We start from the raw sequence: 44,093 nt of genomic DNA, 5'->3' as shown, positions 1-44,093 counted from the left end.
GGGCCCCTGGCCCGGCGCGGGTACGCCGCCGTCACGCCGGGGCGGGCGCGGGGCCGTCATGGCGATCGGCGGGGCGCCGCCCACCGCGCGGCGGTCAGGCACGGCAGCGAGCGCGCGCGGCCCGACCTTGGGCACCGGGCCCGCGAGCAGCAGCGAAGGCGGGACCAGCACGGACGCGGTGGTGCCGCCGCCCGGCGTGCGGGAGAGGGTGACGCGGATGCCCCAGCGGCGCGAGAGGCCGCCCACCACGAAGAGGCCGAGCACCTTGGTCGGCACCAGGTCGAGGCGCTCGCGGCGCACCAGGCGCGCGTTCTCCTCCTCAAGACGCGCGGGGCTCATCCCCAGGCCGTGGTCGACGATCTCGACCAGCGCGCCGTCCTCGTCGTCGCCCTCGGCACGCGAGCGCACCACGACCTCGACCCGGCTGCCGGACGGCGAGAACGCCACCGCGTTCTCCAGGAGTTCGGCCAGCATCAGCGTCAGGTCGCCGACGATGTCGGGGATGACGCTGACGTCGTTCTCGGCGCGCGGCGCGACCCGCTGGTACCCCTCGATCTGGCCGAGCGCGGCCCGCACGACGTCGGTGAGCGCGGTCGGGCCGGTCTCCGGGCTGTCGTCGCGCACGCCCGCGAGCAGCAGCAGGCTCTCCGCGTTGCGTTGCAGGCGTACCGCGATGTGGTCGATGCGGTAGAGGCGTTCCAGCACGTCGGGGCTGGTCTCGCCGCGCTCGATCGCGTCGATCAGGGTGAGCTGGCGCACCGTCAGGTTCGAGACGCGGCGGCCGATGTTGCCGAACATCTCGGCGATGTTGCGGCGGCCGAGCACCTGCCGTTCGAGCAGCGCGGTCGCCGTGGCCTGCACCTGGTTGAACGCGGCGGCGAGGTCGCCGATCTCGTCCTGCACGGGCACCGGCACGGCTTCGAGACGGGGCGGCGCGGTGTCCACCGAGTCGTCGTCCGCGACCCGCGAGAGCTCGCGCTCGGCGAGCCCCGCCACGCGCTTGGCCGCCGCCGTCAGCGCCTGCACGGGCCGGATCACCGAGCGCCGCGCGAGGACGGAGAACGCGAGCCAGATCAGGAACCCGACGAGCGCGGCGGCCACCAGGATCACCGCGCGCCACCAGGCGGCGTCGGAGGCGGCGCTCGCCTCGCGCGCGATCTGGTCGATCAGCGAGCGGGTGATCTGGAGCCGGTGGTCGGCCTGGCGCAGGTAGACGGGCTCGGAGGAGAGCGCGGTGCTCAGGGCCGCCTGGACGTCGGCGGGCCTGTCGGCCACCAGCGACCCGGGGTCGACCTGGAGGGCCGCGTAGTGCTGGCCGATGATGTTCTGCGGCTCGCTGCGCTCGATGCCCGCGAGCTCCGTGCCCTGACGGGCCGTCGCGTAGCGGGTGAACCGGTCGGCCTGATAGCTGTACGAGGCGTACTCGCCGACCGCGCCGGTGAACTCGATGAGGGCGTTCGGGTCGCCGGTGCGGGCCGCGAACACGCTGGTCTCGAAGGACGCGTGGGCGGTGTCGGCGCGCAGCAGCGCGTCCAGCACGTTCGCCGAGGACGTCGCGGACTGGTTGGCGGAGGCGCCGAGTCCGAGCCCGTCGATGAGGTCGTCGACCGCGGCGCTGTACGCGGGGTCGATGTTGTCGGCGGGCAGCGGCCCGCTCTCGACGGTCTCGCGCAGCGCGGACAGGCCGCCGATCTCCTTGAGCGCCTCCGCCTCGTCGGGCGGCAGGTCGTCGCCGAACGCCGAGGAGACGGCGCGTGCCTGCGCGTCGACGGCGTCCTGCGCCTCCCGGTAGCCGGCGGTCGCGGGCGTCTGGTCCCCGCCGGTACGCGCCTCGTAGTGCAGGGAGAGGAGGAGCGCCTCGCGGTGCTCGTTCTGGAGGCCGTCGATGAGTTCGGCCACGGCCTGGCTGCTGCGGACGAGCCGCGAGGTCGCGGCGGCCGACTGCGCCTGGTCGACCTGCTGGTAGGTGACATACGCGAGCATCGCGGCGATCGCGGCGACGGGCACGACGACCATGGCGTTCAACTTGCGGCGGAAGGGCCAGCGTTCCAGGGTGCCGGCGGCGCGGCGCCGCACCCGCGGCACCAGCCGCACGCGCCGTCCACCGCCTCCGGAACCGGCCGCGCGGACGCCCGCGCCCGCGGGTGCAGAACCGTCTCTGCTCGCGGTGGCGCCGGGGTGCGCGGGCCCGCCCGTGCCCCCGCTGCCGGCCGGGCCCCCCGCGGTGTCCGTACGGGCGGCCTCGTCGGCGCGGGCGCCCGGGGCGCCGAAACGCTTCCCGGACTCCCTGGCGTCCTTCTTGGCCCTCCTGTGCGTGGGCACCAAGCCTCCTCGGCTGTACGCCCGTTCTGACTGGTCAGGGCGCGTCGACCGGAAATTCCGGCCGGATCGGCGGGCGGAAACTAACGCAGTCGGACCACGCAGGGCGGACCCGGTCCGAGGAATGAAGATTATCTAGTCGGGTCATGGTGGCGTCTACGACCCCAGGGAAGAATTGACCAGACCGAGTTGGCTGCGTGTGACAACAATTTCCCTCTGCGCACCTATTCACTGGATCTTGAATCTCAGGAGGCCGGTCAAGACCGACCGGACGGTTTCCCGCCGGGTTCCGGATCGGCCTCGGAATCGCGTCCCCCGAAGGCATTCCACGGACGCGCGCGGCCGGTTCCCGCGGCGCCGCCGGACGCCCTCCGATGTCAATCAGTGACATGAAAAGCTTGACGCACGGGGCGCCCGCTGGCTTGGATCGACACCATGTGTGCGCGGAGGTTGTCAAGCACCCGTGCGGGTTGCGCGCTGCTCCACCCACCTGCCGCACGCACCCCACTCCCCGAACCTCCGATCCGAAGCTCAGGTTGGCAAACGTGACCGTAATCGGAAACAGCCGCAGACGCGCCCTCACAGCCGCGGCCGTCCTGGCCGCCGCCACCACAGCGCTGGCGGGCTGTTCGTCCTCCTCGTCCGGCAAGGGCTCAGGCGACCCGCTCCAGAAGCCCGCGGGAGGCGGCGACACCGTGGTCGTCGGTTCCAACAACTTCGCCGAGTCGATCCTCCTCGGCGACCTCTACGGCGAGGCGCTCAAGGCCAAGGGCTTCAAGGTCAGCTACAAGCCGAACATCGGCAGCCGCGAGACCACGTACGGCCTGATGAAGAACGGCACGCTGACCGTCCTCCCGGAGTACAACGGCGCCCTGCTCGCCTACCTCGACGCCAAGGCCGCGCCGAAGACCATCGAGACCACGCAGGCGGCCGTCACCGCCAAGCTCGACCCCAAGCTCGCCGTCCTGAAGCCCGCGCCCGCGCAGAACAAGGACGCGATCGTCCTGAACGCGCAGACCGCGAAGAAGTACGGGCTGACGGACAAGTCGACGATCGCCGACCTCACCAAGGCCGCGCCGGACCTCGTCATCGGCGGCTCGCCCGAGTTCCAGACGCGCCACCAGGGCCTCAGCGGCCTCAAGGAGGAGTACGGCCAGACGTACAAGTCCTTCAAGGCGCTCGACGCGGGCGGCCCGCTGACGATCGCCGCGCTGAAGGCGGACAACATCCAGGCGGGCGACGTGTTCACCACGGACCCGAGCATCCCGAAGGACAAGTTCGTCGTCCTCCAGGACCCGAAGAACCTGTTCGGCTTCGAGAACGTCGTGCCGCTCGTCTACAAGTCGAAGCTCTCGCAGAAGGGCGTCGACGCGCTCAACGCGGTCTCCGCGAAGCTGGACACGCAGTCGCTGCTGGAGATGGACACCAAGGTCCAGTCGCAGAACGCGGACCCGCTCGCCGTCGCCAAGGAGTGGCTCGGCAAGGCCGGCCTGAGCTGACGGCGCGGGCCGCGCCCGGCCCCGCCCGCCACCGCACCGCCCCCACCGCCGTCCGGGAACCCCCGGGCGGCGGTGCCGTGCGTCGGGGACCGTGTGGGGCCGCGCGCCGGGGGCCGTACGTCGGGGCCGTGCCTCGGGGCCGTGCGTCATCACCCCGGGGGATCCGGGGGATCCGGGGAGCCGAAGGAGCCGGGCTGCCGGGGGCCAGCCGGAAGATCCGGGGAGCCGAGCAGCCGGGGGCCAGCCGAGAGATCCGGGGAGCCGGGCAGCCGGGGCCCGGGAGTCCGTACGCGTCCGTATCCCGGACGCCCGTACCGCATGCGTCCATGTTGTATCTAAGGTGTGCGCATGACATCCACGTCCGTCCGCAGGCCGCCCGCGGCCGACCGCGTCTACAGCCACGTCAAAGAGGGGGTGCTCGGGCGCCGTTACGAGGGCGGGACGCTCCTGACGGAGGGCGAGCTCGCCGAGGCGGTCGGGGTGTCCCGCACACCCGTGCGGGAGGCGCTGCTGAAGCTGGAGGTCGAGGGGCTGATCAAGCTCTACCCGAAGAAGGGTGCCCTCGTGCTCGCCGTGTCCGCGCAGGAGATCTCCGACGTGGTGGAGACCCGGCTGCTGGTCGAGGAGTTCGCGGTGCGCAAGGTGCTGGGCTCCGCGCCCGCCCCCGCGCCGCTGGTGTCCCGGCTCGAAGGGCTCCTGGCCGCGCAGCGCGCGTGCGCGGTCACCGGCGACCTCGCCGCGGCCGCGGCCGCCGACCGCTCCTTCCACGCCGAGATCGTCCGCACGGCGGGCAACGAGATCCTCTCCCAGCTCTACGACCGGCTGCGGGACCGCCAGCTGCGGATGGGCGTCGCCGTGCTCGAAGCGCACCCCGACCGGATCGCCGCGAACATCGCCGAGCACGCCGAGCTGCTCGACGCCGTCAGATCCGGCGACGCGGAGCTCGCCGCGAGCCGGGTGCGCGGCCATCTCGACCGGGTGTCCACGCTGGTGCGCGGGGAGGACCGGTGAGCGAGCCGCCCGCCTCCTCCCCCGTGCCCCCGCCGCGGGGAGCGCGCCGCGGGCCGGCCGCGCTCACCCTGCCGGGCGACCCGCCGGGCGGGCGCCGCGCCGCCTGGATGTGGGGCATCGGCGTCGCCGTCTACTTCGTCGCGGTGATCTTCCGCACCAGCCTCGGCGTGGCCGGACTCGACGCGCAGGAGCGCTTCCACGTGGACGCGTCCGCGCTCTCCACGTTCTCGATCCTCCAGCTCCTCGTCTACGCCGGCATGCAGATACCCGTCGGCCTGCTCGTCGACCACCTGGGCACGAAGAAGGTCCTGGTGCTGGGGACCGTGCTGTTCACCCTCGGCCAGGCCGGCTTCGCGTTCTCCCCCTCGTACGCGGCGGCCCTCGCCTCCCGCGCCCTGCTCGGCTGCGGCGACGCGATGACGTTCATCAGCGTGCTGCGGCTCGGCACCCGCTGGTTCCCCGCGCGGCGCGCGCCGATGATCGCGCAGATCGCCGCCCTGTTCGGGATGGCGGGCAACCTCGTCTCGACGGTCGTCATCGCCCGCACCCTGCACGGCCTCGGCTGGTCGGCGACGTTCGCGGGCAGCGCGCTCGCCGGGGTCGTCGTGCTGGTCCTGCTGCTGCTGTTCCTCAAGGACCACCCGGAGGGCCACGAACCGCCGCCGCGCACCGAGCGCGGCGGGCTCGGCCTCCGGCACGTGCGGCGGCAGATCGCCGCGACCTGGCGCGAGCCCGGCACCCGGCTCGGCATGTGGGTCCACTTCACCACCCAGTTCCCCGGCATGGTCTTCCTGCTGCTGTGGGGGCTGCCGTTCCTGGTCGAGGCGCAGGGCCGCTCGCGCGCCGACGCCGGCGAGCTGCTCACGCTGGTCGTGCTCTCGAACATGGTGGTCGGCCTGGTCTTCGGCCAGGTCATCGCCCGCCACCACGCGGCCAGGCTGCCGCTCGCGCTCGGCACGGCGGGTGCCACCGCGCTGCTGTGGGCCGCGGCGATCGCCTGGCCGGGGGCGCACGACCCCACCTGGCTGCTCGTCACGCTCTGCGCGGTGCTCGGCGCGTGCGGGCCCGCCTCGATGGTCGGCTTCGACTTCGCGCGCCCCGCCAACCCGCCGGCCCGCCAGGGCACCGCGTCCGGCATCGTCAACATCGGCGGCTTCACCGCCTCGATGGCGACCCTGCTCGCCGTGGGCGTCCTGCTGGACGCGACGGGCGACAACTTCCGCATCGCGTTCGCCTCGGTCTTCGTCCTGGAAGCCCTGGGCGTCACGCAGATCCTCCGGCTGCGGGCCCGTACGGCGCAGCGCGAGCGCGACCACGTGGTCGCGAGCAAGGTCGAGGCGGTGCACGTCCCCGTCTGAGGCAACCTCAGCACCGCGCCGCCACGCCCGGCAGCGTCCGGGCGGGGGCGCCACGCCCGGCGACGCCGGCAGGTCCGGGCGGGGGCCGTTACCGCGTGACCGCGAACTCGCGCAGGATCGCGTCCGCCAGGTCCTGGTCCCCGTCGACCTTGATCCGGTCCGCGACCGCGGCGGCGCGCACCCTGCCGCAGGCCAGGCGCACATACGTCTCCCAGTCGAGCGCCAGCGTGACGGCGGGCCCGAGCGAGGGCGCGCCGTCGACGGTGCCGCGGCCCTCGGCGTCGACCCGTACCGTCCGCATGAACTCCACCGGGCCGTGGACGTCGAAGACGACGGCGGAGTTGCGCGGGGCGCCCGCCTTCTTCGCGACGACCTTGGGCAGCGCGGCGAGCAGCGTGTCCCTGGCGACCTGGGCGCCGGGGGAGTCGAGGTCGCCGGGCTCGTCGAGCGCGGCGCGCAGGTCCTGCTCGTGCACCCAGACGTCGAACGCCCGCATCTGCATGGCCACTTCGAGGGTCTGCTCCTTGCCCAGGGGGGCGCGGACGACCGCGTCCGGGGCGCGGTTCTCATTGCGCAGCTGCCGGTTGCGGCGGATGATCGTGTACTCCAGCTCGGCTGTCATCTCGGGCGAGGTGTGGTGGCGCCGCACGTCCACCTGCATCTCCATGTAGCGGGAGAACTCGTCCTTCACGTGGTACAGGTCGCGCGGGAGGGTGTGGATCGGCCGGGGGTCGCCGAGCATCTCGCACTCCATGCCGATGACATGCGAGACGACGTCGCGTACGGACCAGCCTGGGCAGGGCGTGCGCCTGTTCCAGTCGCCCTCGGCGAGCGGCCCCACCAGGGCGGCTATCGCTTCGATGGAGTGGGTCCAGGCATCTGCGTAGTTCTGAAGGCTGGGATGGACGGTCACGGGACCCCTCGGCGGTTCTGCGGTTCGCGGGCTGTCTTGCTTGCGGGTGGCGGGCGTGGCTGGCACCGGGCTGCGCGGTCTGCGTGGGAGGTTCGGCGCCTAAGTTACGCTGCCCGCGGGCACCCCGGCAGTGCTTTCGTGTGACGATCGTAGGCCCGCGTTGACGGATCGAATGCCAGGACGGTGGTAGTGTGCGCGCCTCCCTCATCCAGATCGCAGCAGACCAGGACGAACCGGTCGATTCCCGCCGCGCCAGGGTGGCTTCCCTGGTACGGGAGCAGCGCGGCGCCGACCTCGTGGTCCTGCCCGAGCTGTGGCCCACGGGAGCATTCGCGTACGAATCTTTTGCCGACGAGGCCGAGCCGGTGGACGGCCCGACCCTCGCGGCCCTCGCCCCCGCCGCGCGCGACGCGGGCGTCTTCCTGCACGGCGGGTCCTTCGTCGAGCGGGTGCCCGAAGGCCCGGAGGGCGAAGCGCTCTACAACACCTCGCTGGTGATCTCACCCGAGGGCCGGCTGGTCCGCACATACCGGAAGATCCACCGCTTCGGCTTCGACAAGGGCGAGGCGACGCTGATGGCCGCGGGCTCCGAGATCACCACGGTCGCCGCGGCCGGCGCCGTGCTCGGCCTCGCGACCTGCTACGACCTCCGCTTCCCTGAGCTGTTCCGCGGACTGGTCGACGCGGGCGCCGACGTGCTCGTCGTCCCGGCGGGCTGGCCCGAGCGGCGGCGCGCGCACTGGACGCTGCTCGCGCGGGCGCGCGCCGTCGAGAACCAGTCGTACGTGCTGGCCTGCGGCACGGCGGGTGCCCACGCGGGCGTCCCGCAGGCGGGGCACAGCATCGCCGTGGACCCGTGGGGCGAGGTGCTCGCGGAGGCGGGCGCGGACGAGGAGGTCCTCACGGTCGACCTCGACCTCACGGAGGTCGCAAGGACCAGGGAGCGCTTCCCCGCGCTCAAGGACCGCCGCCTCGGCCTGCGTCCCCCGGACCCGCCGGCCTGAGCCGGCGCGCCCGCCGGGGCGTCGCGGATGCGGCCGGTCCGCACCGACGGGGCGGCGGATGCGCGCGGAGGGCACGACGAGCGGGGGCGTCAGGCGCGCTCACACGGCACGACGAGCGGGGCCGCGTCCTCCCGGACACGGCGGCCCGGCCGGACTCACGGGCACCCCGGGGCAGCACCACCCGGCGGCGGGCCCGCCCGGACGGCATGAGCACCCGGGCCCCTGACACGGGCGGGCGCGCGGTCCGGACGGGCGTCAGGCGCGGCGGAAGACCGCTTCGACCGCCACGTCCGTGTGCGGCTTCATCATGCCCATCGGGCTCCACGTGATGCCGAACGTCCGGTGGTCCACGACCGTGCGCACGGTCAGGCGCACCGCGTCGGTCCCGCTCCCCTCGGGTGCGACCGCGGCCGTCACCGGCAGCACCCGCGTCGTGCCCTTCACGGTGGCCTCCGCGCTCAGCGGCAGCCCGTCCGCCGTGGCATCGTCCGCACCGTTCGCGTTGCCGCTCACCCGCACCACGATCTCGGGGTGGTTGTCCGTGTCGAAGAAGTCGGCCGACCGCAGGTGCTTGTCGCGCTTGGCGTTCGCGGTGTCGAGCGACGCGGCGCCAAGCGTCAGCAGGCCCTCGACCGCGCCGTCCGCCCCGAGCGTGCCCTCGCCCGCCACCTCTTTGAACGTCCCGTGCGCGGTGACGAGGCCCCACATGGACTTGCTGGTGATCCGGACGCTGGTGGACGCGGGGTCGAGCGCCCACGCGCCGGCGCCCGCACCGTCCGCGAGGAGGCGCTGCACCGCCGCGGGGGGCGTCTGGGGTGACTGGGGCATGGCGGACTCTCCTTCGGGCGGAACCCGGCTGATTAGTTCGGTCAGCATAACTGTTAGGTTCTCCGAACTAAAAGGTTCACTAGAATCGGCCGGGTGAAGGCGAACCGCGCGCAGGGCACGCACCCCGCGACGACGGCACCGGACGCGGCGCAGGCCCCCGCGAAGACCGGCTGCTCGGCCCACGAGGGCATGCGCAACCTCATCCAGCTGCTGCCCCGCATCACCCGCGGTCTGCGCCGCAGGCCGTCGGGGCCGATCGTCCTCGACGACGTGCCGCTCGGCCCCACCCACGGCTCCGCGCTCGCGCTGATCCAGGAGAACAACGGCGTCACCGTCGGCGCGCTCGCCACCGCGCTCGACCTGAGCACGGCCACGGTCAGCGGCCTCGTCGCCGACCTCGAACGCGTCGGCTTCGCCGAGCGCTCCCCCGACCCCGCGGACCGCCGCCGCACCCTGCTGCGGATCGTGCCGGGCAGCGAATCGCTGGTGGCGGCCTGGCTCGAGGGCGCCACGGCGCCCATCATGCGGGCGCTCCAGCAGCTCAGCCCCGACGAGCGCGCCACCTTCGTCAAGGCCATGGGCCTGCTCGAACAGGAGCTGAACGCCCCCGCCTGACATCCCGACCGCCCCGCGCGTCCGGCGCACTGCGACACAGGTCACTCGGCCCGGCCGCGGACGGCAGGAATGCCGGGCCGCCCGCAGGCGCTGCACCCCGCAGGGGCCGCAGGCCGGCCCTCCTTCTGGTGTGCGCGGGCGACGAGGCCCGGCCCGCCCCGCCCGCCACACACATCGACAACAACCGCGGCGCCACGCCGCCGCCCCGCGCCGCCGCCCGCACACCGACCGCGTGGCGCGCGGACAGACCCGACCACCGCACCCCTCCAGGAAGGTTCCCCTGCGCCATGCCACTGGCTCTGCTGGCCCTGGCTGTCGTCGCGTTCGGCATCGGCACGACCGAGTTCGTCACGATGGGGCTGCTGCCCCAGATCGCTGACGGGGTCGGCGTCTCCGTGCCGCACGCGGGCAACCTCGTCTCCGCCTACGCGCTCGGCGTCGTCGTCGGCGCACCGCTGCTGACCGGCATCGGTGCGCGCATCCCCCACAAGCGGCTGCTGCTGCTCCTGTCCGGTCTGTTCATCGTCGGCAACACGGCCTCGGCGCTCGCGCCCAACTTCGGCCTGCTGTTCGCCGCGCGGGTCCTCGCGGGGCTGCCGCACGGCGCGCTGTTCGGCGTCGGCGCCGTCGTCGCCTCCCGGCTCGTCGCGCCCGAGCGCGCGGCCCGCGCCGTCTCCACCATGTTCCTCGGCCTGACGGTCGCCAACATCGTCGGCGTGCCCGCCGGCACCGCGCTCGGCCAGCAACTGGGCTGGCGGTACGCGTACGTCGCGGTCGCCGTCATCGGGCTCGTCGCGTTCGCCGCGCTGGCGTTCCTCGTCCCGCACCAGCCGCGCGGGCAGCACTCGGGCATCCGGCACGAGCTGCGTGCCATGGGCAACAAGCAGGTCGCGATCGGCCTGCTCACGGCGGTCGTCGGCTTCGGCGGCTTCTTCGCCGTCTACAGCTACCTGGTGCCGATGCTCACCCACCTCACGGGCATCTCCGACTCGTCCTCCACGCTGGTCCTCGCGCTGTTCGGTGTCGGCATGACGCTCGGCACCCTCGTCGCGGGCCCGCTCACCGACCGGGCGCTGCGGCCCACGCTGTACGCGGGACTCATCCTGCTCGCGGCGGCGCTCGTCGCCTTCTACTTCGCCGTCCACAGCACGGTGCCCGCGCTGGTGACCATCACCGTCGTCGGCGCCCTCAGCGCCCTGATCACCACACCCGTGCAGATGCTGCTCATGGCCAAGGCGGACAAGGCGCCGACCATGGCGGCCGCGTCCAACCACTCCGCGTTCAACCTCGCCAACGCGGGCGGCGCGTGGCTCGGCGGGCTCGTCATCTCGGCGGGCTGGGGCTGGGCCTCGCCCACCCTGGTCGGCGCGGCCCTCGCGCTGGCCGGCCTCGGCCTCGCCTTCACCGGCGGCCTGATGGACCGCAACTCCCGCCGCTCCGAGGTGGTCGCCTCGTCCGTGCCGGACCACGCCCACGCCGGGGCGGAGGCTGCCGCGGCGCCCGCGCCCGCCCAGGAGGGGTCGACGGCACCCTGACGCCCCGGCCCGGCCCCGGGCGCGCACACTCCGGGGCCGGGCCCCGGGCAGTGGCGCCCCGACCGTGCCCCGACCGCACCCGGACCGGGGACGCCTGCCTCAGTGCTCCTCGCGCTCCTTCTCGGCCATGCGGATCACGCACACCGCGACCGCGAGCAGCAGCGCGTGGTCCGCGTCCTCGCGGACCACGTTCACCCCGTACGTCTCCCGCACCGACAGCCAGCGGCGCGAGACCTCCGCCAGCAGTTCGCCGTCGTACTCGACGGCGAACTCGCGGTCGAGGATCTTCCCGCTGACGTCCAGCTCCGTGCCCTCGACGAGGCTCACGCGGTAGTGGTTGCGCAGCAGGGACAGCCGCTTCCTGCGGATCGTCGCCAGCGCCTCGCCGTCGCGCTCGATCGTCATCGCGTCCCGGAGGCTGAACATCTTCTCCCGGAGCGTGATCAGCACCTGCCCCGACGGGTCCTTGATCTCCAGGGTGTCGCGCAGGCGCAGCGCCTTGCCGTCCACCAGGAACGCCTTGCGGCCGTGCTCGTCCGTGATCCAGTAGTCGTCGCCGATCCCGAAGATCCGGTCCCTCACCTGATATTTCATGCGTCCATCGCTACCCTGCCAGGTTCGGTTTCACGTGAAACGTCCGGTCCCGCCCGCCTCTTGGGGGCATCCGGGCACGCGATCCCGGCCACCCCGGCCGACATGGCACCCTTGGCGTCATGAACAACCCGACCTCCGCGCCCGCCCCCGGGCGGGCCCGTCTGCGTGCGCCCGAGCTGACCGGCAAGGGCGGCTGGCTGAACACGGGCGGCGCCTCGTACACCCTCGCCGACCTGCGGGGACGCATTGTCGTCCTCGACTTCTGGACGTTCTGCTGTGTGAACTGCCTGCACGCCATGGACGCCCTGCGGGAGCTGGAGGAGAAGCACCGGGACACCGTCGTGGTCGTCGGGGTGCACTCGCCGAAGTTCGTCCACGAGGCTGAGCACGCGGCCGTGGTGGACGCCGTCGAGCGCTACGAGGTGCGCCACCCCGTGCTGGACGACCCGGAGCTCGCGACGTGGAAGCAGTACGCGGTGCACGCGTGGCCCACGCTCGTGGTGATCGACCCCGAGGGCTACATCGTCGCCCAGCACGCGGGTGAGGGGCACACCCACGCCATCGAGCGACTGGTGACGGAGCTGGAGGCGGAGCACGAGGCGAAGGGCACGCTGCGCCGCGGCGACGGCCCCTACGTGGAGCCCGAGCCGGTCGCGACCGATCTGCGCTTCCCCGGCAAGGCCGTGGTCCTGCCGGGCAGCGGCACCTTCCTCGTCTCCGACACCACCCGCCACCAGCTGGTCGAGCTGGCGGCGGACGGCGAGACCGTGCTGCGGCGCGTCGGCAGCGGCGAGCGCGGCTTCGGGCCCGACTCCTTCCGCGAACCGCAGGGCCTCGCGCTGCTGCCGGACGGCACGGTCGCCGTCGCCGACACCGTGAACCACGCGCTGCGCTCGTACGACCCGGCGACCGGGGAGGTCGCGACGATCGCGGGCACCGGCAAGCAGTGGTGGTGGCACGAGTCACCGACCTCGGGCCCGGCGACGGAGGTCCCGCTCTCGTCGCCGTGGGACGTCGCCTGGTGGCAGGACCGGCTGTGGATCGCGATGGCCGGGGTGCACCAGCTGTGGACGTACGACCCGGCGAAGGACACCGTCGAGGCGGTGGCCGGGACGACCGGCGAGGGGCTGGTGGACGGCCCGGCGGACGAGGCCCTGTTCGCCCAGCCGTCCGGGCTCGCGGTGGCCGGGGACCGGCTGTGGGTCGCGGACTCCGAGAACAGCGCCCTGCGGTATGTGGAGCGCGCCGAGGACGGCTCGTACCGCGTCGGCACGGCGGTCGGGCTCGGCCTGTTCGACTTCGGGCACCGCGACGGCCCGGCGGCGCAGGCGCTGCTCCAGCACCCTCTGGGGGTGACCGCGCTGCCGGACGGCTCGCTCGCGCTCAGCGACACGTACAACCACGCGCTGCGCCGCTACGACCCGGCGACCGGCGAGGTCAGCACGCTCGCCACGGACCTGCGGGAGCCGTCGGACGCGGTGCTCGCGGGTGACGACATCGTGGTGGTCGAGTCGGGCAGGCACCGGCTGACCCGGCTGCGCCTGCCCGAGGAGGCGGTGCGGGTCGAGTCCGTCGCGCACCGCACCCAGCGGCGGGCCACCGACGTGGCGCCCGGCACGGTCCGGCTCGACGTGGTCTTCACCGCGCCCACGGGCCAGAAGCTGGACACCCGCTACGGCCCCTCGACCCGGCTGCTGGTCTCGTCGACCCCGCCGGAGCTGCTGGCGGAGGGCGAGGGCGCGGGCACGGATCTCACCCGCGACCTGGTGCTCGCCGAGGGGATCGCCGAGGGTGTGCTGCACGTGTCCGCGATGGCCGCCTCCTGCGACGATGCGCCGGACATCGCGTACCCGGCGTGCCATGTCCACCAGCAGGACTGGGGCGTCCCCGTCCGCGTCGTGCGCGGCGGCACCGGCCGCCTCGGCCTGGTGCTCGCGGGGCTGGACAGCACGGACGGTGGGGGCGCCGCGCGCTGAGCGCGCGACCGCTGGGTCAGAGGATCGGGCCGTGGTGGTGGTCGCGGTCCACCACGGTCTCCTCCACGATGGCCCCGCGCCTGCGGCGGGCGATGCTGGTGAAGGTGGCGATGCCGATGACGCCGACGGCCATGAGGATCACCCCGACCAGGTCGAGGTTGACACCCTTCATGTGCCAGTCGGTCGCGAAGGTCAGGATCGCGCCGATCGCGATCAGTGCGATGCATCCACCGATGCCCATGAGTACCGCCTCCTGATACCGAGTGGTGGCCTTTCAGGGCCTTGGCACCGGGTACCCAGGGGGCGAACAGGCATGCGGACGGGGGGCTCTGCCGTCGCGTCAGCCCCGCACGCCACCGGCCTCGCGGCCCGCGTGCTCAGCCTTCGAGGAACGCCGTCAGGGCGTTGGCCAGGTGGAACGGGTCGTCGGCGCCGCACAGTTCACGGGCGCTGTGCATCGAGAGGATCGCCACGCCGATGTCGACGGTGGTGATGCCGTGCCGGGCAGCGGTGATCGGGCCGATGGTCGTGCCGCAGGGCATCGCGTTGTTGGAGACGAAGGTCTGCCAGGGCACGCCCGCGCGCTCGCACACCTCGGTGAAGACGGCGCGACCCGAACCGTCCGTCGCGTACCGCATGTTGACGTTGACCTTGAGGATGGGGCCGCCGTTGGCGCGCGGCTGGTGCGTCGGGTCGTGCCGCTCCGCGTAGTTGGGGTGGACGGCGTGGCCGGTGTCGGAGGAAAGGCAGACCGTGCCGGCGAAGGCGCGCGAGCGGTCCTCGAAGGTGCCGCCGCGGGCCAGCACGGAGCGTTCGAGCACGGTGCCGAGCAGCGGCCCGTCCGCGCCGGTGTCGGACTGCGAGCCGTTCTCCTCGTGGTCGAAGGCGGCGAGCACGGGGATGTACGGCAGGTCCCTGCCTGTCGTCGTCGCCGCGGAGGCGAGGGCGGCGGTCGCCGCGTGCACGGAGAGCAGGTTGTCCATCCGGGGCCCCGCGACGAGTTCGCGGTCGCGGCCCAGGTAGGCGGGCGGCTCGACGGGGTGCGGCATCAGGTCCCAGCCGACGATGTCGGCGGCCTCCACGTCCAGTTCGTCGGCGACGAAGCGGATCAGGTCGCCCTCGTGCGCCTCGCCGAGGCCCCAGACGGGCTGCATGTGGCGCTGGCGGTCCAGCTTCAGTCCCTCGGTGTTGACGGATCTGTCGAGGTGGACGGCGAGTTGGGGGACCCGGAGCAGCGGCCGGTCCACGGTGACGAGCCGGCTGCTGCCGTCGCGCAGGGTGATCCGCCCCGACAGGCCCAGGTCCCGGTCGAGCCAGGTGTTGAGCAGCGCACCGCCGTAGATCTCCACGGCCACCTGCCGCCAGCCGTACGCGCCGGTGTCGGGGAGGGGCTTGACCCGCAGGTTCGGGGAGTCGGTGTGGGCGCCCACGATCCGGAACGGGGTGTGCGCTCCGGCGCCCTCCGGCACGTACCAGGCGATGATCGCGCCGCCGCGCAGCACGTACTTGCCGCCTGCCGCCGCGTCCCAGGCGTCGGTCTCGGCCACCTGGCGGAAGCCGGCCTTCTCCAGCCGTGCCGCGGCGTTCGCCACCGCGTGGTACGGGGACGGCGAGGCGCCGAGGTAGGCCATCAGGTCGTCGGTGTGGCCACGGTCGAACCGGGGCTGCGGGCGGCGGGCGGGAGTGCTCATGTGGTTCACCATAACGACGCGTGACGGCCGTACCGCCGCCCTCGCGTCTCCATGTGGCGGCGGTGCAGCTTCCGGAGGGGGTGACGAATCCGTCAAACTACGGCGATACAGAGGAAGGTTGCATATTCCCGAGTACCGCGGCGCGTGGAGCGGCCGGCCGCGGGCGCGCGGCAGGGGTGCCCCTCCCGGCGCGGGAGGGGCACCCCTGGCGTGCACGGCCGTCGCGGCCCTCGGCGATGTGCGGCGCCGCGGGCGTCAGAACGCCGCTTCGTCCAGCTCCATCAGCGCGAGGTCGGTGCTCTCCGCGAGACGCCGCTCCACGCCGACGCCCGGCAGGATGTTCGCCGCGAAGAACTTCGCCGCGGCGATCTTGCCCTGGTAGAAGGGCACGTCCTTGGCGGACGCCGTCTCCAGCTTCTCGGCGGCGACCGCGGCGCCGCGCAGCAGCAGGTAGCCGACGATCACGTCGCCCGCGGCCATCAGCAGCCGGGTGGTGTTGAGGCCGACCTTGTAGATGTTCTTCACGTCCTCGCCGGTCGCGGTGAGGTCGGTGAGCATCGTGCCGACGATGGCCTCCAGGTCGGCCGCGGCCCTGGCGAGCGACTCGCGGGCCTGGGCGAGGTCGGCGCCGCCGGTGGAGACCGCGAGGAACTGCTTGATCTCCTCGGCGAGCGTGTTCAGCGCCGTGCCCTGGTCGCGGACGATCTTGCGGAAGAAGAAGTCCTGGCCCTGGATGGCCGTGGTGCCCTCGTAGAGGGTGTCGATCTTCGCGTCCCTGATGTACTGCTCGACCGGGTACTCCTGGAGGTAGCCGGAGCCGCCGAACGTCTGGAGCGACTGCGCGAGCTGCTCGTACGACTTCTCGGAGCCGTAGCCCTTGACCACGGGGAGCAGCAGGTCGTTGATGCCGTGCAGCGCGGTCGCGTCCTCCTCCTCGGCCTCCTTCTGCGCGATCTCGTCCTGCACGGCGGCCGTGTAGAGGACGAGGGCGCGCATGCCCTCCGCGTACGCCTTCTGCGTCATCAGCGAGCGGCGCACGTCCGGGTGGTGGGTGATGGTGACCTTGGGCGCTGCCTTGTTGGTGAACTGCGCGAGGTCGGGGCCCTGCACGCGCTCCTTGGCGTACTCCAGCGCGTTCAGGTAGCCGGTGGAGAGGGTGGCGATGGCCTTCGTGCCGACCATCATGCGGGCGAACTCGATGACGCGGAACATCTGCCGGATGCCGTCGTGCTTCCCGCCGACCAGCCAGCCCTTGGCGGGCACGTCGCCACCGAAGGTCATCTCGCAGGTGTTGGAGACCTTGAGGCCCATCTTGTGCTCGACGTTGGTGGCGCGGACGCCGTTGCGCTCGCCCAGCTCGCCGGTCTCCGGGTCGAAGTGGTACTTCGGCACGAGGAAGAGGGAGAGGCCCTTGGTGCCGGGGCCGGCGCCCTCGGGGCGGGCGAGCACGTAGTGGAGGATGTTGTCCGAGAGGTCGTGCTCGCCGGAGGTGATGAACCGCTTCACGCCCTCGATGTGCCAGGAGCCGTCCTCCTGCTCGACGGCCTTCGTGCGGCCTGCGCCGACGTCGGAGCCCGCGTCGGGCTCGGTCAGCACCATCGTGGAGCCCCACTGCTTCTCGACGGCGAGCGCGGCGATCTTCTTCTGCTCCTCGGTGCCCTCCTCGAAGAGGACGCCGGCGAAGGCCGGGCCCGAGGAGTACATCCACACGGCCGGGTTGGCGCCGAGCACCAGCTCCGCGTAGGCCCAGATGAGCGAGCGCGGCGCGGTGGTGCCGCCGATCTCCTCGGGCAGGCCGAGCCGCCAGTACTCGGACTCCATGAAGGCGTCGTACGACTTCTTGAAGGCGGCGGGCAGCGGCGCGGCGCCCGTCTCGGGGTCGTAGACCGGCGGCGTGCGGTCGCCGTCGGCGTAGGACGCGGCGATCTCCTGCTCGGACAGGCGGGTGACCTCGGAGAGGATGCTCCGCGCGGTCTCCACGTCCATCTCGGCGAAGGGACCGCTGCCGTACAGCTTCTCCCGGCCGAGCACCTCGAAGAGGTTGAACTCGATGTCGCGGAGGTTGGACTTGTAGTGCCCCATGGCCATGGCTCCGTAAAGGCTCACGAGGAGGCCCGGAGTGGGGAGGGCTCCTCAGACATGTATCCGGTTCTGCGTGCTTCGGCGTCCAGCGTCGGGTCCAGCACCTCCGATGATGCTACCCGCGAGTAATAAGGGCAACCCCGGGCGGCGAGGTGTGACGCGGCTCCCCCGCACCCCCGGGAACGGGCCCGCCCCACGGGCCCACAGGGGCGCCGTCCTCAGTATTCTTGCGGCCATGTACGGCTACGAGCAGACGCCTGGCGCCCAGCAGCAGTACGCCCAGCAGCCCCACCAGCAGCAGCCGATGGGCGGCGGCTACGGCGAGCAGCCGCTGTACCCGGAGCCGTCCCCGCCGTCCCTCGCGGACGCGGTCAAGGCGTTCACCACGGGCGTGCTGTCGGCCGAGGACTTCCAGCAGGTCTTCGCCACGTCCAAGGTGTACTGCCCGCGCGGCGAGGGCCCCGGGTTCCTCGCCCTGCACAACACGCAGCAGCCGGTGATCCCCATGTTCACCACGCTCAAGGAGCTGCGCAGGTACGCGGGCAAGGACTCCAAGTACTTCGTGATCACCGGCGCCGAGGTGATCGACCTGCTGCCCACGGGGTACGGCTTCGTCCTCGACATGGAGGGCGAGCACCGGATGGTCTTCGACGCGAAGGCAGTCGAGCAGATGGTCGACTACGCGATGCGCCGGATGTACGGCTGACCGGCACACGTCACGCGGAAGGGGCGGCGCACCCGCGGGGTGCGCCGCCCCTTCCGCGTGCGGCGGGCCCGCTCCGCGTGCGGCCGGCCCCGCCCGCCCCGGAATACCGCCACCCTTGCGGGATGTTCACGCTTCAACTAAATTAGGGCGCGACGAACCGAGGAGGGCTCTCATGCCTGCTGTGACCGTGGAAAACCCGCTGACCCTGCCGCGCGTGACCGCGCCCGCCGACGCCGTCGCCCGGCCCGTCCTCGCCGTCACCACGGCGCCAGGCGGCTTCGAGGGCGAGGGCTTCCCGGTGCGCCGGGCCTTCGCGGGGATCAACTACCAGTACCTCGACCCGTTCATCATGATGGACCAGATGGGCGAGGTGGAGTACGCGCCCGGCGAGCCCAAGGGCACCCCCTGGCACCCGCACCGCGGCTTCGAGACCGTCACGTACATCATCGACGGCGTCTTCGACCACCAGGACTCCAACGGGGGCGGCGGCACCATCACCAACGGGGACACCCAGTGGATGACGGCCGGCTCGGGGCTGCTGCACATCGAGGCGCCGCCTGAGTCACTCGTCGTGTCCGGCGGCCTCTTCCACGGCCTCCAGCTGTGGGTGAACCTGCCGGCCAAGGACAAGATGATGAACCCCCGCTACCAGGACATCCGCGGCGGCCAGGTCCAGCTCCTCACCTCGCCCGACGGCGGCACGCTGCTGCGGGTGATCGCGGGCGAGCTCGACGGCCACCAGGGCCCCGGCATCACCCACACCCCGATCACCATGATCCACGCCTCGCTGCGGCCCGGCGCCGAGATCACGCTGCCGTGGCGCGAGGACTTCAACGGCCTCGCGTACGTACTGGCGGGACGCGGCACCGCGGGCACCGACCGGCGCCCCGTGCACACGGGCCAGACCGCGGTCTTCGGGAAGGGGTCGTCGCTGACCGTGCGCGCCGACGAGACGCAGGACGCGCACACGCCCGACCTGGAGGTCGTCCTGCTCGGCGGGCAGCCGATCCGCGAGCCGATGGCGCACTACGGGCCGTTCGTGATGAACACGCAGGCCGAACTCCGGCAGGCCTTCGAGGACTTCCAGGCGGGCCGCCTCGGCACCGCGCCGGTCCCGCACGTCTGACCGCATGTCCGACCCGGCCCCGGGCCCGGGAGCACCCCCGGGCCCGCATACGGCTCCGCCCCGCGACGAACGCCGTCGCGGGGCGGAGCCGTATGCCGGGGGGGTGCGGGCGTGCGGGCCGGCTACTTCCCCTGCGGCTTGCGCAGCGCGATGTGCAGCTCGCGCAGCCGGGCCTCGGTCAGCTCGCTCGGCGCGCCCATCAGCAGGTCCTGCGCGTTCTGGCTGAGCGGGAAGGCGATCGTCTCGCGGATGTTGGGCTCGTCCGCGAGCAGCATCACGATGCGGTCGATGCCCGGTGCGATGCCGCCGTGCGGCGGGGCGCCGAAGCGGAGCGCGCGCAGCATGCCCGCGAAGTCGCGCTCGACGTCGTCGCGCTCGTACCCGGCGATCTCGAACGCCTTGATCATGATCTCGGGCTCGTGGTTCCTGATCGCGCCGGACGACAGCTCGATGCCGTTGCAGACGATGTCGTACTGCCAGGCGAGGATGTCCAGCGGGTCCTTCGTCTCCAACGCTTCAAGGCCCCCCTGGGGCATCGAGAAGGGGTTGTGCGAGAAGTCGACCCGGCCGGTCTCCTCGTCCTTCTCGTACATCGGGAAGTCGACGATCCAGCAGAAGCGGAAGACGCCCTCCTCGAAGTGGCCGGAGCGCTTCGCGGCCTCGACGCGCACCGCGCCCATGATCTTCGAGACCTCGTCGTACTCGCCCGCGCCGAAGAAGACCGCGTGGCCGGGGGCGAGCGCGAGGCGCTCGGTGAGGACCTTCACGTCCTCCTCGGTGAGGAACTTCGCGACCGGGCCGCTCAGCGCGCCCTCGTCGCCGACGCGCACCCAGGCGAGGCCCTTCGCGCCCTGTTCGACGGCGTACTCGCCGAGCTGGTCGAAGAACTTGCGCGGCTGGGCGGCCGTGTCGGGCACCGGCAGCGCCCGGACGTGCTTGCCGGCGAACGCCTTGAACTCGGAGGACGCGAAGACGTCCGAGATGTCGTGCAGCTCCAGCTTGGCGCGCAGGTCGGGCTTGTCGTTGCCGTACTTGCGCATCGACTCGCGGAACGGGATGCGCGGGAAGGGCGAGGTGACCTCGCGGCCCTGCCCGAACTCCGTGAACAGCTCGGTCATCAGCTTCTCGACCGGCTGGAACACGTCCTCCTGCTCGACGAAGCTCATCTCCAGGTCGAGCTGGTAGAACTCGCCGGGCGAGCGGTCCGCGCGGGCGTCCTCGTCGCGGAAGCAGGGCGCGATCTGGAAGTACCGGTCGAAGCCCGAGACCATCAGCAGCTGCTTGAACTGCTGCGGCGCCTGCGGCAGCGCGTAGAACTTGCCGGGGTTGAGCCGGGACGGCACCACGAAGTCGCGGGCGCCCTCGGGGGACGTCGCGGTGAGGATCGGGGTGGCCATCTCGTTGAAGCCGAGCGCCGTCATCTTGTGCCGGATCGCGGAGATCACGGCCGTGCGCAGCATGATGTTGCGGTGCATGCGCTCGCGGCGCAGGTCGAGGAAGCGGTACTCAAGGCGGCGCTCCTCGCCCACGCCGTCGTCGGTGTTGATCGTGAAGGGCAGCGGGGCCGCGGCGCCCAGCACCTCGACCTCGGAGACCTCGATCTCGATCTCGCCGGTCGGCAGCTCCGGGTTGACGTTCTCCGCGCCGCGCGCCGAGACCGTGCCGTCGATGCGTACGACCGTCTCCTTGGTGAGGTGCGACAGCGCCTCGACGGCCGGGGTGCCTGGCCGCGCCACCAGCTGCACGAGACCGTAGTGGTCGCGCAGATCGATGAAGAGGATGCCGCCCAGGTCTCGGCGATTGTGCAGCCAGCCGCTCAGCCGGACGTCGGTGCCGACGTCAGAGGCGCGGAGCTCGCCGCAGGTGTGGGACCTGTACCGATGCATCGTCGTTCATCCAGTCCTGGGATCGGTGGGGTGGTGAACCGTACGGCATCGGGCCGGCACGGTTCGGACGGCCACCCGCAACTCTATCCTCCGGCGCGCGGCCCCCACACGGCCGATTCCGCGGTGGGACCGGGGCGCGGGCCCGCCTCCCCCGGCCTCCCGAGGAGTCCCCCCGTGCAGGCGGGCACCCGGCGCACGCTCGGTGGCAGGGATGCGGAACGTGTCCATACAGTGGAAAAATGCGCACCGAGGACGTTCTGTCGGCGATCGCGACGGGGCTGTGGCGCTGGGACACCGCCTCGCACACGGTGTCGCTCGACGCCGACGCGGCCCGGATGCTCGGCTTCGAGGCCGCGCCCGCCGTCGTCGCGGTGTCCGACGTTCGCGCCCGGGTGCACCCCGTCGACTGGAACGAGATGGGCGGGATCGTCGGCCTCGCCGTCGCGGAGGAGAGCCTCGCGGAGATCCGGCTGCGCGTCGTGGACGAGCACGGCAGGGTGCTGCGGACCCTCAGGTCACGCTCGAAGCCGTACGGGTACACCGCGGCGGACGGCGCGCGGGCCGACCCGGGCGGGCTCGGCAGGATGCACCGCCTGGTGGGCACGGTGCAGGAGGTCGTCGAGCCGCGTCCAGGCACCGCCGTGGACGGCACGTACGTCACCGGCGACTGGCGGCGCTCGCGCGAGGCGTTCCTGCTGGACGCGGGGCGTGCCCTGGCGGAGGCGCACTCCACGGAGGACGTGCTGCGGGTGACCGCGTCGCTTTCGATGCCCGGCTTCTCGCCCGACGCGCTCGCCGTCTTCAGCGCGGTCGGCGACCGGGTCAAGATCATCGGGATCCACGGGGACATGCGGACCCCGCAGGAGTTCGACAGGTTCCTCGGCCTCGGCGGGAACTACGCGCCGGCCGAGGTGATGCGCACGGGCCGCGCCATCTACCTCTCCTCGCCCGAGGAGTACGAGCGGCGCTACCCGGAGATCTGGCCCTTCGTGCGGCCGATGGACCGCGCGTCCTGGGCGTATCTGCCCCTCGTCGTGGCGGGGCGCACGATCGGCGCGTGGATGGCGGCGTTCAAGCACCCGGTGGTGTTCACGCCCGACGAGCGCTCCGTGCTGACGACGGTGGCGCGGATGCTGGCGCAGGCGCTGGCCCGCACCGAGGTGGCGGAGACGGAGCGCGCGCTGTCCCAGGGCCTCCAGCGGGCGATGATGCCGCGCCTCGCGCCCGACCTGCCGGGGATGTCGGTGGCGGCGCGGTACGTACCGACCGGCGGCGGCCTGGTCATCGGCGGCGACTGGTACGACATGATCCCGCTGCCCGGCGCGGCGAGCGAGGGGCGGTTCGCCCTGGTCATCGGGGACGTGCAGGGTCACGACGTGCGCGCGGCGAGCCTGATGGGGCAGCTGCGGATCGCGCTGCGCGCGTACGCGGCCGAGGGGCACAGGCCGGACGCCGTCCTGTCACGGGCCTCCCGCTTCCTCTCCGGGCTCCAGCAGCACCCGATCGTGGGCAGCGACGGACTGCCGTACGAGGAGGAGGACGAGGAGGCGGGGCCGCGCTTCGCGACCTGCCTCTACCTGGAGGTGGACCCGCTCGCCGGCACCCTCGACATCGCCCGCGCCGGCCATCCCGACCCGGTGGTCAGGATGGCCGACGGCACGGCGATCATCCGCCCGACGCAGGGCGGCCTGCCGCTCGGCATCGACAGCGACTCCGACTACCCGACGACGCGGCTCACGCTCGGCCACGGCGAGGTGATCATGCTCTGCACGGACGGCCTCATCGAGACCGGCGGGCACGACATGTTCACCGGCTGGGACCGGCTGCGGCCGATCATCGAGCAGCACACGGACAGCGCGGACAAGGAGGGCCTGGAGAAGCTGGCAGACGCGCTGATCCAGTCCGTCCACGGGCCGATCTCCCACTACACGACGGGCCCGCTCGCCGAGCGCAGGGAGGACGACATCGCGCTCGTGCTGCTCTCCCGCGACCCGTCCCCGGTCGGCGGCGGCTTCCTCGCGCCGCGCCGCGCGGCCCTCACCGTCGCGCAGGCGGACCCGGAGCGCATCGCGGACGTTCGGCACCAGCTGCGGGCGCTGCTGCACGACTGGCCGGACGAGGACCAGGTCGACTCCGCGGTCCTGATGGTCTCGGAGATGGTCACGAACGTGCTGGTGCACACCGACGGGGACGCGCTGGTGGCGGCGGAGACCGCGGGCGAGTCCGGCGGGCGCACCCTGCGGGTGGAGGTCGCGGACACCAGCGACGAGCTGCCGCACCGCCGCAGCCCCGGCGAGATGGCTTCGAGCGGCCGGGGCCTGGTGCTGATGGAGGTGCTCGCGGACGAGTGGGGCGTCGACCCGCGCGGCGACGGCAAGATGATCTGGTTCGAGCTGCACGAGGGCGCGGACGGCGCGGAACCCGACCTCTCGGCGTTCGGCCTCGACGAGGCCGACGAGGCCGACGAGGCCGACGAGGCCGACGAGGCCGACGAGGCCGGCGAGAGCGACGAGAGCGACGAGAGCGACGAGAGCGACGAGGCCGGCGAGGGCGCCCCGGGGGACTGAGCCCGCCGGGAGCGCACGCCCGCGCTCACTCCGGCAGGTCCACGCCCGCGCGGTGGGTGCCGGGGACGACCTCGTAGGGGGCGAGGCCCGGGAGGCGGACCTCGGCCGTGGTGCCGTGCGGGACGGTGAACTCGGTCTCCAGGCGGCGCGCGCCGGACAGCCGCCATCGGATCTCCACCGTGCCGTACGGCGTCTCGTGGCGGGCCCGCGCCCAGGTCAGGCCGCCGCCGGGGCACGGGGCCACCAGGATGCGCCGCCAGCCGGGGGCCGCGGGCGACAGCCCGGCGACGCGGGTGTGCAGCCAGTCGGCGACGGCGCCGAGCGCGTAGTGGTTGAACGACGTCATCTCGCCGGGGTTGACCGTGCCGTCGGGCAGCAGGCTGTCCCACCGCTCCCAGACGGTGGTGGCGCCCCGGGTCACCGGGTAGAGCCAGGACGGGCACTCCCGCTGCCGCAGCAGCCGGTAGGCGTCGTCGAGCGCCCCGGCGCGTGTCAGCGCCTCGCAGATCACCGGGGTGCCCGCGAAGCCGGTGGCGATGTGGTGGCCGTCCGCCGCGACCAGCTCGGCGAGGCGGCGGCCCGCGCGCTCCGCGAGGTCCTTCGGGAGCAGGTCGAAGACGAGGGCGAGCGCGTACGCGGTCTGGCAGTCGCTGGTCAGCCTGCCTTCGCCGGTGGTGTACCGCTCGGTGAAGCGTCCACGCGCCCCCGCAGCCGCCGCGCGGTAGCGCTCCGCGTCCGCGTGCTCCCCGAGGACGCCGGCGGTGTCCGCGAGCACCTGCGCGGAGCGCGCCGCGTACGCCGCCGCGACGAGGCCCGCGTCGGTGCGGGCCGCCCACGGGTCGTCGGGCGGCGCCGCCGGGTCCAGCCAGTCCCCGAGCTGGCGCCCGGTGGAGCCGTCCGTGCCGCCGGCGAGCACCCGGTCGACCCAGGCGCGCGCGCTCGCGTACCGGTCGCGCAGCAGGCCCTCGTCGCCGTACGCCCGGTACAGCTCCCAGGGCATCAGCACCGCCGCGTCGCCCCACACCGCCATGGGCCAGGCGGGCAGCCACTCGGGCGTGGGGATCTCCGGGACGACCAGCGGCACGGTGCCGTCCGGGTAGTTGGCGGCCTGGTCGGCCGCCAGGTCGGCGAGCCAGGACGCGAGCATCCCCGAGCAGTCGTACAGGAACGCCGCCGTGGGCGTGAACACCTGGATGTCGCCGGTCCAGCCGAGCCGCTCGTCGCGCTGCGGGCAGTCGGTGGGCACGTCGACGAAGTTGCCGCGCATGCTCCACACCACGTTCTCGTGCAGCCGGTTCACATCCTCGTCCGAGCAGCAGAACCAGCCGGTGCGCCGCAGGTCGCTGCCGATCACCCGGGCCGTCACGTCCGCCGGATCGAGCGCGCCGGGCCAGCCGTCGACCTCCGCGTACCGGAACCCGTGGAAGGTGAACCGGGGCTCCCAGACCTCCTCGGCCCGGCCCGCGAGCACATACCGGTCGGTGGCCTCGGCCTGCCGCAGCGGCCTGGTGCACAGCTCGCCGCCCTGGAGCACCTCCGCGTGCCGCACCGTCACGGCGCTGCCGCGCGCCGCGCGGCCCCCGCGCAGCCGCAGCCTGAGCCGGCCCACGAGGTTCTGCCCGAAGTCGAGGACGGTGCGGCCCGAGGGGGAGACGGAGACGGCGACGGGCGCGACGTCCTGCGTGTGCCGCACGGCGGGCCCGGCGGGCGCGCACAGCGTCCGGGGGTCGAAGTCCTCCGCGACCCGCACGGGCCGCCAGCCCCCGGCGTCCGGTGGCCCGCAGGGCGCCGCCCCCGCCTCCTGAGGCTCCCCTTCCCCCGGGCGCGACCAGCCGGGCGGCTCCAGGCGGGCGTCGTGGTGCTCCCCGTCGTACAGGCTCGCCCGGGGCTCGGGTCCCGGCGCCCAGCGCCAGTCCCCGCCGGTGCGGAAGCGGACCGCGGTGCCGTCCGCGCAGACCGCTTCGAGCTGGGCGAGCAGGCCCGTGCGGTCGCCGTACACGTCGCGGGTGCCGCCGCCGTAGCCGATCCGGCCGCGGAACCAGCCGTCCGCGAGGCGCGCGCCGAGCACATTGGGCCCTGCCCGCAGCAGCTCCGTGACGTCGTACGTCTGGTAGCGCAGCCGCCTGCGGTAGCTGGTCCAGCCGGGCGCGAGCACGTCGTCGCCGACGCGGGCGCCGTTCAGCTCCAGCTCGTACAGACCGCGCGCCGTCGCGTAGAGCCGGGCGTACGCGGGTGGCGCGGGCAGCTCGAACGCGCCGCGCAGCAGCGCCGTGCGCTCCGGGGCCGCCGGGTCGCGTCCGGCGTCGGGGCCGGCCATCCGCGCCGTCCAGTCGGCGGGGGAGAGCAGCCCGGCCTCCACGGTCAGCGGCGGGCTCCACGGCGAGGGCCCGTCGCCCGGCGCGTCGGCGCCCCACACCCGTACGCGCACCGCGCGGCGGTCCCGGGAGGCGAGCGGCGGCGCGGGCCAGGGCACGAGCACCGAGTCCCCGCCCTCGATCCGGCCGCTCAACCACACCGGAGCCGCGTCGCCCGGCCCACCGGGTCCCTCCACGTCGAGCCGCACCTCGTACGCGCCCTGCCGCCAGCCGTACGGCGCGTCGCGGACCGTCCACGACAGCCGGGGCCGCGGCTCCCCGATCCCGATCCGGTCCCCCGGGTGGTGCTCGGCGCGCGGCGCGTCAAGGACGGTGGGAGCCACCGGGCCCTCCTGATGTCGGTCGTGGTGCCGTACGGGCCCGGCGCGGGCCCCGCTCAGATCGTGCCGAGAACGGAGCGGGCGGGGAAGTGCGCCACGGCCGCGCGGCGGCCCGTCCACTCCGCTGCGCGGCTCACGACCGCCGGTGCGCGCTCCCAACAACCTGCTGCTCACCCAGACCGGGCACCGCACGGCGGACGCGGGCGGGGGCCGGTTCGTGAAGGGGGCCCTGGCCGCCCAGAGGTAGCGCGCGGGGCGGCCGGCCCGCCGGGCCCGGGGCCGGCTACCGGTCGCCTTCCCGCTCCAGCCGGTGGTTCAGGGGGACGGCCCCGTCGCCGAACGCGCGGGTCTCCACCAGCCGCAGCCCGGCCGCGCGGTCCGCGCCCGCCTCCGGGAAGAGCCTGGTGCCGCCCCCGACGAGGACGGGGTGCGCGTAGATCCTGAACCCGTCGACCAGGCCGTGCCGCAGGAACGTGCCGGCGAGGTCCGCGCCGCCGAGCGCGAGGTCGCCTCCGCCCCGGGCCCTGCGGGCGCGCACGTCAGCCGCGACGGCCTCCGGCACGACGGTCGTGTTCCGGGGGGCGGCGCCCGGCGGGAGCGTGCGCGAGTACACGGTCTTCGGCATCGACCGCCAGATCCCGGCGGACTCGGCCGTGGGCCCCGAGGCCGCCCGGTCGGCGTCCGCGGTCGGCCAGGAGGCCGCCATCAGCTCATGGGTGACGCGGCCTTCGTGGAAGCCGCCCATGGTGCGCAGGCGGTCGTCGAAGCGCTGGCGGAGTTCGTCGTCGACCCGGTGCCGGCCGATGTCGCCGCCGGGCCCCTCGAAAGAACCCGTCCAGGGACACGGACAGACGGACGGGAAGAGGACGATGTCGCTCATCGTCCGTGAGTACCAGCCCGGCCCGGGGCCGGGCTGGGAGCGCCGCCTTCCGGGCGGTCTTCCGAGCGCGTTCCGCACGGCACGGCCGCACGTGCGTACCACTTTCCGAGCGCGTTCCGCACGGCACGGCCGCACGTGCGTACCACCGGACCCGCTTACCGCCGCTCGAACCGGCCCCGGTACCGGTGGGCCGCCGTTCGCGTTCCCGCGCCGTGCGGGCCGCTCCCCGTGCGGTCGGGCGCCGTGCCGGCTGCTCCCCCGCGCGGCCGCCGTCCGCGCCGGCTACTCCTCGCCCGTCGGCGTCAGCGACCGCAGCCTGCGCCCGGCGTACCAGGTGGCGAGGCCGGTGATCACGACGAGCAGCACGACCGCCGCGGGCAGGCCCACGTCCGACGAGACGGCGTCCTCACCCGCGACCCGCTGCGCGAGCGCCAGCGCCCACTGCTGCACGCTGAGCGTCCGCGCGCCCGGCACCAGGCTGCCGAACAGCGCCTCCCACACCAGCGCGTACACCAGGCCGATGACGACCGCGTGCCTGCTGACCGTGCCGAGCAGCAGGAACAGGGCGCTGTACGCGATCGACGCGACCAGCGCCGCGACGGTGTAGGCGACGGCGATCTGCCCGCCGTTGCCGTTGAGGATGAACCCGGCGATCAGCGTCGGGATCGCGGAGAACGCCATCGTCACGGCGATCGCCACGGTCAGCTTCGTGAGGATGATCGTGGGCCGCTTCACCGGCTTCGACAGCAGGTAGACGATCGAGCCGTCGTCGATCTCCGGGCCGATCGCGCCGGTGCCCGCGATGACGCCGATCAGCGGCACCATCGTGGCGATGGCGAAACCGCCGAGCAGGTCGGAGGCGGTCCCGTCGTCGGCGCCGCGCACCAGCCGCACGGCCAGCGAGATGACGATCAGCAGGGCGGGCAGCAGGAAGAGGATCGCCGCCCGGCGCCTGCCCAGCAGGGCGCGGTAGGTGAGCCGCGCGACGGTGGGGTTGTACATGGTGGCGTGCACGCTCCTTCAGGCGGTGACGAGGTACGAGAAGACGGATTCCAGCGACTCGTCGGACGGCGACACCGTCAGCAGCCGGATCGAGTGCGCGCGTGCGACCCGCGGGAGCAGCGTGGTGAACCGCCCGAAGTCGACGGCCTGCACGCGCAGCGCGCCCTCGGCGAGGTCCACCTCGATCCCGGCGGTCGACGGATCCGCGATGAGCGCGGCGGCGAGCGCCCTGTCGTCGCTGGAGCGCACCAGGTAGCGGTGCGGCCGGTCCGTCATCAGCCGCCTGATGCGGCGGAAGTCGCCGCTCGCCGCGTGCCGTCCGGCCACGATCACCTCGATGTGCGAGGCGAGCTGCTCGACCTCTTCGAGGATGTGCGAGGAGAACAGCACCGTGCGGCCCTGCTCCCCCATCCGCCGCAGCAGCTCCATGAGCTGCATGCGCTGGCGCGGGTCCATGCCGTTGAACGGCTCGTCGAGCAGCAGCACCGAGGGGTCGTGCACCAGCGCGGACGCCATCTTCACCCGCTGCCGCATGCCCTTGCTGTACGTGGAGATGGCGCGGTCCTGCGCGTACTCCATCTCGACCGTGGCCAGCGCGGCGCGCGCCTCGCGCTTGCCGAGGCCGTGCAACTCCGCGTTGGCGACGACGAATTCCAGCCCGGTGAGGAAGTCGTACATGGCCTCGCGCTCGGGCACGATCCCGAGCTGCCGGTACGCCTGCTCGTCGCGCCAGATCGGCCGGCCGTCCAGGGTGACGGCGCCGGTCGAGGGGGCGAGGAAGCCGCCCATCATGTTGATCAGGGTGGACTTGCCCGCGCCGTTGGGGCCGAGGAGCCCGGTGACGCCGGGGCCGATCGTCATCGTGACGTCGTTGACGGCGACGACGTTCCCGAACCAGCGGGAGGCGTGGTCGATCTCGATCGTGGTCACAGCCCGACCTTCCCGTAGCGGCGCATGAGGACTCCGTAGGAACCGGCGACGAGGCCGAGGAGCACGAGCAGATAGACCACGCCGAGCCCGGCGCCGGGCCCCGAACCGCCGGGGAACGACGTGTGCGCACCGAGGAACGCGGTCTGGAGGCCGTCGACGAGGGTGATGGGCGAGAAGAGGCCGATCCAGTCGACGGCCGAACTCCCCTGCCCCGTCCAGAGGATGGCCTGCAGCGTGGACACCGCGCCGTACGAGATGACGAGCGTCGCGATCACCGCGGCGACGCCGAAACCGCGCCGCGGGGTGAGCGCCGCGAGCACCAGGCCGATGCCGCCGAACAGCAGCGAGAGCAGGGCCACCGAGACGAGGCCCTGGCCGAACCCCTTGGTCTGGTCGACGAAGTCCAGCTTCGCGAGCAGCGCGCCGATGTACAGGATCACGACGGGCGCACCGGTCAGCACGAACAGGGCGCTGCTCATCGCGCCGAACTTCGCGAGCACGTAGTCGCGGCGCTCGATGGGGCGCGAGAAGTACAGCGGAACCGTGCGGAAGCGCAGGTCGCGCGAGACCGACTGAGGCGCCTGCGCGGCCAGGAACAACCCGATGACGGCCTGGAGCAGGATCGCGTAGCGGGTGTAGGCGACCGGCAGGCTCTTGGCGTGCGTCACCACCGCGACCGCGACGATCAGCGCCGCGGGCAGGCACATCACGGCGAACAGGACCATCGGCAGCACCTTCGACCTGCCGGACCTGCCGAGGCCGAACGCGCCGCGCAGCGACTGCGTGTAGAGGGACCTGCGGGCGTACGAGCGGCCGAGGCGCGGGCCGTCGTAGGCGCGGTAGCCGATGTTGTGGATGCGGGTCGCGTCCCGGCCGCCGGGGCCGCCGGGCGGCGGGACCGTGCCGCTTGGGGTGGTCATGCGGTGACTCCCTCCTTCTGCTGCCGGAAGACCTCGGCGATGTGGTGGCGCCGCTGCTCCATGCGGACCAGGCCGAGACCGAGGTCGGCGACCGCGTCCCGCACGATGTCGTGGGTGTCGGGTCCTGCCGCCTCGACGAGCAGGATGTGCCCGGCGCCCGGCAGCCCCGGCTCGCCCGCGGCGAGCAGCGTCACGCCCGCGGCAGCCAGCGCGTCCCGCAGGGCGCCTGTGCCGTCGGGGTGCGCGTCCGAGTCGGTGACCTCGACGGCGAGCGTCGTGGTCGTCTGGGTGAAGTCACTGGTGGAGCTGGAGCGCAGCAGCTTGCCGCCGTCGATGACGACGACGTGGTCGCAGGTGCGCTCCAACTCGCCCAGCAGGTGCGACGTGACGAGCACGGAGATCCCGAAGTCCGTGTGGACGCGGCGGATCAGCCCGAGCATGTCGTCCCTGCCGACGGGGTCGAGGCCGTTCGTCGGCTCGTCGAGCAGCACGAGCTGCGGGTCGTGCACCAGGGCCTGCGCGAGCTTGACGCGCTGCTTCATGCCCGTCGAGTAGCCGCCCATGGGGCGGTAGCGCTCCTCGTACAGGCCGACGTGGCGCAGCGTGTCCGCCGTGCGCTCGCGCGCGGCGGTGGGCGGCAGCCCCGACATCCGCGCCATGTGGACGACGAACTCGGTCGCCGACACGTCGGGCGGCAGGCAGTCGTGCTCCGGCATGTAGCCGACCCGCTCGCGGATGGCGGCCCCGCTGGTCGACACGTCGAGGCCGAGCACGGCGGCGCGGCCCTCCGTCGCGGGCGAGAGGCCGAGGAGGATCTTGATCATCGTGGACTTGCCGGCGCCGTTGGCGCCGACGAGCCCGGTCACCCCGGCCCCGATGTCCAGGGTGAGCCGGTCCAGCGCGGTCACCCGCGGGAACCGTTTGCTCAGACCTTCGGTCGCAATCACAGCAGTCACCTCACAGACGCTAGGGGCGCACCCGGGCCCCGGTCGTCAGCCCTGACGCCTGTCCCGGCATCAGCCTCGGGTCGTACGCTCCGGTCCCCGCCCGACCCATAAGGGGGACATAAGCACTCGGGGGAGCAGGATGCGGGGCCCCGGGGCCGCGGGCGCGGGGGCGCCCGGTGGGGGCCCGGGCGCGGAAGCGCCGAGGGCGGGGGCCCCGGGCGCGGGTGCGCCAAGCGCGGAGAGCGCAGGGCGCGGAGAGCGCAGGGCGCGGAGGCACCGGTGCGGGGCCCCGGCTGCGGAGGGGGCCCCGAGGGCGGGGCCAGGGTGCCGGGGCCCCCGATGCGGGCCCCGGGTGGGGCCCCGGGCACGGAAGCGCCGAGGACGCGGGCGCTGCGCAGCCGGGCGGGGGCAGCGCGCAGCCGGACGCGGGCGGGCGCTCGGCGCGACCGGGTCCTGGTCCGGCTCTTGACGCTCCCGGGCTGCCGCGTGAGGCTACCTGCGCGTAGCGCAACCCTGGAGGCGAACGCCACACCATGACCACCAGCAGCCCGCGGCCCACCCGCCGGACGGTCGCCACCGGCCGGCTCACCCTCGACGTGGCGGAGTACGGCTCGCCAGGCCCCGACCGCCCCACCGTCCTCCTCGTCCACGGCTATCCCGACAGCAAGGAGGTGTGGACGCCGGTGGCCAGGCGCCTCGCGCCCCGCTTCCACGTCGTCCTCTACGACGTGCGCGGACACGGCCACTCCGCCGCACCGCACCCGCTGCGCGGCGGCTTCACCCTCGACCGCCTCACCGACGACTTCCTCGCCGTGGCGGACGCGGTCAGCCCGGACCGGCCCGTGCACCTCGTGGGCCACGACTGGGGGTCGGTGCAGGGCTGGGAGTTCGCCACGAGCGGGCGGACCCGGGGCCGCGTCGCGTCCTTCACCTCCCTCTCGGGCCCCAGCCTCGACCACCTCGGGCACTGGCTGCGGGACCGCGCCGCGGAACGCACGCCCCGGGCCGCCGCCCGCCTCCTCTCCCAGGGCGCCAGGTCCTGGTACGTCTACGCGCTGCACACCCCCGCCCTCCCCGAACTCGCCTGGCGCGGCCCCCTCGGCCGCCGCTGGCCCGCCCTGCTGCGCCGCGCCGAACACCTGCCCCCGAGCGGCACCGCCGGCGACGACGGCACCGCCAAGGACACCGCGGACGAGGACGGCGCATATCCGGCGCCGACCCTCCCCGAGGACGCCGCCAACGGCGCCTGGCTCTACCGCGACAACGTGCGCGCCCGCGTGCGCCACCCGCGCCCCGACGCCCACGCCCACGTCCCGGTCCAGCTCGTCATGCCCACAGGCGACCCGTACCTCTCGCCGGCGCTCTACGACGACCTGGACCGCTGGGTCCCCCGCCTGACCCGCAGGACCGTACGGGCCGGACACTGGCTCCCCCGCACCCGCCCCGACCAAGTCGCCACCTGGATCGCCGACTTCGTCACGGACCACGAGTCCCCCGAGCGCTCCGGCCCCCTGACCGCCCCCGCAGGGAAGCCCACAGCCCCCCACGGCACCGACGAGGGCGCGGACCCGCAGGGAGCGGACCGGGAGGCCGCAGGCCCGGACGGCGGGCGCGTCGAGCGGTGGCCCGCAGGGCGGCAGGCCGCCGCCGCGGCCCACTTCGCCGGCCGGCTCGTCCTCGTGACCGGCGCGGCGAGCGGCATCGGCCGGGCCACCGCGCTGGCGTTCGCACGGGCCGGCGCCCGTGTCCTCGCCGTCGACATCGACGGCGAGGGCGCCGCCCGCACCGCCCGCGAGGCCCGCCTCGCGGGCGCCCGCGAGGCGTGGTCCGAGGCGGTCGACGTCGGCGACGAGCAGGCCATGGAGCAGTTCGCGGCCCGGCTCGCGAGCGACCGCGGCGTGCCCGACGTCCTCGTCAACAACGCGGGTGTCGGCCTGTCGGGCTCCTTTCTCGACACCACCGCCGAGGACTGGCGCACGGTCCTCGACACCAACCTGTGGGGCGTGATCCACGGCTGCCGGCTGATCGGCCGGCTCATGGCCGACCGCGGGCAGGGCGGCCACATCGTCAACACCGCGTCCGCCGCGGCCTTCCAGCCCTCGCGCGCCCTCCCCGCGTACGCCACCTCCAAGGCGGCCGTGCTGATGCTCAGCGAGTGCCTGCGGGCGGAGCTCGCCGGGCGGGGGATCGGTGTGACGGCCGTCTGCCCGGGGTTCGTCAGCACCGGCATCACCGCCACCGCGCGCTTCACCGGGGTGAGCGCGGAGGAGGAGGAGCGCCGCAGGCGCCTGGCCACCCGGCTCTACGGGCTGCGCGGCTATCCGCCGGAGCGCGTCGCCGAGGCCGTCCTGCGCGCCGTCGTGCGGAACGAGGCCGTCGTGCCCGTCACCCCGGAGGCGCACGGGCTGCGCGCGCTCGCCCGGCTGTCCCGCGGCGCGCGGGCCGCGATCGCGCGGACGGAGCCGCCCCTGTGACGGGCGGCGCACCGGCCGGGGGCCCAGACCACCGCCCCCTCGCCCCGCGGAAGGTCGCCTTCGACTGGCGCGGCACGCCCCCGCACTGGATACCCGGCGAGCCCCTGGCCTCCCATGTGGTCAACGTCCTCCACCTGTTGCTGCCCGCGGGGGAACGCTGGTTCGTGCGGGTCTTCAGGGAGGCGCTGCCCCGTGTTCGGGACCCGGAGCTGCTGGCCCGGGTGAAGGGCTTCATGGGACAGGAGGCCACCCACAGCGTCCAGCACGCCCAGGCGCTCGACCACTTGGGCGCGCGGCACCTGGACACCTCCGCCTTCACCTCGCGGGTCGACGGCCTCTTCGAGCGGCTGCTCGGCGAGACCCCGCCATGGTGGGTGCCGCTGCCCAAGAGCCGCTGGATCCTGTACCGGTTGGCGTTCGTCGCGGCCATCGAGCAGTTCACCGCCGTGCTCGGCGACTGGGTGCTCGCGGCCGAGGGCCTCGACCGCGCGGGAGCCGACCCGGTCATGCTCGACCTGCTCCGCTGGCACGGGGCCGAGGAGGTCGAACACCGCTCCGTGGCCTTCGACATGTACGAGCACTGCGGGGGCGGGGAGCCCCTCAGATACGTGCGCAGGGCGGGCACCATGTGCGTCACCGTGCCCGTACTGCTGTGGTTCTGGATCCGCGGCACGGCCCATCTGCTCGACGGCGACCCCGAACTCCCGCAGGGCCGCTCGGCATACTCCCTTTCCGGCCACAACAGGGCCATAAGAAAGGGACTGTTGCCGTCATGGAGGCTCCTCGGGGCCGCGGTACCGCGCTACTTCCGCCACTCGTACCACCCCTCCCAGGAGGGCTCGACGGCGGCGGCCCTGCGCTATCTCTCCCGTACCCCCGTGCACAGAGGGATCCCTGACTTGGCCTCACCCGAGGTGTAGTGAACACGCGTTGGCGAACGCACTTGTCCCGCACGACTCTTGCCCCCGAATCCCCAAGAGGTTTCCGTACCACCCCAGTTTCTCAAATCCACCGACATCCCGGCCGGTTATCCACAGGCACGCCAAGAACCCTGTGGATAACGCGCTTTGACTGTGGATCAAACCTCTTTCCTGCCCACACTTTTGTGAACACCTGAAAAGCAAGCGCCGGCGTCCACGGAACAGCGGCACGCCGGCGCCCTGGACGGAAAAGGAACCGCGAGGCGGCCCGGGTCGGCGTCCGCCGCGGGCGTCAGGTCGTCCCGGGGTCGACGCGCTCGCCCTGCACGCGGCAGAGCCCACCTCCCACCGCACGCCCAACGGCGTCCAACTCACGGCGGCCGTACCACCCCGCTGCCTGCGCTTCCGCTGACGGGCAGACGGGCAGACGGGCAGACGGCCACGGGCAGACTCGCCCTGGCCGGCGGACGGCCGCGGGCCCGCCCCGGCCCGGCGGGCGGTCACCGCCGGACCGCCCTCCCGGCGGCCTCAGGCCCTCTGCCCCACCGGCGCCACCAGCGCGAACAGCGCGTGCTGCGGGTCCTCCACCACGGCGAGCCTGCCGACCTTGTCCAGGTCGAACGCCGGCACCCGCAGCGTGCCGCCCGCACGCACCACCGCGTCGACCGTGCTGTCGACGTCGTCCACCGCGAAGTGCACGAGCCAGTGCGGGGGCGTGCCCTCCGGCATGTTGTGCATGTCCTGGACCCCGCCGATCACACGGCCCTTGACCTGGAACCCCGTGAAGCCGGGCATCCCCGGCATCGGCTCGCACGTGAGCCCCAGCGCCCGGTAGAACTCGCCCGCGCCCTGGATATCCGTGGTGATGAGCTGGTTCCAGATCAGCGCACCGTGCTCGTTGACGATGCCCGCACCAGGGAACCCCTCGGCCTGCCAGAGGCCGAACACCGCGCCCTGCGGATCCGCGCCGACCATCATCCAGCCCAGCTCGCCCACCTGCATCGGCGGCACCAGGAGCGCCCCGCCCTCGTCCACGACCCGGCTCTCCGTGCTGCCGATGTCGGCGCTCGCGAAGTACGTCGTCCAGGTAGGCGGCGGGGGCGGCTCGCCGCCCCCTGACATGGCCCGCATGATCCCGGCGACCGGCCTGCCGCGCTGGGTGCACACCGAGTATCCGCCGTACTCCTCCGGGCCCACCTCGCCCTGCCAGCCGAACAGGTCGCGGTAGAAGTCGAGCGCCGCCTGCTGGTCGGGCACCACGAGGTCGATCCAGCACGGCGTCCCCGGCTGGTAGGGGTCGGTGACTTCAGGCATCTGCCGCCTCCATGCGGGTGTCCGCCCCGGTCAAGACCGCGGCACACCGCGTCGCGCACCGCACTTCCACCCTCCCCCGCACCCGCCGCCCCCGCAACCAGTACGGCGCGGGCACGGCCCCGGCGCCGACGGCGGCTCCGTACGCGTCGTCCCGCGCACCCGTACGCGTCGTCCCGCGCACAGGGACCACGTGGACGAGGGCGCCGCGCTGGGCACGCGGACGGCACAGGGAGGAACGGACGGCACGGGAAAGGAACGGACGGCATGGGAAGGATCAGGGTCGGCACGTGCTCGTGGACGGACAGGGAGCTGGTGCCCGGGGGCTGGTACCCGCCGGGCAGCCGGGACGCGGCGGGCAGGCTGCGCCACTACGCCGCCGTCTTTCCCGTCGTCGAGGTGGACGCCACGTACTACGGCCTGCCGAGCACCCGCAACAGCCTGCTGTGGGACGAGCGCACCCCCGCGGACTTCCGCTTCGAGGGAAGGCGTTCTCCCTGCTCACCGGCCACCCGACCCGTCAGGCCGCGCTCCCCGCCGACCTGCGCGCCACGCTGCCCGCGCGGCGGGGCACGGACGGCGTCGACCCCGGTCTGCTCGACGACGTGTGGGACCGCTTCAGCGGCGCGCTCGAACCGCTGCGCGCGGCCGGTCGGCTGGGGACGCTGCTGTTCCAGTTCCCCCGGCGGCTCGCCCCCGGCCCCGCGGCCACCGCGTTCCTGCACCGGTGCAGGGAGCGGGCAGCCGGCTGGCCCATGGCCGTGGAGTTCCGGCACCCAGGCTGGTGACGGCAGGACCGCGCGGCGGAGACGGCGGCGCTGCTCGCGGACGGCGGGATGGCTGCCGTGGCCGTCGACATGGCGCAGACGCTGGAGTCCTCCGTACCGCCCGCCCTGCCGGTCACCTCGCCGCGCCTCGCGGTGGTGCGCTTCCACGGCCGCAGCGAGGCGTGGGGGACCGGCTGCAAGAAGGACAGGTTCCGCCACGCCTCCACACGCGACGAACTCGCCGAGTGGATCCCCCGCGTCCGCGCGTCCGCGGAACAGGCGCGCGAGGTCCACGCCCTCTTCGACAACTGCTGCGGCGACGCCGCGGTCCGCGCCGCCGCCTCCCTGCGGGCCCTCCTGGACGCCCCACCCCCGGCACCGTCCTGACGCCCGGCCCGCCCGAACGCCCCCGTATCGTCGGCCCCATGCGTCTGAGTACCGTGATCCTGCCGATCCACCGCTGGTCCGAGGGCCGGGAGGCGTGGCGGCGCGCCGAGGAACTCGGCTTCCACACCGCCTACACCTACGACCACCTCTCCTGGCGCTCCTTCCGCGACAGGACCTGGTTCGGCGCCGTCCCCACCCTGACCGCGGCGGCCACCGCGACCACGGCCCTCCGCCTCGGCACCCTCGTCACGTCCCCCAACTTCCGCCACCCGGTCACCCTCGCCAAGGACCTGATGACCCTCGACGACATCTCCGGCGGGCGCGTCACCCTCGGCGTCGGCGCGGGGACGACCGGCTTCGACGCCACCGCGCTCGGGCAGGAGCCCTGGTCGCCGCGCGAACGCGCCGACCGGCTCGCCGAGTTCGTGACGCTGCTCGACCGGCTGCTGACCGAGCCGGCCGTGACGCACCGGGGCGCGTACTACTCGGCCGACGAAGCACGCAACATCCCCGGCTGCGTGCAGCGGCCCCGGCTCCCGTTCGCCGTCGCCGCCACCGGACCGCGCGGGCTGCGGCTCGCCGCACGGCACGGGCAGGCCTGGGTGACCACCGGCGACTCCAGGCTGTTCGAGACCGGTACGCCGGAGCAGTCGCGGGCAGCGGTCCGCGGACAGATCGAACGGCTCGGCGCCGCCTGCGAGGACATCGACAGGAACCCGGACGAGTTGGACAAGGTGCTGCTCACCGGCTTCACCCCGGAGCGCGACCTGCCCCTGTCGTCGGTGGACGCCTTCGTGGACTTCGCAGGGCGCCACGCGGAGCTCGGCATCACCGAGATCGTCGTGCACGCCCCGGTGCCCGACTCGGACTTCGACACCGATCCCGCGGTCTTCGAGCGGATCGCCGCCGAGGCGCCCGGACAGCTCGGCGGCTGAGCCGTAGCGATGGGTGGGACGCGGGTCTGACCTGCCAGGACGCCGTCAAGGGGGGATCGGGAGTCCCTGGACAAGTGAGGCCTTCATCCGGTTCGCGCACCGGCCGACAGTGGTGTGTACGGGAGGCCGTACGGGACGCGTGACCAGCACGCGACCGGCCTTCCGCACCACCGGGAGAGCCACTCATGACCACTGCGTCCACCACCCCCGCAGGCACCGGGACGATCGCGATCGTCACCGGCGCCAACCGCGGTCTCGGCCGCGACACCGCGCTGCGGCTCGCCGAGGCCGGCACCGACCTGATCCTCACCTACCGCTCGCACGAGGACGAGGCCGCCTCCGTCGTGGCCGAGGTCGCCGCGCTGGGCCGCACCGCCCACGCGGTCCGACTCGACACCGCCGAGGTCTCCGGCTTCGGCGCGTTCGCCGACACCGTCCGCGGCCTGCTCAAGGAGCACTGGGCCAGGGACGACTTCGACTTCCTGGTCAACAACGCGGGATCCATCGTGATGGCCCCCTTCACCGAGATCACCGAAGAGGGCTTCGACCAGATGGTGAACGTGCACCTCAAGGGCGTGTTCTTCCTCACCCAGACCCTCCTGCCCCTGATGGCGGACGGTGGCCGCATCATCAACGTGTCCACCGGCCTCGCCCGCTTCACGGTCCCGGGCATGTCCGCGTACGCGTCCATGAAGGGCGGCGTCGAGGTCCTCACCCGCTACCTGGCCAAGGAGCTCGGCCACCGCGGCATCACCGCCAACGCCGTCGCGCCGGGACCGATCGCCACGGACTTCGGCGGCGGCTCCGTACGGGACGACGAGGCCACGCGGTCCGCGCTCGACAGCATGACCGCCCTCGGCCGCGTGGGCGTCGCCGAGGACATCGGCGGTGTGGTCGCGGCCCTCCTCGACCCGCGCACCCGCTGGATCAACGGCCAGCGCGTCGAGGCGTCCGGCGGCCACCTGCTCTGACCGGCGCGGCAGCACCGGGAGGGCGGAGAAGGAGGAGACTGAGGACATGGACCGAGCACAGCTGGCGGACTTCCTGCGCACACGCCGCGAGGCGCTGCAGCCGGAGGACGTGGGCCTGCCGCGCGGCGCCCGCCGCCGCACCCGCGGCCTGCGGCGCGAGGAGGTGGCCGCCCTGAGCGGCATGTCCGCGGACTACTACACCCGGATCGAGCAGCAGCGCGGGCCCCAGCCCTCGGAGCCCATGCTCGCCGCCATCGCACGCGGCCTCCACCTCTCGCTTGAGGAGCGCGACCACCTCTTCCGGCTCGCGGGGCACAACACCCCCAGGCGGGAGCTGGTGGGGGACCACGTGAACCCGGGAGTCATGCGCATCCTCGACCGCCTGGCCGACACCCCCGCGCAGATCGTGAACTCGCTCGGGGAGACGCTCAGGCAGACCCGGCTCAACGTCGCGCTGTTCGGCGAAGAGACCCAGTACACGGGGCTCGACCGGAGCATCTACCACCGGTGGTTCACCGACCCGTACGCCCGCAGGGTCTACCCGGAGGCGGACCATCCGCGGCACAGCCGCGTCTTCGCCTCGCAGCTGCGTGCCGTCTACTCCAGGCAGGGCGCGAACTCCCCGGCAGGGGAGATCGTCGACGCGCTGCTCGCGAAAAGCGAGGAGTTCCGCGCCGTGTGGGCCGCGCACGAGATCGGCATGGTCCACACCTCGCAGAAGCGGATCACCCACCCCGACCTGGGCCTCCTCGAAGTGCACTGTCAGGTGCTGCACGACGACACCCAGTCGCAGGTGCTGCTGGTCTTCACCGCGACGCCGGGTTCTGAGAGCCACGCGAAGCTGCGCCTGCTCTCCGTGACGGGTGACCGCAGCCCCGTGCACTGACCGGCACGGCCCGTCGTGCACTGCCCGCCCGGTGCGTACCGGGCGGCCCCCGCACGCATCGGTCCGCGCGCCCGGCGCCCCGCGCGCGGCCCCGTGGGCCCCGGGCCCGCGCGGGCCCGCCCCGCGGAGTGAGCCCGGACACGCACCGGGCCGCCCCGTCGCCCCGTACGGGAGAATGACGGGGTGATCTCCGACCCCGTGCCCTCCGCCGAGGCGACCGAGTCGCCGCTGCCCGCCCGTCCCCGTCTCATAGCCACCGACCTGGACGGCACGCTGCTGCGCGACGACAAGTCCGTGTCGGACCGCACGGTCGCCGCGCTCGCCGCCGCCGAGGCCGCGGGCCTCACCGTGCTGTTCGTGACCGGCAGGCCGCCGCGGTGGATGGACGTCGTACGCGACCACGTCCACGGGCACGGGCTCGCCATCTGCGGCAACGGAGCCGTCGTGGTGGACCTGCATACCGGCGTCCCCACGCAGGTCAGGCCGCTGCCGCACCCCGTCGCGCTGGACGTCGTACGGGAGCTGCGCGCCGCCGCGCCCGGCACGTCGTTCGCCGTGGAGTTCACGGACGGCATCACCTACGAGCCCGCGTACCCGCGCTTCCCGCTCGACCCCGGGACTCTCGTCGCGCCCGCCGAGAAGCTCCTCGACGCGGGCGTGCGGGACGGCGGCGGCGAGCCCGCGCCGGTCGTGAAGCTCCTCGCCCACCACCACGACCTCACGCCTGACGGCTTCCTCACCCTCGGCAGGACCGTCGCGGGCGACCGCGCCTCCTTCACCAGGTCGGGCCCGTCCGCCCTGATCGAGGTGAGCGGCTACGGCGTCACCAAGGCGAGCACGCTGGCGCTGTGCTGCGCGGAGCGCGGCATCTCGGCGGACGAGGTGGTCGCGTTCGGGGACATGCCGAACGACCTGGAGATGCTGACCTGGGCAGGCACCTCCTACGCCATGGGCAACGCGCACCCGGACGTACTCGCCGCGGCGAGCGACCGCACGACCACCAACGAGGAGGACGGCGTGGCCGCCGTCATCGAGGAGATCCTCACCCGCCACGGCTGACCCCCCGGGACGCGCGGGACCGGCACCGGCGCCGCCCGCCGGCCAGCACCAACGCCGCCCGCCTGCCCGGCACCGGCCACCCGCCGACACACGCGGGCCCAGAACGGGCCACCCGCCGATGCACGGGGCCCCCGGCGCCACCCGCCGACACACGCGGGACCGGCACCGGCGCCGCCCGCCGGTACCCGCGGGCCCGGAGCGATACGCGCGGGCACAGCGGGGCCGCCCCGCTGGGGCGCGCAGACCCCGCACGGGCCACCCGCCGATACGCGCCTACCCCGCGCCGGTGCCCTCGCGGGGGCCCGCGGACCCAGTGCCGGTGACCCGCCGGGGCGCACGGACCGGCACCGGTGACCGGCCGGAGCGCGCGGGCCCGGTGCGATACGCGCGGGGCCAGAGCCACCCGCTGGCACGCACAGCCCCGCGCGGCCCCCGCCGGAGCGCGCAGGTCCGGCACCGCGGGCTCGGGCCCGCGGTCAGTCCGCGCCTGTGCCGAGCGGTGCCTGCCAGAGCACCGTCGTGCCCGCGCCGTCCACGCCGGTCTCCACGCTGCTCGAACCGCCGAGCGCCTCCGCCCGCCTGGTCAAATTCCGCAGGCCGCTGCGTCTGCCGCCCTCCGGCACGCCGACCCCGTCGTCCGCCACGGTCAGCCGGACCGCGGGCGTGCCGTCGGGCAGCGCGGCCGTGGCGTCCACGGTGACCTCGATACGGCCGGCGTGCGCGTGCCGGAACGCGTTCGACAGCGCCTCCCGCAGCGCGGCGATCAGGTTCCGGCCGGCCGGCTCGCCCACCGCCGAGTCGACGTCCCCGACGAACCGGACCGCGGGCACGAACCCCAGCGGTACCGCGGCCGTCTTGATCTCCCGCAGGACGCGCGTGCGCAGCCCCGCCGGCTCCTCCGACGTGTCCTGCTGGAGCGCGAAGACGGCCGTACGGATCTCCTGGATCGTCACGTCCAGTTCGTCGATGGCCCGTCCGATGCCCGTACGGACCTCGGCGGATTCCTCGTCCTTCCGGCCGCCCTCCAGCATCATGCCGGTCGCGAACAGCCGCTGGATGACCACGTCGTGGAGGTCGCGGGCGATCCGGTCGCGGTCTTCGAGCACGGCGAGCCGCTCCCGGTCGCGCTGGGCCTCGGCCATCATCAGCGCGAGCGCGGCCTGCGAGGCGAACTGCGCGGCGAGGATGCGCTCCGTCTCGGTGAACCGCCGCGCCCCCCGCGCCCGCGGCGTCGCGAGCGCGCCCAGGACACGGCCACCGCTCTCCAGCGGCAGCAGCATCACCGGGCCGTACGAGTCGGCCAGGTCGCTCCTGCTCGACTCGGTCGCCGCGTCGTCGAGGAAGACCGACTCGCCGTCGAGCAGCGCCGAGACGATCGGGCTGTCCTCGGGGAAGACCGCACCGAGCCTGCTCCCCGGCGTGTCGGCGCAGACGGCGACGATCTCCAGGCCGCCGCCCTCCGCGGGCAGCAGCACGATCCCCGCGTCGGCCTCCGCGAGGCGCCGTGCCTGCTCCGCGACGACCGTGAGCGGATCGGCCGCGTCGCCCGCCTCACCGCGCGAGAGGAGCGCGGTGGTGACGGCGACCGACCCGTCGATCCACCGTTCGCGCTGGCGCGCCGCCTCGTAGAGCCGTGCGTTGCCGATCGCCATGCCCGCGGCCGTCGCGAGGACGCGCATCATGTGCAGGTCCTGGCTGCTGAACTCGGCGCCGTCCCGCCGGTCCGCGAGGTACAGGTGGCCGAAGATCCGGCCCCGGACGCGGATCGGCACGCCGATGCGCTCCAGCAGGTCCCCGGCCCTGCCGTAGGTGACGAACTCGCGGTAGTCGTCGCCCGCCTCGTCCATCACGCCGATCGCCGTGTACCGGGCGCCGGAGAGCTCCGCCGCGATGAGGCAGATGCGGTCGAGGGTGGAGCGCAGTTCGAGATCCGTGCCGATCGCCCGCATCGCCTCAAGGAGCCCCGGCACACCGGCACTGAACTCGGCGGCTGGTTCCGCGGCGGGAGGCTCGGAGGTCATGGAAAGAGACTAATCAGGACGAATCACCCAGGAAAGTCGACCGATGCCCGTCCCGCGGCCGGCATCGCGTCCCGGCCGCGGGACGAGCGGGCGCCTCACGCCGCCCGCCCCGCGAGCAGCGCTCCACCCGCCTGGTCCCCCGCGCGCTCCCGCTCGACCATCCGCCGCAGCGGCCCCTCCTCCGCCGCCAGCCGTGCGTACGGGCCCCGCTGCACGACACGCCCGGCGTCGAGGACGATCACCTCGTCCACCGCTTCGAGGCCGTGCAGCCGGTGCGTGATGAGGAGGGTCGTACGGCCCTCGGTCGCGGCCAGCAGATCCGCCGTCAGGGCGTCGCCCGTCGCCGTGTCGAGGTGCTCCGCGGGCTCGTCGAGGACGAGGACGGGGAAGTCCGCGAGGAGCGCGCGGGCCAGCGCGAGGCGTCGGCGCTGGCCGCCGGAGAGCCGCGCGCCGTGCTCCCCGACGAGGGTGTCGAGGCCCTGCGGCAGCCCGTCGACCCAGTCGAGGAGCCGCGCGGCCCGCAGGGCGTCCCGCAGTTCGTCCTCGGTGGCGTCCGTACGGGCGAGGCGCAGGTTCTCCCGTACGGAGCTGTCGAAGAGGTGCGCGTCCTGGGCGCAGAGCCCGACGAACCGGCGCACCGCGTCGCCGTCGAGGGTGCGCGCGTCCACGCCGCCGAGCCGCCAGCGCCCCTCGCCGGGGTCGAGGAACCGCAGCAGTACCTGGGCCAGGGTCGTCTTGCCCGCCCCCGAGGGGCCGACGACGGCGACCCTGCGGCCCGCGGTCAGCGTCAGGTCGAACCCGGTGAGCGCGTCGCGCGCGGCACCCGGGTGGCGGGCGGTCACACCGTCGAGGCGCAGCGGGAACGGCGTGGCAGGCGGCGCGACCGGGTGCTCGGGCTCCGCCACGGGTACGGGCGCGTCGAGCACGTCCCGCACCCGCTCGGCGCTGCGCCGGGCGCGGGTACGAAACCGCACCGCGAGCGGCAGCCCCGCCACCGCCTCGAACGCCGCGAGCGGGATCAGGACGACGACCGCCAGGTCCACGCCGGGCAGCCGCCCCGAGGCGACGGCGCCGACACCGGCCACCGCGGCGGCGGCCACGGTCAGCCCGCACACCAGCGCCGACAGCCCGGCCCCGAGCGCGGTGGCGGCGGCGCCGCGGGACGCGAGCGAGGTCAGCTCCCCGTCCGCGGCACGGGCCGCGCGCAGCCGGCGCGGCAGGGCGCCCGCGACGGTGATCTCGGCGACCCCGCGCAGGAGTTCCGCGACCTGGACGGCG

The 44,093-nt window shown here is 73.7% G+C and carries 33 protein-coding genes and 1 pseudogene (1 of these 34 only partly in view); 17 read left to right on the top strand and 17 right to left on the bottom strand.

Going from position 1 to position 44,093, the window contains the following annotated elements; all coding sequences use genetic code 11:
• The coding region (locus ABEA77_RS10815) for an ATP-binding protein (RefSeq protein WP_345644600.1) at positions 1 to 2,016 on the bottom strand (2,016 nt) is incomplete at its 3' end.
• 848 nt (positions 2,017 to 2,864) lie between these two features.
• Here ABEA77_RS10815 and ABEA77_RS10810 point away from each other — a divergent pair.
• The 3 genes from ABEA77_RS10810 (at position 2,865) to ABEA77_RS10800 (ending at position 6,187) form a co-directional block, all read left to right on the top strand.
• Positions 2,865 to 3,818 carry an ABC transporter substrate-binding protein gene (locus ABEA77_RS10810; protein WP_345644582.1) on the top strand — a complete coding sequence of 318 codons (954 nt, stop codon included), beginning with the start codon at positions 2,865 to 2,867 and terminating at the stop codon, positions 3,816 to 3,818.
• 348 nt (positions 3,819 to 4,166) lie between these two features.
• Entirely contained in the window at positions 4,167 to 4,829 is a 663-nt protein-coding gene (locus ABEA77_RS10805) for a GntR family transcriptional regulator (RefSeq protein ID WP_345644579.1), read from the top strand.
• 107 nt (positions 4,830 to 4,936) lie between these two features.
• Positions 4,937 to 6,187: an MFS transporter gene (locus tag ABEA77_RS10800; protein WP_345644597.1), complete on the top strand. Its 1,251-nt coding sequence runs from the start codon at positions 4,937 to 4,939 to the stop codon at positions 6,185 to 6,187.
• Between the two features lie 88 nt (positions 6,188 to 6,275).
• Here the strand turns inward: ABEA77_RS10800 and ABEA77_RS10795 are convergent, their stop codons facing one another.
• Positions 6,276 to 7,100, bottom strand: a complete 825-nt coding sequence (locus ABEA77_RS10795; protein WP_345644576.1) for a maleylpyruvate isomerase family mycothiol-dependent enzyme — start codon at positions 7,098 to 7,100, stop codon at positions 6,276 to 6,278.
• A 191-nt stretch (positions 7,101 to 7,291) separates the two neighbouring features.
• Between ABEA77_RS10795 and ABEA77_RS10790 the strand changes: the two genes are divergently transcribed.
• Complete coding sequence (locus ABEA77_RS10790) at positions 7,292 to 8,104, top strand: carbon-nitrogen family hydrolase (RefSeq protein WP_345644573.1); 813 nt, start codon at positions 7,292 to 7,294, stop codon at positions 8,102 to 8,104.
• A gap of 255 nt (positions 8,105 to 8,359) precedes the next feature.
• On the opposite strand, the gene ABEA77_RS10785 is transcribed toward ABEA77_RS10790, so the two are convergent.
• Positions 8,360 to 8,932 (bottom strand): YceI family protein, encoded by a 573-nt coding sequence (locus ABEA77_RS10785; RefSeq protein ID WP_345644570.1) that lies wholly within the window; start codon positions 8,930 to 8,932, stop codon positions 8,360 to 8,362.
• 93 nt (positions 8,933 to 9,025) lie between these two features.
• On the opposite strand from ABEA77_RS10785, the gene ABEA77_RS10780 reads away from it, so the two are divergent.
• Both ABEA77_RS10780 and ABEA77_RS10775 read left to right on the top strand, forming a co-directional pair.
• Positions 9,026 to 9,547 carry a MarR family winged helix-turn-helix transcriptional regulator gene (locus ABEA77_RS10780; RefSeq protein ID WP_345644567.1) on the top strand — a complete coding sequence of 174 codons (522 nt, stop codon included), beginning with the start codon at positions 9,026 to 9,028 and terminating at the stop codon, positions 9,545 to 9,547.
• A gap of 287 nt (positions 9,548 to 9,834) precedes the next feature.
• Positions 9,835 to 11,082, top strand: coding sequence for an MFS transporter (locus ABEA77_RS10775; RefSeq protein WP_345644564.1), 1,248 nt, complete (start codon positions 9,835 to 9,837; stop codon positions 11,080 to 11,082).
• A gap of 99 nt (positions 11,083 to 11,181) precedes the next feature.
• On the opposite strand, the gene ABEA77_RS10770 is transcribed toward ABEA77_RS10775, so the two are convergent.
• Positions 11,182 to 11,676 (bottom strand): LURP-one-related/scramblase family protein, encoded by a 495-nt coding sequence (locus ABEA77_RS10770; protein ID WP_345644561.1) that lies wholly within the window; start codon positions 11,674 to 11,676, stop codon positions 11,182 to 11,184.
• Between the two features lie 119 nt (positions 11,677 to 11,795).
• Between ABEA77_RS10770 and ABEA77_RS10765 the strand changes: the two genes are divergently transcribed.
• The gene (locus ABEA77_RS10765) at positions 11,796 to 13,652 is read left to right on the top strand and encodes an NHL domain-containing thioredoxin family protein (protein ID WP_345644558.1); all 1,857 of its coding nucleotides are present in this window, start codon (positions 11,796 to 11,798) and stop codon (positions 13,650 to 13,652) included.
• A 16-nt stretch (positions 13,653 to 13,668) separates the two neighbouring features.
• Here the strand turns inward: ABEA77_RS10765 and ABEA77_RS10760 are convergent, their stop codons facing one another.
• The 3 genes from ABEA77_RS10760 to ABEA77_RS10750 all read right to left on the bottom strand — a co-directional run bounded on the left by ABEA77_RS10760 (position 13,669) and on the right by ABEA77_RS10750 (position 17,425).
• Positions 13,669 to 13,893: a DUF6458 family protein gene (locus ABEA77_RS10760; protein WP_345644555.1), complete on the bottom strand. Its 225-nt coding sequence runs from the start codon at positions 13,891 to 13,893 to the stop codon at positions 13,669 to 13,671.
• Between the two features lie 136 nt (positions 13,894 to 14,029).
• On the bottom strand, positions 14,030 to 15,343 hold the full coding sequence (locus ABEA77_RS10755) for a M18 family aminopeptidase (RefSeq protein WP_345644552.1): 1,314 nt from the start codon (positions 15,341 to 15,343) through the stop codon (positions 14,030 to 14,032).
• Between the two features lie 255 nt (positions 15,344 to 15,598).
• Complete coding sequence (locus tag ABEA77_RS10750; RefSeq protein WP_345644549.1) at positions 15,599 to 17,425, bottom strand: acyl-CoA dehydrogenase; 1,827 nt, start codon at positions 17,423 to 17,425, stop codon at positions 15,599 to 15,601.
• A gap of 235 nt (positions 17,426 to 17,660) precedes the next feature.
• On the opposite strand from ABEA77_RS10750, the gene ABEA77_RS10745 reads away from it, so the two are divergent.
• Together ABEA77_RS10745 and ABEA77_RS10740 are read left to right on the top strand one after the other, a co-directional pair.
• Positions 17,661 to 18,131: an SseB family protein gene (locus ABEA77_RS10745; protein WP_345644547.1), complete on the top strand. Its 471-nt coding sequence runs from the start codon at positions 17,661 to 17,663 to the stop codon at positions 18,129 to 18,131.
• Positions 18,132 to 18,303: 172 nt separating this feature from the next.
• Positions 18,304 to 19,257: a pirin family protein gene (locus tag ABEA77_RS10740; protein WP_345644544.1), complete on the top strand. Its 954-nt coding sequence runs from the start codon at positions 18,304 to 18,306 to the stop codon at positions 19,255 to 19,257.
• Between the two features lie 122 nt (positions 19,258 to 19,379).
• Here the strand turns inward: ABEA77_RS10740 and aspS are convergent, their stop codons facing one another.
• Positions 19,380 to 21,143 (bottom strand): aspartate--tRNA ligase, encoded by a 1,764-nt coding sequence (gene aspS, locus ABEA77_RS10735; protein ID WP_345644541.1) that lies wholly within the window; start codon positions 21,141 to 21,143, stop codon positions 19,380 to 19,382.
• 239 nt (positions 21,144 to 21,382) lie between these two features.
• On the opposite strand from aspS, the gene ABEA77_RS10730 reads away from it, so the two are divergent.
• Positions 21,383 to 23,710 carry an ATP-binding SpoIIE family protein phosphatase gene (locus ABEA77_RS10730; protein WP_345644539.1) on the top strand — a complete coding sequence of 776 codons (2,328 nt, stop codon included), beginning with the start codon at positions 21,383 to 21,385 and terminating at the stop codon, positions 23,708 to 23,710.
• 25 nt (positions 23,711 to 23,735) lie between these two features.
• On the opposite strand, the gene ABEA77_RS10725 is transcribed toward ABEA77_RS10730, so the two are convergent.
• The 6 genes from ABEA77_RS10725 to ABEA77_RS10700 all read right to left on the bottom strand — a co-directional run bounded on the left by ABEA77_RS10725 (position 23,736) and on the right by ABEA77_RS10700 (position 31,084).
• Positions 23,736 to 26,408: a glycoside hydrolase family 78 protein gene (locus ABEA77_RS10725; RefSeq protein ID WP_345644536.1), complete on the bottom strand. Its 2,673-nt coding sequence runs from the start codon at positions 26,406 to 26,408 to the stop codon at positions 23,736 to 23,738.
• 280 nt (positions 26,409 to 26,688) lie between these two features.
• The gene (locus ABEA77_RS10720) at positions 26,689 to 27,285 is read right to left on the bottom strand and encodes a dihydrofolate reductase family protein (protein WP_345644533.1); all 597 of its coding nucleotides are present in this window, start codon (positions 27,283 to 27,285) and stop codon (positions 26,689 to 26,691) included.
• A 282-nt stretch (positions 27,286 to 27,567) separates the two neighbouring features.
• The gene (locus ABEA77_RS10715; protein ID WP_345644531.1) at positions 27,568 to 28,287 is read right to left on the bottom strand and encodes an ABC transporter permease; all 720 of its coding nucleotides are present in this window, start codon (positions 28,285 to 28,287) and stop codon (positions 27,568 to 27,570) included.
• 18 nt (positions 28,288 to 28,305) lie between these two features.
• Positions 28,306 to 29,217, bottom strand: a complete 912-nt coding sequence (locus ABEA77_RS10710) for an ABC transporter ATP-binding protein (protein ID WP_345644528.1) — start codon at positions 29,215 to 29,217, stop codon at positions 28,306 to 28,308.
• Entirely contained in the window at positions 29,214 to 30,137 is a 924-nt protein-coding gene (locus ABEA77_RS10705) for an ABC transporter permease (RefSeq protein ID WP_345644525.1), read from the bottom strand. The genes ABEA77_RS10710 and ABEA77_RS10705 overlap by 4 nt, the downstream gene beginning before the upstream one ends.
• A complete protein-coding gene (locus ABEA77_RS10700) occupies positions 30,134 to 31,084 on the bottom strand; it encodes an ABC transporter ATP-binding protein (RefSeq protein ID WP_345644594.1) in 951 nt (316 codons plus the stop codon). Before ABEA77_RS10700 ends, ABEA77_RS10705 begins: the two co-directional genes overlap by 4 nt.
• Before the next feature lie 533 nt (positions 31,085 to 31,617).
• On the opposite strand from ABEA77_RS10700, the gene ABEA77_RS10695 reads away from it, so the two are divergent.
• Positions 31,618 to 33,558, top strand: a complete 1,941-nt coding sequence (locus ABEA77_RS10695; RefSeq protein ID WP_345644523.1) for an SDR family oxidoreductase — start codon at positions 31,618 to 31,620, stop codon at positions 33,556 to 33,558.
• Positions 33,555 to 34,478 (top strand): metal-dependent hydrolase, encoded by a 924-nt coding sequence (locus ABEA77_RS10690; protein ID WP_345644521.1) that lies wholly within the window; start codon positions 33,555 to 33,557, stop codon positions 34,476 to 34,478. The genes ABEA77_RS10695 and ABEA77_RS10690 overlap by 4 nt, the downstream gene beginning before the upstream one ends.
• A 528-nt stretch (positions 34,479 to 35,006) precedes the next feature.
• Here the strand turns inward: ABEA77_RS10690 and ABEA77_RS10685 are convergent.
• A complete protein-coding gene (locus ABEA77_RS10685) occupies positions 35,007 to 35,792 on the bottom strand; it encodes a VOC family protein (protein WP_345644518.1) in 786 nt (261 codons plus the stop codon).
• Between the two features lie 264 nt (positions 35,793 to 36,056).
• On the opposite strand from ABEA77_RS10685, the pseudogene ABEA77_RS10680 reads away from it, so the two are divergent.
• The 5 genes and pseudogenes from ABEA77_RS10680 to ABEA77_RS10660 all read left to right on the top strand — a co-directional run bounded on the left by ABEA77_RS10680 (position 36,057) and on the right by ABEA77_RS10660 (position 40,794).
• Positions 36,057 to 36,943, top strand: a pseudogene (locus ABEA77_RS10680) (DUF72 domain-containing protein).
• Positions 36,944 to 36,981: 38 nt separating this feature from the next.
• Complete coding sequence (locus tag ABEA77_RS10675; RefSeq protein WP_345644515.1) at positions 36,982 to 37,878, top strand: LLM class flavin-dependent oxidoreductase; 897 nt, start codon at positions 36,982 to 36,984, stop codon at positions 37,876 to 37,878.
• Positions 37,879 to 38,063: 185 nt separating this feature from the next.
• Positions 38,064 to 38,849, top strand: a complete 786-nt coding sequence (locus ABEA77_RS10670) for an SDR family NAD(P)-dependent oxidoreductase (protein WP_345644512.1) — start codon at positions 38,064 to 38,066, stop codon at positions 38,847 to 38,849.
• Between the two features lie 46 nt (positions 38,850 to 38,895).
• Complete coding sequence (locus ABEA77_RS10665; protein WP_345644510.1) at positions 38,896 to 39,735, top strand: helix-turn-helix transcriptional regulator; 840 nt, start codon at positions 38,896 to 38,898, stop codon at positions 39,733 to 39,735.
• Positions 39,736 to 39,918: 183 nt separating this feature from the next.
• Complete coding sequence (locus tag ABEA77_RS10660; protein WP_345644508.1) at positions 39,919 to 40,794, top strand: HAD hydrolase family protein; 876 nt, start codon at positions 39,919 to 39,921, stop codon at positions 40,792 to 40,794.
• A gap of 476 nt (positions 40,795 to 41,270) precedes the next feature.
• Here ABEA77_RS10660 and ABEA77_RS10655 read toward each other — a convergent pair whose 3' ends face one another.
• Complete coding sequence (locus ABEA77_RS10655) at positions 41,271 to 42,815, bottom strand: sensor histidine kinase (RefSeq protein WP_345644505.1); 1,545 nt, start codon at positions 42,813 to 42,815, stop codon at positions 41,271 to 41,273.
• A gap of 95 nt (positions 42,816 to 42,910) precedes the next feature.
• Positions 42,911 to 44,093, bottom strand: the final stretch of a protein-coding gene (gene cydD / locus ABEA77_RS10650; protein ID WP_345644502.1) for a thiol reductant ABC exporter subunit CydD. 2,432 nt of this gene lie beyond the right edge of the window; only the last 1,183 of its 3,615 coding nucleotides appear in the window; the start codon falls outside the window, past its right edge; its stop codon occupies positions 42,911 to 42,913.

The sequence above is a fragment of the Streptomyces tremellae genome, from assembly GCF_039540215.1.
GTDB classification, from domain to species: domain Bacteria; phylum Actinomycetota; class Actinomycetes; order Streptomycetales; family Streptomycetaceae; genus Streptomyces; species Streptomyces tremellae.
The sequence above is the reverse complement of the archived record's forward strand: the minus strand, read 5'-3'. Positions and strand labels throughout refer to the sequence as shown.

Excerpts from the sequence above, each read along its gene's own strand:
- ABEA77_RS10800 (WP_345644597.1), top strand. The coding sequence starts at position 4,937 with ATGTGGGGCATCGGCGTCGCCGTCTACTTCGTCGCGGTGATCTTCCGC.
- ABEA77_RS10755 (WP_345644552.1), bottom strand. The coding sequence starts at position 15,343 with ATGAGCACTCCCGCCCGCCGCCCGCAGCCCCGGTTCGACCGTGGCCAC.
- ABEA77_RS10730 (WP_345644539.1), top strand. The coding sequence starts at position 21,383 with ATGCGCACCGAGGACGTTCTGTCGGCGATCGCGACGGGGCTGTGGCGC.
- ABEA77_RS10775 (WP_345644564.1), top strand. The coding sequence starts at position 9,835 with ATGCCACTGGCTCTGCTGGCCCTGGCTGTCGTCGCGTTCGGCATCGGC.
- ABEA77_RS10740 (WP_345644544.1), top strand. The coding sequence starts at position 18,304 with ATGCCTGCTGTGACCGTGGAAAACCCGCTGACCCTGCCGCGCGTGACC.
- ABEA77_RS10785 (WP_345644570.1), bottom strand. The coding sequence starts at position 8,932 with ATGCCCCAGTCACCCCAGACGCCCCCCGCGGCGGTGCAGCGCCTCCTC.
- ABEA77_RS10765 (WP_345644558.1), top strand. The coding sequence starts at position 11,796 with ATGAACAACCCGACCTCCGCGCCCGCCCCCGGGCGGGCCCGTCTGCGT.
- ABEA77_RS10675 (WP_345644515.1), top strand. The coding sequence starts at position 36,982 with ATGCGTCTGAGTACCGTGATCCTGCCGATCCACCGCTGGTCCGAGGGC.
- ABEA77_RS10745 (WP_345644547.1), top strand. The coding sequence starts at position 17,661 with ATGTACGGCTACGAGCAGACGCCTGGCGCCCAGCAGCAGTACGCCCAG.
- ABEA77_RS10770 (WP_345644561.1), bottom strand. The coding sequence starts at position 11,676 with ATGAAATATCAGGTGAGGGACCGGATCTTCGGGATCGGCGACGACTAC.
- ABEA77_RS10685 (WP_345644518.1), bottom strand. The coding sequence starts at position 35,792 with ATGCCTGAAGTCACCGACCCCTACCAGCCGGGGACGCCGTGCTGGATC.
- aspS (WP_345644541.1), bottom strand. The coding sequence starts at position 21,143 with ATGCATCGGTACAGGTCCCACACCTGCGGCGAGCTCCGCGCCTCTGAC.
- ABEA77_RS10665 (WP_345644510.1), top strand. The coding sequence starts at position 38,896 with ATGGACCGAGCACAGCTGGCGGACTTCCTGCGCACACGCCGCGAGGCG.
- ABEA77_RS10805 (WP_345644579.1), top strand. The coding sequence starts at position 4,167 with ATGACATCCACGTCCGTCCGCAGGCCGCCCGCGGCCGACCGCGTCTAC.
- ABEA77_RS10670 (WP_345644512.1), top strand. The coding sequence starts at position 38,064 with ATGACCACTGCGTCCACCACCCCCGCAGGCACCGGGACGATCGCGATC.
- ABEA77_RS10750 (WP_345644549.1), bottom strand. The coding sequence starts at position 17,425 with ATGGGGCACTACAAGTCCAACCTCCGCGACATCGAGTTCAACCTCTTC.
- ABEA77_RS10655 (WP_345644505.1), bottom strand. The coding sequence starts at position 42,815 with ATGACCTCCGAGCCTCCCGCCGCGGAACCAGCCGCCGAGTTCAGTGCC.
- ABEA77_RS10760 (WP_345644555.1), bottom strand. The coding sequence starts at position 13,893 with ATGGGCATCGGTGGATGCATCGCACTGATCGCGATCGGCGCGATCCTG.
- ABEA77_RS10695 (WP_345644523.1), top strand. The coding sequence starts at position 31,618 with ATGACCACCAGCAGCCCGCGGCCCACCCGCCGGACGGTCGCCACCGGC.
- ABEA77_RS10715 (WP_345644531.1), bottom strand. The coding sequence starts at position 28,287 with ATGTACAACCCCACCGTCGCGCGGCTCACCTACCGCGCCCTGCTGGGC.
- ABEA77_RS10720 (WP_345644533.1), bottom strand. The coding sequence starts at position 27,285 with ATGAGCGACATCGTCCTCTTCCCGTCCGTCTGTCCGTGTCCCTGGACG.
- ABEA77_RS10705 (WP_345644525.1), bottom strand. The coding sequence starts at position 30,137 with ATGACCACCCCAAGCGGCACGGTCCCGCCGCCCGGCGGCCCCGGCGGC.